The organism is Clostridium sp. AM46-21, from assembly GCF_003480025.1.
GTDB classification, from domain to species: domain Bacteria; phylum Bacillota; class Clostridia; order Lachnospirales; family Lachnospiraceae; genus Coprococcus; species Coprococcus ammoniilyticus.
Map to the genome: position 1 here is coordinate 1 of NZ_QUIB01000009.1, position 57671 is coordinate 57671.

Annotated in this window: 50 protein-coding genes, 1 tRNA gene and 5 pseudogenes (1 of these 56 running past the window's edge); 8 read left to right on the forward strand and 48 right to left on the reverse strand. The window is 41.4% G+C overall.

The genetic code is table 11. From position 1 onward, the window contains the following. Nucleotides 1-441: 441 nt before the first annotated feature. Nucleotides 442-2151 (reverse strand): trypsin-like peptidase domain-containing protein, encoded by a 1710-nt coding sequence (locus DW959_RS07470; RefSeq protein ID WP_226800997.1) that lies wholly within the window; start codon nucleotides 2149-2151, stop codon nucleotides 442-444. A gap of 279 nt (nucleotides 2152-2430) precedes the next feature. On the opposite strand from DW959_RS07470, the gene DW959_RS07475 reads away from it, so the two are divergent. From DW959_RS07475 to DW959_RS07490, 4 genes are read left to right on the forward strand one after another with little or no spacing between them, the layout of a single operon-like run. Then, entirely contained in the window at nucleotides 2431-2703 is a 273-nt protein-coding gene (locus DW959_RS07475) for a hypothetical protein (RefSeq protein WP_021943110.1), read from the forward strand. A 1-nt stretch (nucleotide 2704) separates the two neighbouring features. After that, entirely contained in the window at nucleotides 2705-3343 is a 639-nt protein-coding gene (locus DW959_RS07480) for an ATP-binding cassette domain-containing protein (RefSeq protein WP_117821876.1), read from the forward strand. Nucleotides 3344-3367: 24 nt separating this feature from the next. Next, complete coding sequence (locus DW959_RS07485) at nucleotides 3368-4486, forward strand: ABC transporter permease (RefSeq protein WP_117821877.1); 1119 nt, start codon at nucleotides 3368-3370, stop codon at nucleotides 4484-4486. Nucleotides 4487-4507: 21 nt separating this feature from the next. Further along, complete coding sequence (locus tag DW959_RS07490; protein ID WP_173783570.1) at nucleotides 4508-5539, forward strand: ABC transporter permease; 1032 nt, start codon at nucleotides 4508-4510, stop codon at nucleotides 5537-5539. Nucleotides 5540-5640: 101 nt separating this feature from the next. Here the strand turns inward: DW959_RS07490 and DW959_RS07495 are convergent, their stop codons facing one another. From DW959_RS07495 to DW959_RS07555, 14 genes and pseudogenes are all read right to left on the reverse strand, one after another. Beyond that, the gene (locus DW959_RS07495) at nucleotides 5641-6261 is read right to left on the reverse strand and encodes a YigZ family protein (protein WP_117821879.1); all 621 of its coding nucleotides are present in this window, start codon (nucleotides 6259-6261) and stop codon (nucleotides 5641-5643) included. A gap of 12 nt (nucleotides 6262-6273) precedes the next feature. Then, nucleotides 6274-6741: a transcriptional regulator NrdR gene (gene nrdR / locus DW959_RS07500; protein ID WP_021943105.1), complete on the reverse strand. Its 468-nt coding sequence runs from the start codon at nucleotides 6739-6741 to the stop codon at nucleotides 6274-6276. 56 nt (nucleotides 6742-6797) lie between these two features. After that, the gene (locus DW959_RS07505; RefSeq protein ID WP_117785395.1) at nucleotides 6798-7046 is read right to left on the reverse strand and encodes a YlmC/YmxH family sporulation protein; all 249 of its coding nucleotides are present in this window, start codon (nucleotides 7044-7046) and stop codon (nucleotides 6798-6800) included. 140 nt (nucleotides 7047-7186) lie between these two features. After that, a pseudogene (locus DW959_RS07510) lies at nucleotides 7187-7977 on the reverse strand (RnfABCDGE type electron transport complex subunit B). Between the two features lie 12 nt (nucleotides 7978-7989). Beyond that, nucleotides 7990-8565, reverse strand: coding sequence for an RnfABCDGE type electron transport complex subunit A (locus tag DW959_RS07515; protein ID WP_117785396.1), 576 nt, complete (start codon nucleotides 8563-8565; stop codon nucleotides 7990-7992). A gap of 728 nt (nucleotides 8566-9293) precedes the next feature. Beyond that, nucleotides 9294-9950: pseudogene (locus tag DW959_RS14565) on the reverse strand (electron transport complex subunit E); the annotation flags it as partial. After that, nucleotides 9950-10561, reverse strand: coding sequence for an RnfABCDGE type electron transport complex subunit G (locus DW959_RS14570; RefSeq protein WP_226800999.1), 612 nt, complete (start codon nucleotides 10559-10561; stop codon nucleotides 9950-9952). The gene DW959_RS14570 and the pseudogene DW959_RS14565, both read right to left, overlap by 1 nt. A 42-nt stretch (nucleotides 10562-10603) precedes the next feature. Continuing rightward, nucleotides 10604-11539, reverse strand: a pseudogene (locus DW959_RS14575) (RnfABCDGE type electron transport complex subunit D); the annotation flags it as partial. A gap of 11 nt (nucleotides 11540-11550) precedes the next feature. Further along, nucleotides 11551-12876, reverse strand: a complete 1326-nt coding sequence (rsxC, locus tag DW959_RS07530) for an electron transport complex subunit RsxC (RefSeq protein WP_117821882.1) — start codon at nucleotides 12874-12876, stop codon at nucleotides 11551-11553. A gap of 96 nt (nucleotides 12877-12972) precedes the next feature. Beyond that, nucleotides 12973-13410, reverse strand: coding sequence for a Gx transporter family protein (locus DW959_RS07535; protein WP_347475341.1), 438 nt, complete (start codon nucleotides 13408-13410; stop codon nucleotides 12973-12975). Nucleotides 13411-13582: 172 nt separating this feature from the next. After that, nucleotides 13583-13948: a NusG domain II-containing protein gene (locus DW959_RS07540; protein WP_117821883.1), complete on the reverse strand. Its 366-nt coding sequence runs from the start codon at nucleotides 13946-13948 to the stop codon at nucleotides 13583-13585. Continuing rightward, a complete protein-coding gene (locus DW959_RS07545; RefSeq protein WP_173783568.1) occupies nucleotides 13945-15045 on the reverse strand; it encodes an FAD:protein FMN transferase in 1101 nt (366 codons plus the stop codon). Before DW959_RS07545 ends, DW959_RS07540 begins: the two co-directional genes overlap by 4 nt. Before the next feature lie 162 nt (nucleotides 15046-15207). Beyond that, nucleotides 15208-15846, reverse strand: a complete 639-nt coding sequence (locus DW959_RS07550) for a hypothetical protein (RefSeq protein ID WP_117821885.1) — start codon at nucleotides 15844-15846, stop codon at nucleotides 15208-15210. A gap of 78 nt (nucleotides 15847-15924) precedes the next feature. Next, nucleotides 15925-17712, reverse strand: a complete 1788-nt coding sequence (locus tag DW959_RS07555) for a hypothetical protein (protein ID WP_117821886.1) — start codon at nucleotides 17710-17712, stop codon at nucleotides 15925-15927. Nucleotides 17713-17948: 236 nt separating this feature from the next. Here DW959_RS07555 and DW959_RS07560 point away from each other — a divergent pair, with 236 nt between their 5' ends. After that, nucleotides 17949-19880: an ABC-F family ATP-binding cassette domain-containing protein gene (locus DW959_RS07560; RefSeq protein WP_117821887.1), complete on the forward strand. Its 1932-nt coding sequence runs from the start codon at nucleotides 17949-17951 to the stop codon at nucleotides 19878-19880. An 88-nt stretch (nucleotides 19881-19968) separates the two neighbouring features. Here the strand turns inward: DW959_RS07560 and DW959_RS07565 are convergent, their stop codons facing one another. From DW959_RS07565 to DW959_RS07585, 5 genes are read right to left on the reverse strand one after another with little or no spacing between them, the layout of a single operon-like run. Then, on the reverse strand, nucleotides 19969-20700 hold the full coding sequence (locus DW959_RS07565; RefSeq protein WP_118615816.1) for a hypothetical protein: 732 nt from the start codon (nucleotides 20698-20700) through the stop codon (nucleotides 19969-19971). Further along, nucleotides 20700-22316 (reverse strand): hypothetical protein, encoded by a 1617-nt coding sequence (locus DW959_RS07570; RefSeq protein ID WP_118615818.1) that lies wholly within the window; start codon nucleotides 22314-22316, stop codon nucleotides 20700-20702. Before DW959_RS07570 ends, DW959_RS07565 begins: the two co-directional genes overlap by 1 nt. Further along, the gene (metA, locus tag DW959_RS07575; protein WP_117807418.1) at nucleotides 22300-23244 is read right to left on the reverse strand and encodes a homoserine O-succinyltransferase; all 945 of its coding nucleotides are present in this window, start codon (nucleotides 23242-23244) and stop codon (nucleotides 22300-22302) included. The genes DW959_RS07570 and metA overlap by 17 nt, the downstream gene beginning before the upstream one ends. 51 nt (nucleotides 23245-23295) lie before the next feature. Beyond that, nucleotides 23296-25257: an NAD-dependent DNA ligase LigA gene (ligA, locus tag DW959_RS07580; protein ID WP_117821889.1), complete on the reverse strand. Its 1962-nt coding sequence runs from the start codon at nucleotides 25255-25257 to the stop codon at nucleotides 23296-23298. Continuing rightward, nucleotides 25227-26045 carry a pseudouridine synthase gene (locus tag DW959_RS07585; RefSeq protein ID WP_117807448.1) on the reverse strand — a complete coding sequence of 273 codons (819 nt, stop codon included), beginning with the start codon at nucleotides 26043-26045 and terminating at the stop codon, nucleotides 25227-25229. The genes ligA and DW959_RS07585 overlap by 31 nt, the downstream gene beginning before the upstream one ends. A gap of 265 nt (nucleotides 26046-26310) precedes the next feature. On the opposite strand from DW959_RS07585, the gene DW959_RS07590 reads away from it, so the two are divergent. Then, entirely contained in the window at nucleotides 26311-26778 is a 468-nt protein-coding gene (locus DW959_RS07590; protein ID WP_021944425.1) for an Lrp/AsnC family transcriptional regulator, read from the forward strand. Between the two features lie 188 nt (nucleotides 26779-26966). On the opposite strand, the gene DW959_RS07595 is transcribed toward DW959_RS07590, so the two are convergent. Beyond that, nucleotides 26967-27698 carry a hypothetical protein gene (locus DW959_RS07595; RefSeq protein WP_021944424.1) on the reverse strand — a complete coding sequence of 244 codons (732 nt, stop codon included), beginning with the start codon at nucleotides 27696-27698 and terminating at the stop codon, nucleotides 26967-26969. Between the two features lie 155 nt (nucleotides 27699-27853). Between DW959_RS07595 and DW959_RS07600 the strand changes: the two genes are divergently transcribed. Then, nucleotides 27854-27925, forward strand: a tRNA-Arg gene (locus DW959_RS07600). Nucleotides 27926-28008: 83 nt separating this feature from the next. On the opposite strand, the gene DW959_RS14580 is transcribed toward DW959_RS07600, so the two are convergent. The 4 genes from DW959_RS14580 to DW959_RS07610 all read right to left on the reverse strand — a co-directional run bounded on the left by DW959_RS14580 (nucleotide 28009) and on the right by DW959_RS07610 (nucleotide 30385). Continuing rightward, nucleotides 28009-28407 carry a solute carrier family 23 protein gene (locus tag DW959_RS14580; RefSeq protein ID WP_243013738.1) on the reverse strand — a complete coding sequence of 133 codons (399 nt, stop codon included), beginning with the start codon at nucleotides 28405-28407 and terminating at the stop codon, nucleotides 28009-28011. Then, the gene (locus DW959_RS14860) at nucleotides 28341-28580 is read right to left on the reverse strand and encodes a solute carrier family 23 protein (RefSeq protein ID WP_279220990.1); all 240 of its coding nucleotides are present in this window, start codon (nucleotides 28578-28580) and stop codon (nucleotides 28341-28343) included. The genes DW959_RS14580 and DW959_RS14860 overlap by 67 nt, the downstream gene beginning before the upstream one ends. Beyond that, complete coding sequence (locus tag DW959_RS07605; protein WP_279220991.1) at nucleotides 28574-29461, reverse strand: NCS2 family permease; 888 nt, start codon at nucleotides 29459-29461, stop codon at nucleotides 28574-28576. The genes DW959_RS14860 and DW959_RS07605 overlap by 7 nt, the downstream gene beginning before the upstream one ends. A 105-nt stretch (nucleotides 29462-29566) precedes the next feature. Continuing rightward, nucleotides 29567-30385, reverse strand: coding sequence for an HAD family hydrolase (locus DW959_RS07610; RefSeq protein WP_173783376.1), 819 nt, complete (start codon nucleotides 30383-30385; stop codon nucleotides 29567-29569). 175 nt (nucleotides 30386-30560) lie between these two features. Between DW959_RS07610 and DW959_RS07615 the strand changes: the two genes are divergently transcribed. Then, nucleotides 30561-31139, forward strand: a complete 579-nt coding sequence (locus tag DW959_RS07615; protein WP_021944421.1) for a TetR/AcrR family transcriptional regulator — start codon at nucleotides 30561-30563, stop codon at nucleotides 31137-31139. Here the strand turns inward: DW959_RS07615 and DW959_RS07620 are convergent. From DW959_RS07620 to DW959_RS07730, 23 genes and pseudogenes are all read right to left on the reverse strand, one after another. Then, entirely contained in the window at nucleotides 31136-32680 is a 1545-nt protein-coding gene (locus DW959_RS07620) for an AMP-binding protein (RefSeq protein ID WP_117821890.1), read from the reverse strand. The two genes, DW959_RS07615 and DW959_RS07620, sit on opposite strands and share 4 nt — an antisense overlap. A 54-nt stretch (nucleotides 32681-32734) precedes the next feature. Next, entirely contained in the window at nucleotides 32735-32977 is a 243-nt protein-coding gene (locus DW959_RS07625) for a phosphopantetheine-binding protein (protein WP_008402883.1), read from the reverse strand. A gap of 27 nt (nucleotides 32978-33004) precedes the next feature. Next, a complete protein-coding gene (locus DW959_RS07630) occupies nucleotides 33005-34393 on the reverse strand; it encodes a condensation domain-containing protein (RefSeq protein WP_330584279.1) in 1389 nt (462 codons plus the stop codon). 220 nt (nucleotides 34394-34613) lie between these two features. Beyond that, nucleotides 34614-35597, reverse strand: a complete 984-nt coding sequence (locus DW959_RS07635) for an alpha/beta hydrolase (protein ID WP_226800986.1) — start codon at nucleotides 35595-35597, stop codon at nucleotides 34614-34616. A gap of 105 nt (nucleotides 35598-35702) precedes the next feature. Next, a complete protein-coding gene (tsf, locus tag DW959_RS07640) occupies nucleotides 35703-36773 on the reverse strand; it encodes a translation elongation factor Ts (RefSeq protein ID WP_021944418.1) in 1071 nt (356 codons plus the stop codon). A 41-nt stretch (nucleotides 36774-36814) separates the two neighbouring features. Continuing rightward, nucleotides 36815-37551: pseudogene (gene rpsB / locus DW959_RS07645) on the reverse strand (30S ribosomal protein S2). A gap of 295 nt (nucleotides 37552-37846) precedes the next feature. Beyond that, complete coding sequence (locus DW959_RS07650; protein ID WP_118615820.1) at nucleotides 37847-38329, reverse strand: hypothetical protein; 483 nt, start codon at nucleotides 38327-38329, stop codon at nucleotides 37847-37849. Nucleotides 38330-38423: 94 nt separating this feature from the next. After that, a complete protein-coding gene (locus tag DW959_RS07655; RefSeq protein ID WP_117785415.1) occupies nucleotides 38424-39536 on the reverse strand; it encodes a hypothetical protein in 1113 nt (370 codons plus the stop codon). A 24-nt stretch (nucleotides 39537-39560) separates the two neighbouring features. Beyond that, nucleotides 39561-40325, reverse strand: coding sequence for a GTP-sensing pleiotropic transcriptional regulator CodY (gene codY / locus DW959_RS07660; RefSeq protein ID WP_021944414.1), 765 nt, complete (start codon nucleotides 40323-40325; stop codon nucleotides 39561-39563). Nucleotides 40326-40501: 176 nt separating this feature from the next. Continuing rightward, nucleotides 40502-42582 (reverse strand): annotated as a pseudogene (gene topA, locus DW959_RS07665) (type I DNA topoisomerase). 113 nt (nucleotides 42583-42695) lie between these two features. Next, complete coding sequence (dprA, locus tag DW959_RS07670) at nucleotides 42696-43796, reverse strand: DNA-processing protein DprA (protein ID WP_117785416.1); 1101 nt, start codon at nucleotides 43794-43796, stop codon at nucleotides 42696-42698. After that, entirely contained in the window at nucleotides 43786-45369 is a 1584-nt protein-coding gene (locus DW959_RS07675) for a YifB family Mg chelatase-like AAA ATPase (RefSeq protein ID WP_117821893.1), read from the reverse strand. Before DW959_RS07675 ends, dprA begins: the two co-directional genes overlap by 11 nt. Nucleotides 45370-45520: 151 nt before the next feature. Next, nucleotides 45521-46483, reverse strand: coding sequence for a GTP-binding protein (locus tag DW959_RS07680; protein WP_021944410.1), 963 nt, complete (start codon nucleotides 46481-46483; stop codon nucleotides 45521-45523). A 9-nt stretch (nucleotides 46484-46492) separates the two neighbouring features. Beyond that, on the reverse strand, nucleotides 46493-47602 hold the full coding sequence (locus DW959_RS07685) for a GTP-binding protein (protein ID WP_118615822.1): 1110 nt from the start codon (nucleotides 47600-47602) through the stop codon (nucleotides 46493-46495). Between the two features lie 93 nt (nucleotides 47603-47695). After that, on the reverse strand, nucleotides 47696-48631 hold the full coding sequence (locus DW959_RS07690) for a mechanosensitive ion channel family protein (protein ID WP_117821895.1): 936 nt from the start codon (nucleotides 48629-48631) through the stop codon (nucleotides 47696-47698). A gap of 4 nt (nucleotides 48632-48635) precedes the next feature. After that, a complete protein-coding gene (locus DW959_RS07695) occupies nucleotides 48636-50549 on the reverse strand; it encodes an alpha amylase C-terminal domain-containing protein (RefSeq protein WP_117821896.1) in 1914 nt (637 codons plus the stop codon). A gap of 100 nt (nucleotides 50550-50649) precedes the next feature. Next, on the reverse strand, nucleotides 50650-51888 hold the full coding sequence (locus DW959_RS07700) for a DUF1015 family protein (protein WP_117821897.1): 1239 nt from the start codon (nucleotides 51886-51888) through the stop codon (nucleotides 50650-50652). 87 nt (nucleotides 51889-51975) lie between these two features. Next, complete coding sequence (locus DW959_RS07705; RefSeq protein ID WP_008402902.1) at nucleotides 51976-52542, reverse strand: AAA family ATPase; 567 nt, start codon at nucleotides 52540-52542, stop codon at nucleotides 51976-51978. A gap of 98 nt (nucleotides 52543-52640) precedes the next feature. Further along, entirely contained in the window at nucleotides 52641-53363 is a 723-nt protein-coding gene (locus tag DW959_RS07710; RefSeq protein WP_021944404.1) for a class I SAM-dependent methyltransferase, read from the reverse strand. Then, nucleotides 53356-55173 carry an aminotransferase class I/II-fold pyridoxal phosphate-dependent enzyme gene (locus DW959_RS07715; protein ID WP_021944403.1) on the reverse strand — a complete coding sequence of 606 codons (1818 nt, stop codon included), beginning with the start codon at nucleotides 55171-55173 and terminating at the stop codon, nucleotides 53356-53358. The genes DW959_RS07710 and DW959_RS07715 overlap by 8 nt, the downstream gene beginning before the upstream one ends. A gap of 14 nt (nucleotides 55174-55187) precedes the next feature. Further along, entirely contained in the window at nucleotides 55188-57212 is a 2025-nt protein-coding gene (yidC, locus tag DW959_RS07720; protein ID WP_021944402.1) for a membrane protein insertase YidC, read from the reverse strand. A 2-nt stretch (nucleotides 57213-57214) separates the two neighbouring features. Beyond that, on the reverse strand, nucleotides 57215-57472 hold the full coding sequence (locus tag DW959_RS07725) for a hypothetical protein (protein WP_021944401.1): 258 nt from the start codon (nucleotides 57470-57472) through the stop codon (nucleotides 57215-57217). 21 nt (nucleotides 57473-57493) lie between these two features. Then, on the reverse strand, nucleotides 57494-57671 hold the final stretch of the coding sequence (locus DW959_RS07730) for a hypothetical protein (RefSeq protein ID WP_118615824.1). 524 nt of this gene lie beyond the right edge of the window; the window shows 178 of its 702 coding nt (coding positions 525-702); its start codon lies off the right edge, out of view; the stop codon is at nucleotides 57494-57496.

Genomic DNA, 57671 nt, shown 5'->3' on the forward strand with positions numbered 1-57671 from the left:
CTTTACTGTTCTTGGTTTGTATCAGACTTGCGTCTGTTACGTTCTTTTTGAAATTCTTTATTTGGAATTTCAGGGTTGTCATGTTGTTAATTTTTCAAGGTTCTTTGTTGTCGAACTCATCAGCGACAACTTCTATATGCTATCACATTCAGTGTTCTTTGTCAACAACTTTTTAATTTCTTTTTTGATGTTCTGCATGCTTTCCAGATGAGAATCATCATGAAATATGTAAGTTGTGATCTTTGTTCGTTCGGTGTTTCGTACCGCGAACAGTTGATATAATACTAAATCAGACGTCAGATGTCAACACTTTTTTGACATTTTTTGCATTTTTTTATTATGCCTGAAAAAAGCCCCAAATATGGCTGTTATACTTATATATATAACTGTCCATATTCAAGGCTTCCGTCTGATATTCTCTATCTGTATATATTAAAACTTCTAGTTATTCTGTGTCAGATCTTCTGTCTTTGCTTCCAGAGTTGCTTTTACAGTTTTCTTAACATATTCGCCTTTTTCATTTCTGTAGAATTCGATCTCGATCTCATCGCCAACCTTTCCACTTGCTATTTGGCTTTGAAGATCTGTACTGTCTGAAATATCATTTCCATCAATACCTACAATGATATCACCTGTAAGAAGTCCGCATTTCTCTGCCGGAGATCCTTCACTTACCGAATATACATATACTCCTTCCGGCATATTCAGTCCTTCTGCATATTCAGATGTGATATTTTTAACGGTTACACCAAGATAGGTTGATCCTGATTTGGTTGTACTCTTGCCTGCAAGAATATCGTTGATGATATCCTGTATATCGGATATAGGAAGTGCGTAGCCCATTCCTTCTACTGTACTGTCTACATATTTCGCTGTGTTCATACCGATCAGTTCGCCCTTCATATTTACAAGAGCACCACCACTGTTACCAGGGTTGATAGCTGCATCAGTCTGAAGAACCTTTACAGTTCCGTCATCTACACTGACTTCACGGTCAAGAGCACTGATATATCCTACTGTTACCGACTGTCCATATCCAAGCGCGTTACCAATAGCGATACATGGATCTCCGGCTCTTAAGTTCTCGGATGAACCGATTGTGATCTCTTTGATCTGACTTAATGTGTCGTCCTTGATCTTCTTTAACGGAACGGTTACAACCGCTACATCATTTGATTCGTCATAGCCTTTTACTTCTGCACCGGCTGATTCACCATCTATAAATCCTGCTGATAATTCTTTTGCATCCTTTACCACATGATAGTTCGTCAGGATATAAAGGCTTGTTTCATCTTTTCCGATTATGATACCTGAGCCTGCTCCTGACTGCTCCTGCTCATAGGTATCAAACCAGTACTGATATGTTGTTACATATGTTCCTGTTATGGATACAATGGATGGCATTACAGTTGCACTTACATCTGCTACACTGTAGTCACCGGTGCTTCCGGATGCATTTGCATCGAGCAAAGCGGAGCTTGTAGTTGTATCTGATCCGATCTGAACCGTCTGATTTTCTTTCTTTAAGAACTTATCGCTTCCATACCGGACACCCTGGAAGACACAGCCTGCAACCAGTCCGAAGACAACTGCCGCAGCTATAGTCGTTGCTACCTTCTTTCCTGTACTTCTACCACCGTTTGTTTTCTTCATTTCTTTCTTAGCTTTTTTATCTGCTTTCTTCTTTGCCGAGCGTACCATCTTTTCTGATTTTTTCTTTTCCTTCTCAGCAGCCTTCTGCATTGCTTTATTTACATTTTCGGAATAACCATTCATATTCTGCGTGGAAGCACCTGTACCCTGTGCAGCATTTCCTGATGGATTCGTGTAAGCTGATGTATAGCCGGTCTGGCTGTTATATCCTGCATGCTGATTGCTGGAGTAAAATGCACCGCCAAAATACATATTCTGTCCCGGTGTTCCATGATACATACTACTCTGTGCATTCTGCCGGTTATATGCATTTGCGTTCTGTTCTGCACCAGTCTGTCCATATACGTTGCTGCTTCCATAGTTCTGTCCATAGGAGCTATTCTCATTCTGCATATTCATCTGTTCCGTCGTCTGTTCGGAAGCTGTCTGTGTCTGTTCCTGTGTTTGGCTTTCTGAGTTGAACTGACGATCCTGTTCTTCTCTAAAATTCTCATCCATAATCAATCATCCTTTCTTTCTATGTAACAGCAGCTTTCTTTTGTTTACTGCTCTCTTTCTTATTTACAGGTTATACTATAATCTGTAATTGTGTAAGAAGTGTGTTTTCCATGTAGAAGAAATGTGTTTTTCGTGTATAAAAATTTTGAACAACTTACATTTATTTATGCTTGACTTCATATGGAAATTGAAATACAGTTTTTTATGACAGATTACAGAATGATTTTTGTGGTATGCAATATTTTTACATATATTATATAGAAATTGAGGTTTTAACTTATGTTCCGAGTATGGGGTAAAATAATGAAGGATAACCGGCTGATAAAGGATACGGTTGTCTGTATAGATGATGCGTCTTTGACACGAACAAAAAAGGTATACAAAGCATTAGAGGAAATGTGCTATGAATTTGATCTTGCAAAACCGATCTGGCTGAAGAAAAATCAAAATGATTTTATTCTCCACGCAAGAACACGTTTCAATCATGATAATTTCGTGGAAGCGATTGAATTCGACTATCTGGATTTTCAGGTTATTGAAGAGGATTATTAATATGTTTACTGTAAATGATATTGGAAAAAATTATAAAAAGAAAATGGTACTAAATCATATCTCCCTGCAAGTTGCACCCGGTGAATGTATCGGGCTTCTGGGAATCAACGGTTCCGGAAAATCAACGCTGCTTGGTATTCTGTCCGGCGGACTCCGACAGGATCATGGCACTTATTCTTTTGACGAACCGGATAATACGGTCAGTTTTCTTCCACAGGAAAATCCACTGATTCCGGAGCTGTCCGGTCTGGATAATCTGAAGCTCTGGTACTCCGGCAGATCTGCCGAGCTAAACAGCACCTACAGCCTCTCTATCTTAAAAAAACTCGGTGTAGATGCTTTTCTTCATCAGAAGGTAAGTACAATGTCCGGTGGTATGAAGAAACGTCTGAGCCTTGCTATCTGTATGCTGGAGCGACCGGATCTTTTATTACTGGATGAACCACTTGCTGCGTTAGATCTTCTCTGTAAAAAAGGAATTCTGAACTATCTGAAGGAATATACCGGTAATGGAGGCAGCATTATCGTTGCAACACATGAAGAAGATGCGCTCTCCATCTGTAATCGCATCTATATATTAAAGGATGGTTTACTACAGGAAGCAAATGGTGCAGATTACGCAGCCATGCTTCGTGCCTGATTCAGATTGGATGTGAATGTTCTTATGTTTTTTCGATTATTTCTAACAGACCTTAAAAGAATAAAGCAGCGGTTTCTTCCGCTTGTCCTGATTACTCTCATTCTGGCGGTCGGACTCTCTGTCGTCGTTCTGCTGTCAAACCGGTTATTATATAATGAGCAGACCATCGAACCGGTCAATGTCGGGCTGGTTGCCGATGCATCTTCTCCTTATGCCAAGATGGCATATTCTATGGTAAGTGAAATGGACAGCTACCGGGCTACCTGCCGTTTCATCGAGATAGCTTCCGAAGATCACGGCAAACAGATGCTTGCAAACGACGAAATCAAGGCGTTGATCATCATTCCTGATAATATCATCAACAGCATTATATACGGAGAGGACAATCCGATCACAGTCATTTATAATCAGGATGGTACTTTAGATACTTACACTCTAAATGAGGTATTCAAATCCACCTCATCAATGCTTGCTACTGCACAGGCTGCAACTACGATCATTTATCAGGGAGCATATCAAATGGGGCTCCCGGATACTGCACTGGATCAAATTGCAACGGATGCCGATAATCTCTACATGGATTATGTTTTATCCAGAACAGAGCTTTATATCAGAGAAGACTTACAGCTTACCGGAGCTTATACCCCTTATCAGTATTATATAGTATCCGGGCTGCTGCTTCTGCTGTTCTTCAGCGGAATCGTCTTTTTATCTTTTATAAAAGGGAATTCTGATACATTACGTCTTCGTCTGAAGCTTCACGGAATCACCGGAGCGCATATTATAATCAGTCAGTATCTGACACTTACGATCACATTATTTATGATCTATACGATACTGTTCTTTAGCTGTATGACCGGAGGTACGATCGGTCATTTTGCCCCTTTGCAGTTTCATATATCGGGATTCTTTGCCGGAATACTCGCGATCCTGTTTATCGGATTCGTTATCCTGCTGATCGGGTATCTGCCAACCGGATATTCCGGGGCATGCCTGCTGTTATTTTTGACAGCTTTCTTACTGGCTTATATCGGAGGCGGTATTGTTCCGGTCAGACTTCTGCCTGACTTCATCCAGAATTTTGCTGAACATACCCCGTATTATCAACTGTTAAACCACTTATGTAATGGCTTTTACCATTAATCGATGAAAGGACAACTGCTTATGCTGTTACGTCAATACAGAATCCTGTTAAAACGGACTTCAAAAAAATTCATCAATCTTCTTCTGCTGCTGATCATTCCGTTCACGGCATTCTATATAAAAAATCTGCCGGTGGAAGAAAAAAGCACGGTATTCATCTGTGGATATTATATGGAAGAATCAAACAGTTACCTGGCACAGGTGGAGCAGGAGCTCTCCGGACATCAGGACTGCTTTACTTTCGAGAAATGCAGTTCTATGGAGGAATTAAAGGATCAGGTTGCATCCGGGCGGTATGACTGTGGATTTGCGTTTGACAATGGATTTTCTGACGCATTTATACATGATATCAAGAACTGCCACATTCGCTTATACACTTCCCCATCTTCGATGTTCCAGACAATCTTTTCCGAAACATTATTCGACCGGCTGTTGGATACTTTCTCGCCGGCTATTGCCGTCAACTATCTGGCATCGAATTCTGCCACAAAAGGCTTTTATCGGAGTTCTTTCCAGTCATATCTGGAAGATCAATACAGAAATTATATGAACAGTGATTCTGTCTTCCGGTTATCTGTCAATAATACAGGAGCCTACCACGGAACAACCGACCGCGTAGATCTGTTCCCGGTTCATGCATTTACCGGTTTTCTTCTGTTCTTATCTTCTCTGGTCGGTTTGCTGGTCTATCTGAAGGATCAGGATGAACACATCTATGACAGAGTATCCAAACGGAAAAGACTGCGTTTCTGTCTGACCGGTATTCTTGCTAATATAACACCGGTATGGCTGGTCAGTGTAGTTACGCTCTACTTATATGAGCAGCCGGAAGCCATCCTGCCATTTCTGTTAAAGATGTCCGGATATATACTGCTGTGTCTGCTGTTCACTTTTATCTGTCTGCTTATCTTCCGACATTATAAGCCGTTTGTATCGGCTCTGCCGGTTCTTGTAATCTGCACTTTGATCTTCTCGCCGATCTTCCTGCATCTGGAGGATTATGCGCCGATCCTGCGGTATCTGTCCTACCTTTTTCCGCCGACCTTTTTTTAGGGAAAACAAAAATAAGCTTGCCTGTGACGCTATATGACGCTACAGGCAAGCTTATTTTATATTTACTTTAAATTAATTGGCGCAAAAAGAATGAGCCTTGTTTATACGAATTTCTCGCCTTTTTCGTCGATTACAGCGCGGGCTGCTGTTGCTTCTGTAATCTTCTTTTCGATCATAGATACATCGGAGACAGGGACTGCTGTATGGAAGGTTACGTCTGCGCCATATTCTGTATTCTCTATGCTGATCTCATTTGTTGATAAGAGATACTGTACTTTGCCGGAATCATTATAGGAGCAGGTGATATCCATAAGCTTCATGCGCTGCATCTGGTGAATGCCGGCATCTGCAAGGGCAAGCTTAGCGGCTTCTGTGTATGCCCGGACAAGCCCTCCTGTTCCAAGCAGAGTACCACCGAAATATCTTGTAACCACAATACAAATATCTGTTACCTGATTTCCCGATATCACTTCTAATATCGGTTTTCCAGCTGTTCCCTGCGGTTCTCCGTCATCTGAAAAACGATAAAGGGTATTCTCTTTTCCGATTGCAAATGCATGGCAATTGTGTCGTGCATCATAATGTTTTTTCTTGACACTTTCTACAAACGCATATGCTTCTTCTTCTGAAGAAACCGGCTGTGCATAACCGATAAATCTGGATTTCTTCTCAACTATCTCATCGATGCCCGGTGTCAGTATTGTGTTATATGAATCTACCATGATTGTTCCCGTCTATTTCTTGTCAGAATTTGCAGATAATAACTTACTCAGCTCATTCATAAATGTATTCACATCTTTGAACTCTCTGTATACAGAAGCAAATCTTACATAAGCTACCTGATCCAGATCCTTGATCTTATCCATAACGATCTCACCGATTGTTGTACTCTCTACTTCTTTTGCCTCCAGATTAAAGATTTCGTTCTCGATATCATCGATACACTTGGATATCTGTTCCGCAGATACCGGTCTTTTATGACAGGATCTTATGATACCGGATTCGATCTTCTTTCTGTCATAAGTCTCTCTGTTCTTATCCTTTTTGATTACGATAAGCGGGATCGTCTCAACCTTTTCATACGTCGTAAAACGTCTGCCACAGGCATCGCACTGTCTTCTTCTTCGAATCGAACAACCGTCATCCGCCGGTCTGGAATCTATAACTCTTGTATCATCAACATAACAAAATGGACATCTCATGTTTTTGCCTCCGTAAATCAGGGAAAATTATTTTATCCCCTCTATTTTCTCTGCTACTAACTTTTACATATTCGGGGTGGAATGTCAACTAAAATAATATCCGGCCCGATCTTTACTACATTACAGAAATCAATGCGATACTCCTCGCAAGATCCAAAGCACCAGAAAATTTTTCCCTGCTCTGGAACAATTATCGCCTCAATTCTTCCGGAGCAGGGATCAAATTCAATATCTGCAACAAAGCCAAGCCGCTGGCAGTCCTTGCAGTTTATTACTTCTTTTTCTTTTAATTCACAAAATCTCATCTATATTCCCTTTTCAACAAAATCCACCTTCCGTATCATAATATGAAGCAGAGAATATATTTAGACATATAAATTATCGGTTTCACCGATCTGCCTATGAATCAGTCACAGCAGTCAGATTCTGAATCCGATCACATTGATCAGCTTATGATCTTGACCGGACACTTTCTGGCACATGCGCCACAATGGTACATTTATCATAATCAATGTGTGCAAGGTTCTGATCTACCGATACCGCATCAAATTCACAGGATCTGACGCAGAGTGAGCAGCCGATACACCCTGCTGAACATACTGCCTTTACTTCTTTTCCTTTTTCCTTTGAATTACATCTGACACGATGAGGGGCATCGTATGGAACCAGCTCGATCAGATGTCTTGGACAGACATCTACACACTTTCCGCACGCTTTACATTTTTCCTCATTTACAACTGCAATGCCATCTATAATATCAATCGCACCGAATTCACAGACTGCCTTGCAGGAACCATATCCTGTACAGCCATATGTACAGCCCTTTGGCCCGTTATTTGGGCTGTTTTGTGCAAGAACACAGGTCTTTGGTCCAACATAGTCATAGACATCCTTTGCCTTCTCACAGTCACCTGCGCATTTGACAAAGGCTACATACTTAGTGCTTGCTGTATTCTCTACGCCGAGTGCTGCACTGATTGCCTCTGCAACGGCTGCACCTCCAACAGGACATGCAGATGGCGGCATCTCACCCTTTGCAATGGCTGCTGCAAGACCATCACAACCGGGATATCCACATCCACCACAGTTATTTCCGGGAAGAAGCTCCCGCACCATAACTGCCTTTTCATCTACCGGAACTTTAAACTTTTCACCAGCTACACCGAGCAGAATACCAATGATGACACCAACGCCTGCTACAACAGCAACTGCGATCAGAATTGTTGTAATATCCATAACGATCCCTCCTTATATCAATCCGGCAAAGCCAAAGAACGCTATTGCCATCAGACCTGATGTGATCAGAACGATCGGAGTACCCTTAAATGCTTCCGGAATATCACTGTATTCCAACTTCTCACGGATACCTGCAAGGATCGTAATTGAGATCGCAAAACCTACTGCTGAACCAAAACCATTTACTATACTCTCAAGGATCGTATATTCATTCTGTACATTTGAAAGTGCGATACCAAGAACTGCACAGTTTGTTGTGATCAGGGGAAGGTATACTCCAAGTGACTCGTATAAAGACTTCATATTCTTCTTTAAGAACATCTCTACAAACTGTACCAGTGCCGCTATTACAAGGATGAACACGATTGTATTCAGATAATCTAATCCCAGCGGGGAAAGGATTCCATAATAAACAATACTCGTTACCGCTGAAGCGATCGTCATTACAAATATAACTGCCCCGCCCATACCGGTTGCTGTGTTTACACTCTTTGATACGCCAAGGAAAGGACACAGTCCGAGGAACTGGCTTAATATTACATTATTTACGAGGGCTGCTCCAACTGCCAATAATAAAATATGCATTATTTTCTACCTCCCCTTTTCTTATTCTTTTTATCTGTCGGTTTCTCATCAAATTCCTGATATTTGTTTACCTGATCTGCACTTGCAACATCTGGTCTTACAAGCTTTGATGTGTCAACCATATCGGATTCTTCCGATACTGCTTCCGCTTTCTCTGGCTCTGAAACCGGATTGTCTGTCTCTGAGAGAACAACTGCATGTGGTACTCTATTCAGATTCGCCGGAATATGGATTCTCGGTCTGTCAGACATCTCTTTTGCCACCTGAACCGGAGTCTGCTGTACGGTTGACGCTGGCTTTTCCTGTACCGGCTGCTGCTCTGGTTGTACTACCTGTGCTACCTGTATTTGCGGCTCCTGTGAAACCGGAGTAGTCGTAGTCTCTGATGAAGCTGCTATCTGTGGCTGCAGTGTACTCTGAGCAACAGCCTGCTGTACGACTGGTGCTGGTTGCTCTGGAACCGGCTGCTGCGCTGATTGTACCGACTGCACTTGTTGTCCGTTTTCCTGCTCTACCGGTTTCTTTGCTATCTTGTCTGGGATCACAACCTTTTTCGGCTGTGGTGCCGGTGCTGACGGAGTCTGTGCAGCGGATGCCTTGCCGGCATTTGTCTGAACATTAACCTGAGTATCCTGCATAGCAGCCTTTCTTCCTGCACACATGATGTTTGCACATCCCATACAGGATTCCGGCTTACAGCTTGCAGGGATCTCTTCTCCAATTGCAAGTGCCTTTGCTGCCTTCTTCGCATTTCTCTTATTGATCGTTGCAATAATAAAAGCAAGTACAAAGAATGCTCCCGGTGCAAGTACAAAGATTGTGATCGGCGTATATGCTGCAAGCACATCTCCGATTGCTTTTCCTGCTCCTGATGTCTTCTGAAGAAGGTTACCATCTCCAATGATCTGGAATCCGAATACACAGCCTTTTCCGATCAGTTCACGGAACATACCGATCAAGGTAAGACCGATCGTAAAGCCAAGTCCCATTCCAAGTCCGTCAAAGATTGACGGAAGAACTTTATTCTTCGAAGCGTAACTCTCTGCACGTCCAAGAATAATACAGTTTACTACGATCAGTGGAATATAGATTCCAAGGCTGTCATTTAAGGACGGCAGGTATGCCTGCATTAAAAACTGAATAACCGTTACAAAGGAAGCAATGATAACAATATAAGATGGTATTCTGACCTTATCCGGTATCACTTTACGAAGCAGTGAGATAAACGCATTGCTCAACACCAGAATACAGGTTGTAGAAAGTCCCATACCTGCTCCGTTGATCGCTGATGATGTAACCGCAAGTGTCGGACACATACCAAGCATCTGTACGAAGGTTGGATTTTCTTTCACGATACCATTGTATAAACGTTCTGTACATTTACCCATTAGTTTGCTCCTCCTTTCAGATAATCTGCATAGGAAAGTCCCGCATTTACTGCATTCGTGACTGCATTTGTCGTGATCGTCGCACCACTTAATGCATCGATCTCCTCATCCGATGCCGCACCGGATTTTGTATATTTAAACTGTGCTACATTCTTGCCTGCGAACTGTGATTTGAACTCATCTGTATCTGCCTGCATACCAAGACCTGCTGTCTCACTTAATGACAGGAAGGAGATACCATTTGTAGTTCCATCCTCTGCTACACCAAGAGCAAGCTGAAGATCTCCGCCATATGCCTCATGGGATGTAATAACAAATACATAACCAAGTGCATTTCCATCTTTGTCACAGGCAGTTACTGCATCATCTATATCTGCCTTATAGCCTTTATCCGAAAGCCATGTAGATGCAGTCTCACTGTCGAAGCCATCTACCGTCCGGAAGGCATCCGCATCTGTAAATACTTCCCGGTATGCGTCCTCCTTTGCCTGCTGTTCCGCCTGTTCGATCGGCTTCTTTGTGATCTGCTGTACATATGCAAGCACACCGCCGGCAACAAGTGTAATGACAAGGATTGCTACCGTTGCGATGACAATTGATTTCTTATCCATCTTCTTGCTGTCTGCTGCCGAGCCGCCTTCTTCCTTCTGAAGCTCAGCGCCCTTACCAAATGACTTCGGTTGTGTAAACCGTTCGATCAACGGAACAAGAAGGTTCGAAATAATGATCGCATAAGATACACCTTCTGCTGATCCGCCATAGATTCGGAACAGGAAGGTCAGAAGTCCGAGGATAATACCAAATACAACCTTGCCCTTCTTCGTAATAGGTGATGTTACATAGTCGGTCGCCATAAAGAAAGCACCTAACATCAGACCACCACCACAAAGGTGCGCTGCCAGATATAATGGCTCAAAGCCCATGCCGGATGCAAGGGAGTACAGGAATATAAATACGGAAAATGTTCCGATATAAACCAGTGGGATGATCGGGCTGATCACCTTACGAATAATCAGATATAAACCACCGATCAACAGACAGATCGCAGATGTCTCACCGATCGTACCTGCAATTCTTCCGATAAACATATCTAATACATCTACTGTTCCGCCACTCTTTAAAATCGCAAGTGGGGTCGCTGTTGTAACTCCATCATATGTAAATGTAGTCATCTTTCCCGCAAATGATATTAACAGGAAGCATCTGGCTCCAAGTGCCGGATTCATAAAGTTCTGACCCAGACCGCCAAATAACTGTTTTACTATAATAATGGCAAATGCGCTTCCGAGTATCGCCATCCATACAGGAACCTCCGGCGAAAGGTTAAGTGCCAGAAGCAGGCCTGTTACGACTGCACTGAAATCTTTTACTGTACTGTTTCTGTGCAGGAGCATTTCCACGCCCCATTCAAAAAAAATACAAGATGCTATACAGGTTAAGATCAGCACAAATGCTTTTGTTCCAAAATTATATACACCAAACACACTCGCCGGCAGTAATGCAATGATCACGTCCAGCATCAGGGATGATGTCGTTTTCCGATCTCTGACGTGCGGAGATGCAGAAATACTCAATGTTGTTTCTTCCATGTCTCCACCTCCTACTTCTTCTTACTTGCCAGAATACTCTTTCTGGTTCCGGCTATTGTCTGTGTCAAATGTCTCTTGGCAGGACATACATAAGAACAACAGCCACACTCACAACATTCCATGCCATCATGCTTTAAGAATGCATCTATATTGCCATGTTCTGCATATTTTGCAAGATCTGACGGAATAATTCTTCCCGGACAGACATCCACGCATCTTCCGCAACGGATACATGCAGATGGCTCCCAGTCCTGAACCTCATCATGTGTCATACAAAGAAGTGCTGACAGACCTTTTACTGCCGGAACATCGAGCGAGAACATCGCTTTACCCATCATAGGTCCACCTACAATGATCTTCTCCGGCAGCTTGCCATCCTTAAAACCGCCTGCCGCTTCTATGATCTCCCGACAGCTTGTACCATTACGAACCAGCAGATTACATGGATTAACGATAGCATCACCTGTAACCGTTACGATTCTGGTGTACAGTGGCTTACCCTCGATCACCGCTTCATAGATGGAAACAATCGTATCTGCATTATGTACGATACAGCCCGCATCTGCAGGAAGCATCTTGGAATTCACATATCTTCCTGTCGTTGCATAAATCAACTGACGTTCCGCACCCTGTGGATATTTTGTCTTTAAAACTTTTACCTCGATCTTATCGTTATCAGCCAGATGCTCTGAGATCTTTGCAATTGCTTCCGGCTTATTGTCTTCAATCGCGATAATTCCCTTTGCCTTATCAAACAGATTTACACAGATCTGAAGTCCAAGGATCAGCTTATCTGTCTCCTCTAACATTCTTCTGTAATCAGAAGTCAGATACGGTTCACACTCCGCACCGTTTACAATGATATATTCGATATCATCTTCATTTCTCGGTGACAGCTTTACATGAGACGGAAAACCTGCACCGCCCATTCCAACAATACCTGCCTCCTTGATCATATCCTTGATGTCTTCTCTGTAAAGTGTGGAGAGATCTCGCACATTCTCGGAGAAATCAACCGTCTCAAATAAACCGTCATTTTCTATTACGATTGAATTTACTTTATTACCGCCACTTGTCATCCTCGGTTCGATCATTTTTACCGTTCCTGAGATTGAAGAATGGATATTTGCCGAAACAAATCCTCCCGCCTCTGCAATCTTCTGTCCTACCAGTACACGGTCGCCACGCTTTACGATCGGAACAGCCGGTGCACCTATATGCTGACTGAGCGGATAAACACACTCTCCCTTTGGAAGATATTCTCTGACAGGCTTGTCTTTTGTTAGATCTTTGCCTTCATATGGATGAATACCACCCGAAAAAGTTAATAAACCCATCTGCATACCTCTTTCTCTCGTTATTCTTATCAATTCATTCTCTGTTATCGAGAAAAACTAATCATATAATAATACTTCACAGGGTCAAAAACAACCCTAAAACTTGCCAATCTGGCCGCCAACCGCCCGCATGACAAATGCTGCCGCAAGACCGATCAGAACTCCCGTGATCGTTCCAGAGACCAGTAAAACCGGAGCATATATCAGGATATTTTGGTTCTTTATCACCAGATATGCAACGATAAGTTGACCAACATTATGTCCGACACCTCCAAGAATACTCGTTCCCGTTGTTGAAAAAAAACCGATCTTAACAGAGATCCACATAAACAGCATGCTGACTGCTGCTCCGGCAAGACTGTATATCATAACGGTAAAATTGCCAAATAATAAAGACGACAGGAAGATACGGAGCACGGATACCAAAACCGCATCCGCAAGTCCAAGCTTGCACAGCACTACAATAGTTACAATATTGGCAAGTCCGAGCTTGATTCCCGGTACCGCGATATCGATCCGGATAAAGGATTCGATATATGAAACACCATTGCAACCGCAATAAACATTCCAAGCTGTGCTATCGTTCCTGCGCTGTTATGAGCCTTTTTCTGTATCTTCCTATTTGTAGATTTTTTTTGGAATTTTTTTGTTTCTTCCCCATCTTTTCTTTCTATATATGCCTTTCCTGCTATACTATGAATAGCCCTTATCGATTATCATATTCTGATTCCTGTCCAACATCACCTTCCACCTGAATCACCAGCTTATGCGGCAGGCAGACAATATTCTCTCCGGTCTTCGATATCTTCCCCATACGAATACATACCTGATCCGGACAGTCTGCTTCTGTTACATATGCCATTCCATTCTTTATTTCCAGAATATTCATTCCTTTTGCGGTCTGAATCTCTTTCGTGGTATCTGTATTCAGATCATATCTGCCAATCTCTTTCTGGTCTTCATATATAATAACCTGACTGCCTTTTTTCTGACCCAGCCGGATGACTCCATAGCAGACGATTCCTAAAAGGATCAGCACAAGTGCCAGAATGATGTCTCTTTTTTTTATCATTTTACTTTATAGTCTCCATTTGTTATCGTGAACTGTTTTCCTGCCTGCTCTGTCATATATATATTCTTATCCTTATCGAGCAGGATCACATCTGCGTCAAAGCTTTTTACAAGCTTAAGTGCCCGATCCGCCGGAAGCAGAATACACATCGTTGATAAGGCATCACTTAATGCACCGCTTTCACAGATCACTGTCGCTGATATCGTTCCGGTGTCTGCCGGGTATCCGGTCTTTGGATTTAAGATATGATGATATCTTTTTCCATCCTGAATAAAATACTTCTCATAATCGCCGGATGTTGATATATAGACCGGATGCCTGTCTGACCGGACTTCTACGGTTCCCATCATATCATTTTCATTTCCTCTCGGATCACGAATACCGATCCGGAAACCGGAACCATCCGGCTTTGCGCCGTAGCATAAAACGCTGCCGCCGACTGCCACACAAGCGCCTTCCGCCTGATTTTCTTCAAGGCTTTCTGCCACCCGGTCACAAGCAATGCCTTTTCCCATCGCACCGAAATCAAGGCTTAAGCCTGTTTCATCAAACAGCACATACCATGTTCCATCCTCTGAAAGCTCACTTACCTGTGTCAGTTCTTTTCCCTGTTCGTCTACGATATGCACTTTCGAATCGTTAACTACCGAACAGGCTTCTTCTATCTTCTGAGTCTCCGGTACTTCTTTCTTCCCATCTTCGATACCCCAGCAGGACGCTAACGGACGGATCGTGAGTGCCAGCAGGTCATCTCCTGCCGCGCTTACTTCTTTTTCCTGCAAGACCGCAGATGCCAGGTCATAGCTTATCTCATAAGGCTCTCCTGCCTTATATTCATGATTCACACGGTATACCTCTGCGCCTTCTATCCGCCATGAGATCTGTTCACGCTCCAGTCTGCTTACGCAGTCGATCACTGCATCCGCATCCTGTCTGCCCTGATCCGAATAGACCGATACCGTAACTGCAGTTCCCATGGCAAATCCGGTCGTCGTATACCCCTTTTTTTTCTGGTTATCCTTTCCGGTATAAAAGATAAACGCAATTACCAGCCCGATACATAATATACCTGATAATAATGCAAGTTTATTCTTCAAAGCATTTATTCCTCCATATATAACAGCCAATACAGGCATAAACACACTTTGCAAACCTGTTCACAGGAACATCCCACGCGTAAATTAAAAGAGCTGTTGCCAACCACGGTTCCAGCTCTCTTTTTGTCTCTGTCTGCAAAGCTCCTCGCTTTGCACCTTTTTCTATCCTCTGTAATATTTCAGGATTGCTTCTACATCAAAGTATCTGCTTCCAAAATCTTTATAAATGGCATTCTTTGTCATCGCATAGACAAATACATCACCCTGACCTTTGATTCCGTCTAAGGCAGATGGCTCTATCGCTACTGCAAACTCATCAAAGTGAAGTGCAAGTATAAAGCCCTCTGTATAATATGTATTATACAGATTCATCACTGTAAGCTCTGTCTCCGGTGTGATCGTCATATCTGAAATCGTAAGGCTGTTACCTCTTGGGATATTCATATATACCTCTGCTTTCATTTCTTTACCGAAGGAAAGCTTTACGGATGCAGGATCTTCTGTCGCACGAATGCTTTTCAGAATCTCTGCAGCTTCAGCCGGTATTGCTCCCGGTGTCTTCGTGCAGTCTACAACTTCCCGTCCTGCCATGTATTTCTTATCCAGAATGTTGACACACTTTACAATCTTGTTGTCATTGCCCGGATTCGGCAATATGCTGGCAACCTTGTAATAGTCTTCGTTCTCTAAAATCTCTTTAAACAATAAGCTTTTAATATCATAAAACTTTGCCAGCATTACAGGCTTGTAATCCATGTACTTGATCGCTGACCGTATTTCATTTATATCTCTGATTTCCATTTGTATATTGTCTCCACTTCATTCAAATTTGTTCCGCTCAAATCATACATCCATTTTCTGATCTTTGCAACCCGGTTTTTAATGGAATTCCTGACAGACCAGTTCTCGCAGACGATATCGGAAAGCTTTCTCGTATTCCTCGTCTTCATCAACGCTGTGATTGACCTCTTCAAAACAAGCTTTTCGGATGGCCTCCTGTGTAAATATCGTAGGGCTTTCATCATCTCTGCCCCAGTAGAATACCGCGCCATCAACACTCTCATTTCCATAAATCTCCTGCATCCGGCTGATACAGCTCTCATCTCCCAGGAACACATGACAGATACCGGCTAATGATTTACAGAGAACCTCTGCATTGATCGTATATCCGTCAAAATCCTGCGCCCAGTCTGGAATCTGCTCCGGCTTATCTACAAGGATCACCGGAAGACTTCTACCAGCATGTGAAAGAAGGCTTTTAAGCTGGTCTGCGGATATCGGAACCGCTTCGGTGTCTTCATCCATAAATACGTCCGCATCCAGGAATCCGACCTGATTAAATATATCCCGCATAAACTTCGGTCGATTATACCGGCGCTCTCTGGAATAGATATTCTCACAGATATGACGGCAGGTCAGATACAATCCATCGCTTTCTTTTCGGAGTTCTGCAACCACATGCCAGATCATACCGGCTTCTTCATTGCTGATCGTCTGCATATCCATTAGAAAATATTCCTTCTCTGCAACAACCTTTAACTTATACCCCATCACTTCATAAGAAACAGACTCCATTTTTTTTGGCATCTGTCCGAATATCAGGGAGATATGCTGGTACGCCCATTCGTATATGATCTCACTTGCCCGGTCAAATCCGTCATCCCGTATCCGTATCGTCTGGTCAAATACCAGATCCGATACCAGCGGCCGGATCTCCTGCTTGATCTCTTTGTTCAACACCCTGCCGAACTGTTCTCTGTCAAGCTGTGCTGATATGAATTCGTCATTTACCACTTCTTTATTAATGAGGTAGATTACCCTATTCGGCGACAATACCTTCTGATATTTTTTATTCAGCAGAATATTTACAAGCTGCTGCTTGGATACCGCCCAGAACTTCTCTACGACCTCCGGATGTTCATCAAAATATGCCCGAACCTCAGGCTTAATCTTATCCTGTGTGATCTTTAACCGGTATTTGCTTCGGATCGCATTTTCCCAGTTTTTCTTGATATACTGATCTCTTGCCAGATTATCGAAGATCTGCACGATTGACCAGTCGCACAGCTCTAGGTTTGCGATGATGCTGTTCATCATGCGGGCATCCTTTTCCTGTCCATCCCACAAACTGCTTCTGTTATCATCAAAGCCTTCATCCATTTTATACTTGTACCGCATCTCATGCTCGATCTCATGCCAGCCCTCAAACAGAACCGTTCTGAGCTGAACCTCAAAGGTCCGGTCAAATGGCTGCTCCCACAACTGATCGGATATGTTGATCAGATATTTGCTTGGGATCTTAAATACACCATTGCACTTCTGGGCTTCAAACCGGTTCTCTTCCCATGCTGTCTTTGACCAATTATCTACCATAAAGGTGTCTTCGAGCAGTGCTTCACTGATCCTGATATCTTCTGTATAAAATAAATTAATACGGATACCGATCAGATCCTGTATCTTCTTATCATCTTTTCCCGTGCCATATTTTCCTGTATCTAACTTACGCTGTAATGACGTCAGTGTCTTTACTCTCGACATACTGTGAAAATAGATTCCGGCATTTCTGAGCTTCGTCATCAACGTCTGTTCCAGCTTCGTTCTTATATCATTCAATTCCTGAATATCTTTGTCACTGATCAGTGCCAGAGACTCATTATTACGTTCCATATAACCACCTGCTTTTCAAATAACTTTCACCCGTAAAAAGCGCACAAAAATACACTGTTATGATACCATTTTATTCCCTTGTCAGTCAATTTTTATGACATAACCTTTTTCTAAATTTTATGTGAAAATACTCCCTTTTTATTAAAATTCTATTTCAATGGATATTGCTTATTTCCTGACACACCGATATAATGTTATGAGATCTGACATGATATAAGAAAATAAGGAGGAATCTTATGATTCTCGATTGTCAAAATATAAGTAAAGCATTCGGAACCAACGTAATTCTCGACAATGTATCCTTTCATCTTGAAGATAAGGAAAAAATGGCGATCGTTGGTATCAATGGTGCAGGCAAAACAACATTATTAAAGATCATTATGCAGGAAGAAGAAGCAGATTCCGGACAGATTGTTTTATCAAAAGACCGTACAATCGGTTACCTTTCCCAGCATCAGGATATTTTCTATGACGATACGGTATACGGCGTGATGGAGGATGCCATGAAGCCTTTGATCGAGCTTCAGGATAAGATCCGCAAACTGGAACAGGATATGACAACACTGACTGGCGACGAACTGAAAGCCGCCCTCTCAACCTATAACCGCTATACACATGAATTTGAATATAAAAACGGATATGCCTACGAAAGTGAGATCACCGGAGTATTAAAAGGTCTCGGCTTCTCCAAAGAAGATTTCGACCGTCATACCGATACCTTATCGGGCGGACAAAAAACCCGTCTTTCACTCGGCAGACTTCTTCTTACAAAACCGGATATCATCATCTTGGATGAGCCGACCAACCATCTGGATATGGATTCGATCAGTTGGCTTGAAACCTTTCTAACCGGATATCAGGGAAGTGTGATTCTTGTCTCCCATGACCGTTACTTTCTGGATAAGATCGTAACAAAGGTCGTAGAACTTGATCGTGGACACAGCACCGTATATAACGGAAACTACACCTACTTCTCTCAAAAGCGCGCCGAGATCCGGACAAATATGATGAAAGCCTACTTAAACCAGCAGGCAGATATCAAGCATCAGGAAGAAGTTATCACAAAATTAAAGCAGTTCAATCGTGAAAAATCGATCAAACGGGCAGAAAGCCGTGAAAAAATGTTAGACCGTGTGGAACGTCTGGACAAGCCAACCGAATTAAACAGTGAAATGCGGCTGACGCTGGAACCATCCGTTATCAGCGGTGAAGATGTACTTACGATCGAAGGGCTGTCCAAAGCCTTTGAACAGTATAATCTGTTTTCCGATCTGAATATGGAGATCAAACGTGGTGAGCATGTCGCCCTGATCGGCGGAAACGGAACCGGTAAGACTACGATCTTAAAGATCATCAACAAGCTTGTTCCAAAGGATGACGGAACTGTCATCTTAGGCTCCCGTGTCAAGATCGGTTACTACGATCAGGAGCATCAGGTCCTGAATATGAACAATACGGTATTTGACGAGATCAGCAACGCCTATCCCGACCTGACCAATACCAGGATCCGAAACGTTCTTGCCGCCTTTCTGTTTACCGGAGAGGATGTGTTCAAACGGATCGCAGACTTGAGTGGGGGCGAAAAAGGGCGTGTATCCCTTGCCAAAATGATGCTCTCATCTGCAAACTTCCTGATTCTCGATGAGCCGACCAACCATCTGGATATCACATCCAAGGAGATCCTTGAAGAAGCGATACGGAACTATACCGGAACAGTCCTTTATGTATCCCATGATCGATATTTTATCAATCAGACAGCAACAAGGATCATCGAATTAAAGGATAAGCAGTTAACCAATTATATTGGAAACTATGATTACTACGAAAGCCACAGAGCCCAGCCGGCTTCCACCGGAAAGCAGGCATTTGCACCAGTATCTGATACTGTCTCTCAGGAAAAACAGGCAGAATCCCAGGCAAAGCTCTCTTGGAAGGAAAACAAAGCCGAACAGGCAAGACTTCGGAAAAAAGCAAATGATCTGAAAAAGCTGGAAGACAAGATCGAACAGCTTGAAAACCGTCTGGCTGAAATTGATGAAGAATTTCTGGTTCCTGAAAATGCAACAAATGTTGCACTGTTAAATGATCTGACAAAAGAACGAAATTCTGTAGAAGAAGAATTGAACACGATGTATGAACAGTGGGAAGAATTATCTTCTGAGGAATAAACATCTAAAAAAGCATTAGATACGGACAATTTGCTGTTGTAAGTTACATACAACCATGCAATATCCGCATTCTAATGCTTTTGTATTATCAGTCGATCACATTTATGATCTTTCTTCCATATGTATATGTATTGCCGGATGCCGGAATACAATAAGTACTGTTACTGATATAGACCTGACTACTGCTTCCCATTCCACCGTGAATACACCAGTAAGTTCCATCATTATCATAATAAGCGCCCCAGTCCTTGACACAGGCTTCCGCCAACTGTTTGGGAACACCCATCCGGATCAGATATTTCTTAACCGCTGCCGCATTTTTAAACTTACCAAGAAACAGGGAAACATGGCTTGCCTCTGTCTCTCCGTTTTTATAATATACGATCACGTCTCCCGGAGTTAATGCATCATATGAGAAATCTACAATATCTGAATTCAACTGAATCGAATCCTGTTTCATCCAGCTTTTCCCATCTGACAGAACAACTTTTCCGGTCACAGTTCCGGCACCGCCCCATTCCGTTCCGGTATACATCCGATCTAACAGGATACCGCCTTTTTCCGGACTTGTATACTGAACCGCAAGTTTCTGCGATGGAACATCTCCACCAGCAAGTGCAAATGCCTGATCGACAAATACATTGCAATATATATTTGTCTTACCCAGATATGCCAGGATCACGCGCTTCATCCATGCATCCGTATCCCAGTAAACAGAACCTTCCAGTCGTCTGCTATATGCACGTCCATATTTATCAAAGTCATATAGATATCCATCCACGGACTGACTTCCAGATACACTCTGTCCCTGTTCATTCATCAGGTAATATACCGTCTTGCCATTGATCTGGACAGTAACAATCCCCGGAACGATCTGATCCAGCTTCTGTCCTTCTCTGTATATGGAATATTTTCCGGTCTTGTCATAATATATGTATTTTGATACTTTTCCGGAAGCATCCGTATAGACTGCAGTTTTTTTGTCAATGGTCTGCCAGCCTCTTCTGCCTTTATCACGCCATCTTCCGGTATATAATAATAATCCGAATGAATATTTAATAATTTATCTGTTACCTGCTGCCATCCGGAACTTCCTGCATCATAGATCCATACTGTGTTCCTGTATTTGCTCTTTGAATAGCTGGCATTAAAATACCGGTACAGACTTGTTCCATTTTTATCATAGTAAAAGGTTTTTCCTTTATTATATGGCGCCCACATACTGGAAACTTTCTTCCATCTGACTCCATTTGCCTGATACAGCACATATCCGTTTCCGGACTGTTTTCGTTTATAGAGCACTTCTCCCTTTCGGATATAATACATGGTCGTATCATTTGAGCTGTACCATCTGGTTGATGTATAATGTCTTCCATTTTTAAAATATACAAATGAGCCATCGATCTTATAAATGCCATCTGTTACAAAATTCCATTTGTTTTTACTGTAGATCTTATACATTCCGATCCGCTCGCTGTCCTTATATCCATCCAGATAATAGGTCTTTGTATTACGTGCATTTGCATTAAAATACATCATGGCATTTTTTACATTTACCCATGTATCTCTTACTGCTTTGCCATCTTCGCCAAAATAATAGCCATAACGATCAACCTTTTTATAATAGTTCCGACGGCTTACACCATCCCGCAGATAATAATATTCTCCGCCGGCCTGTTTCATTCCCTGTGCCAGTGCACCCGCTGCATCAAACCAGTACACTGTGCCTTTAACGCTGATGTAACGATCCGTTACACGCTGTTTCTTGCCATTTGTAAATGAATAACAGGCATCTCCTGAAAAGCGGAATATTGCCTTTCCATCCTTTACATATACCTGTGATCTTCCATATGGATACCAGCCGGTTTCATCCACCCGCTTTCCTTTCCGGAAGAAATAATACGTTCCCGCTACCTTCTTGATTCCTTTTACCGGTGTTCCGTCAATGTAATATATATCCTTTGAAAAACCGGTTGTCAGAATGGAATAATCGTCACTATAGTAAAAGCATTTTTCAAGAGCTGTGTTTCCGGTTTTATTTTTTGAAAACCGAAGCACGGTCTTTGTCGTTGCCGGCTTAAATTTCAATGACATCTTGCCTGTATAAGAGCTGGTATCATAGGAACCATTAAACTCACTTTTCTTAGTTACTACAACCGCCCACAGCTTCTCATCATAGCTTACAAGTGCATATTTCAGTCCGGTGCTCTCATCTACACCCATACCTTTATAGTAATCTGACTTTACTGCATAATCATATTGGAAGGAACCGTCACTGGCATTTGAAAATGTATGTGTGTTCTCGTCCTGTGATAATTCCTGTTTCTTTACTGATTCCGCAGCCTGCACATTTCCGGTATTTTTCCCGGCTCCCATAAACAATATCAACAAAGCTGCTATACATAGAAGTATTAATCGTTTATTCTGCTGTTTCATCTTTCTTTTTATCCGCCTTTTCTGTCCACAGATAAGGGGTTATCTGGTAGACGTAATAATTCAGCCAATTGGCATATAATGTATTAGCATGGCAACGCCAAGATTTGATCGGTGTCTTGCTTGGATCGTTGTCCGGATAATAATTTACCGGAATATCCGGATTCAGTCCCTTTGCAAGATCACGCTTATATTCTTTATCAAGCGTCAGAATATCATATTCCGGATGTCCGGTTACGAATATATTCTTTCCTTCATCGCCAATGATCAGATAAGGACCTGCCTCATCGGACTCCGCTACGATCTCCAGATGCGGATTTTTTACGATCTCATCTTTGTCTACACCTGTATATCTGGAATGCGGTACATAAAAGATATCATCAAACCCACGAACAAGCGGTGTCTTTCTGTGGAAGGTATGATGCATATAGATTCCTGATAATTTCTTATCCAGCTCATGCTTCTGCACCCCATACCGATAATACAGACCTGCCTGTGCGCCCCAGCAGATATGGATCGTGGAGGTTACATTTTTCTCCGACCAGTCCATGATTTCTTTTAATTCATCCCAGTATTCTACATCTTCAAATTCCATCTTCTCGATCGGTGCTCCTGTGATAATGAATCCATCCCATTTCCGATCTTTGATGCTGGAAAAATCGGTGTAGAACCGTTCCAGATGGCCTTTTGGTGCATGCTTGGATTCATATGTCATCGTACGGATCAGGGAAATATTCACTTGAAGCGGCGTATTTGACAGACTTCTCATAAGCTGTAATTCTGCATCCTGCTTTAAAGGCATCAGGTTCAATATCAATATATCAAGCGGACGGATATCCTGACGGATGGCTCTGTCTGAACCCATCACAAAGATATTCTCATCCTCCAGTATTTTCTTTACCGGTAAATCATCGTCAACTCTAATTGGCATTTTCTATCAAGTCCTTTCTGTTTCAACTGCCATTTTTCTGTTTCTATATTATCAGGAAAACTGTTCCAGAAACTGCGCTTCTGAAATGATCGGTATTCCCAGACTCTGTGCTTTTTTATTCTTCGAAGATGTGGATGTCACATCGTTATTGACCAGATATCCGGTCTTTGAAGATACAGAACCTGCTACCTTTCCGCCCCGGTCTTCGATATACTGCTTCATCTCATCCCGGTTTGCAAATTGTACCAGACTTCCGGTTATTACAAAGGTAATACCTGCAAGCGTCTGTGGTACCGTTTCAGTCTCTGCTTCAAACTCTAATTCACGAAGCAACCTATCTATAATAGCACAATTCGACGGATTTTTAAAATATCTTACAATTTCCTCTGCAATCACTGTTCCAATTCCATCAATCTCTGTATATGCTTCTACATCCGCATGCATGATCTGATCCAGGTTATTTTTAAAATGTTTGCAGATCAGCTTCGCTGTTGCATCTCCGACCCCAGGAATTCCAAGGCCATAGACAAAACGGTTCATCGTTGTGTGTCTGGATGTATCAACAGCCTGAATCAGCTTCGCATAAGACTTCTCTCCAAAGCCTTCCAACTCAACGATCTCTTCTTCATGACGATTCAGGTGATAGAGATCATCCAGATGATCCAGATATCCCTGTTCAATAAATTTGTCTATCGTGGCTTCTGAGAGACCGTCAATATTCATAGCATTTCTGGATACAAAATGAGCAAATGATTTTAACTTCTTTGCAGGGCAGAATTCATTGGTACAATAAAGGGTCTCTACCTGATCTACACCCTCTCCCTCCGTCACGATCTTTGTCAGACCACCACAGGCAGGACAGGATTCCGGAATCGATACATTTCCACTTCTGGTATGATTTTCGGCAATCTGCGGAATGATCATATTTGCCTTATAGACCGAGATCTCATCTCCGATCCCAAGCTGCAACGACCGAAGGATACTGACATTATGGATACTTGCACGGCTGACTGTTGTTCCTTCAAGGGACACCGGATCAAATACCGCAACCGGATTGATAAGTCCCGTTCTGGAAGGGCTCCACTCCACATACTGCAGATGGGTCACTGCCTGTTCATCCGCCCATTTGAATGCCATACTGTCTCTTGGGAACTTCGCTGTTCTACCGAGACTCTTTCCATATGCAAGATCTTCTAACACCAGTACCAGACCATCCGAAGGAAAATCGTTCTGCTCAATCTGTTCTGCAAACTTTGCTACACGCTCCGGCAGCTTATCAGCATCGATCAAATAATGCTCTACGACATCAAAGCCCTGCTGCTCCAGCCAGTCTAATTCATAGGAAAAGGAATTCTTAAAGTCCACATCTTCTCCATCCACCAGATTAAAGGCAAAGAAATGTACGTTTCTCTCTTTTGTAATGCGGTTATTCAACTGTCTGACAGAGCCGCTGCATAAGTTTCTCGGGTTTTTATATTTTGCATCTGCATCTGTGATCTGCTCATTTATCTTCTCAAAATCTGAATACTTGATAACTGCCTCTCCACGGATCGTCAGCTTACCCTTATATGGAATCTCTTTCGGAATATTTGCAAATACTCTTGCGTTGTTCGTTATAACCTCGCCCTCTAAGCCATTTCCTCTGGTTACTGCTTTTACAAGCGTGCCATTCTCATAGGTAAGGACAACGGTAAGACCATCTAACTTCCATGAGATCACACCCTGATGTGTGCCAAGCCATGCTGCCAGTGCTTCCACACTCTTGGTCTTATCAAGAGAAAGCATTGGATGCTCATGAGCCTCTTTCGGAAGCTCACTTACAATCTCATATCCGACATGAACCGTCGGACTGTTCGACATTACAATTCCTGTCTCTTTTTCAAGTTCTACCAGTTCATCATACAAGGCATCATATTCCAGATTGCTCATGATCTCGGTATCTTCCTGATAATATTTCTTTGATGCCTCATTCAGTTTTTCAACTAATTCTTTGATTCTGTCTCTCTTTTCCAACTGACATACCTCTTATTTCCAACAACATTCTGTTCATTTTTATTATCCGGCTGTGCTTCTTCCCGCTTTGTTTTTACTTCTTCTTTTCGTTCCACTAAACGTCTGAGTTCTGTTTCTTCTTCCTTTGTCAAATGGCGGTACTCACCCGGTCTCAGATTCCCCAGACGAATATTGATCACTCGAAGCCGTTTCAGATTTACGACCTTATATCCAAAATATTCGCACATTCGGCGGATCTGGCGATTCAGCCCCTGTGTAATTATGATCTTAAAGGAATAATTATCGATCTTATACAGACGACATTTTTTTGTCACCGTATCAAGAATCGGAACACCTGCCGCCATCTGTGTTAAAAATTCGTCCGTGATCGGCTTATTCACACGGACACGATATTCCTTCTCATGATTATTGACTGACTTCTGGATACTGTTTGACAGGTCTCCATCGTTTGTCAAAAGCAGTAATCCCTGTGAATCCTTATCTAATCTTCCTACATACTGCAATCGGATCGGATACTTAATATGATCAAAGATGTTATCCGGATCATCATGACTTGCCGTGCAGGTCAGTCCCAGTGGTTTATTGTATGCAAGAATAACTGTCTCTTCACGCTTTCTTACAGGCTTTCCATCGACCATTACCCTGTCATTTGCCTCTATCTTCTGTCCCATTTCCGCAGGCTTCCCATTTATTGTGATCCTGCCTTTTAATATATATTCATCTGCCGCACGTCTGGAACAAATGCCAGCTTCGCTCAGATATTTATTAATTCGAATGCCTTCTGCCATATCATGACCCTTCCTGTTCTGTCTCTCTGCCGCGACTGTTTTGCCGCTCTTTTTATCTGTTTTCTTTATAACCATATCTTTTTAATCATACCATTCTGATCATTAAAAGTAAACAATTACAACTTTTCAATTTCGGGGCTTGTTTTTTCTCTTTTTCCGACGTATAATAAGGCAAACGCAAAGGTGTGTTTCTACGGAAACGCACCTTTTTTTGTATTTAAATTTAGAAGCTGAAGTTATAACATTTTATAAAGGACGTGAATATATGGATAATATCGATAAGAAAATATTACATTTATTACAGCACAATGCCAGAACCCCTTTAAAGTATCTGGCAAATAAAGTATTTCTCTCCTCTCCTGCGGTATCTGCAAGAATCGACCGGCTGGAAAAGGCAGGTGTGATCACCGGATACCATGCAGGCATCAACCCGGAAGCTCTGGGGTATCACATTACCGCATTTATACACATGGCACTCGATCCAAAACAGAAACCAACCTTTTATCCCTTTATCGATGCCTGCCCCAATGTACTAGAATGTAATTGTGTGACCGGTGCCTACTCTATGTTGATGAAGGTTTGTTTTCCAAGCACAATGGAACTGGATTCTTTCATTGGCCAGCTACAGCGATTCGGAAATACAGAAACACAGATCGTATTCTCCACTCCTGTTCAAACTCGTGGAATCGACATCGGTATTGTATCTCCTGTAAATGAAGAAAATGCTATCTAGTATGTCTGCGGACGGTCGTCTGTAACTTCTATATTATATAAGGCAAATAATAAAACAAAAAAGTTCCGTATCAGAATTCTGTCATATCCGAAGAATTCTTTTATGGAACTTTTTTATGTCTTGATATCTGCTTACAAACCTACTGCTAACTGGTTCACACATTTGCAGAATCAGCTAAAATATCCTTCCTATTGTGCATCTTCCGGTGTAGCTGCAGTATTCTCTGTTGTAGCCGGTTTGCTGATCAAATCATAAAATGCCCGGAATGTTTTATCTGTATCCAGAAGATATTCTGTATTCTCTTTTACATGAACATAGATATCCTGAATATCCTTTGATGCCTTAAAGCTGTTCAGATAAGAAAGCTGTGCATTTGACAGCTCCCCATTAGCGATCTTATACGAACCGTCCTGGTCTGTTATAATATAGAAGGTCACGATATCAAGCGGCTTTGATTCTACGTCCGCAATGTCCATATAGGACAATTCAACCACAACATATTCTCCTTCTGCATAACCATCTGCCAGATAACAGGTCGTATCTTCAAAACCTTTTAGGTATTTTGCAGAGTTTTCCAATACTGACATATCATCAAACTCGGTTGGATCCGTCACCAGTGACTGTAACGTTGCCTGATCACAGGCTGCTTTTGCCGTAAGATACTTACTAACCAGATCATTGATCTCTGAAACATCACTTTTCTTATATGATGCATTCTCCGGAATCGTCAGCTCAACCGTATTATTTTCTCCCGGCACAATTTTGGGTTTTCTGATAAAAAATGCGTACACATAACAGGAACACAATAATGCAAATATCACCCAGCCAATCGCAAGCTTCATTCCAGCCCGGATCACGATCTCTCCTTCTTTTGTCTTTATATATGTATCACCAAGAAAACTGTTTTTTTTATGATTCAATTTTCCTATGCTCCTTTTCATATTTTATATCGACAAAATTCTACCATTCTGTTCTGTATTTTGCAAGTTCATCCAGGAAGTATTCATAATTCAGCGAAGAAATATAAGAAAATATTTGATTATTTCAGCGAAATATTGTATTATATATAAGTCATGCACCAGTAGCTCAGTGGATAGAGCAACGGCCTCCGGAGCCGTGTGCGGTGGTTCGATTCCACTCTGGTGCATATTTTTTATGCATAAAAATACCGGCAGCCACTTAAAAGGAATGTGGCTGCCGGTATTTTCTTTTAATAAAATGATGATATTTTTACATTGTAACAAAGATGAACTTTACAACGAATAACGCTGCGATGATCGTTACAACGATATCTTTCTTCTTGTAGTTACCTGTGAATAAGGTAATCAGAACGTATGAAATTGATCCTACACCGATACCATTTGAGATAGAATAGGTTAATGGGATCATAAGGAAGGTAAGGAACGCAGGAACTGCTGAACGCATATCATCCATATCGATCTTGGCAAAGTTCTTAGCCATTAATACACCTACAAAGATCAGTGCCGGAGCTGTTGCACATGTTGGGATCACACCTGCGATCGGGCTTAAGAACAGACATACTGCGAAGCAGGCTGCTGTAACTAAACTTGCAAGACCTGTTCTACCACCTGCTGCGATACCGGATGCTGACTCAACGAGGTTGTACATGTCGATGTACCAAGAATAGCACCTGCTGCTGTACCGATAGAGTCGCACATCATACTCTTATCTAAGTTGATCGGGTCACCATTCTCATCTAACATATTTGCCTGTGATGCGGTTCCGTATAAGGTTCCGATCGTATCAAACATATCTACCAGACAGAATGCAACGATCAGCATGATACCTGAGAATACGCCACCAACATATGGCTTTCAAATGCATTTCTCCATGCATCCGCCTTGAAGCATCCAAGGAAACCGATCTCGCCAAAGTCTTTGAAAGACTGACCGATGCTGGATACATCAAAAGATGGTGTCTCCAGATTAAATACATAATAAAGGACTGTGGAAACAATGATACCGATTACGATATTTCCCTTTACATTTAACTTTGCAAGAACTGCGATCAGGATAATACCGATGATAGTTACAACCGGTGGAATAACTGCTTTCCATGCAGCTGCCGGTGTCTCTGCGCCTGAAATTGCTCCATGGAAATCAAAGATCTGTACCAGTGTATACTTATTCGCCTGTACAAGACCTGAACCCTTTAAACCAACCAATGCGATGAACAAACCGATACCGGCCGGTATTGATTTCTTCAGGCATTCCGGCATGGCTGTCGCAATGTACTTACGAAGTCCGGTTACAGACAGGATCAGAAATACGATACCTGATAACAGGATGATAACAAGACCTGACTGATAACCTTCAATCACGCTGCAGCCTGCAAAGAATGCACCGGACACAAATGAGGTACAGAAGAATGAATTCAGTCCCATACCACATGCCTGTGCATACGGCATTCTGGCAAGGAATGCCATAAGAAGTGTACCGATAACAGCCACAAGAACGGATGCGATAAATACTGCATTCCAAACCCTGCCTACTTCTGCTGCGCTTGCGCCTTCTGCAACAAGCCATCCAGCCTTACCATCTGCTGCTACCTGATTTGGGTTTACCAGGACAATGTATGCCATGGCAAAAAATGTTGTGAGTCCGGCCATAATCTCTGTACGAACATTAGAACCGCGCTCTGAAATGTGGAAAAATTTATCCATATTTCCCTTCCTTTCTTTTGTTTATTCTTATTAAAAGCATTGGTTGTCTACCTGTCCCTCACTACAGATATATGCCATGCTTTATAATCAAAATTCTGTGTGCCGTTACCGCACTGTTTCTTCCAGAAATTCGGCTACACTGTCATCCAGATAATCACCGATCACAAGATCCGCCGCTTCCTTGCAACGCTCTGTCGCATTTAAAACCGCAACTCCAAGTCCGGCTTCTGCTAACATCTCACTGTCATTATCTCCATCGCCGAAAGCAATTGTTTCTTCCATTGATATTCCAAGGAATCGTAAAACTTCCTTTAACCCATTATGTTTGCCGGAATGACGATCAGATATCTCAATCAATCGCGGCGCTCCGGATGTTACATAAACAGTATGGATATTTTGCGTTAATTCATGCATGATACGGTATTTTTTCTCTGTCGGTCCTACAATTGAGATCGAATCCAACTCCGTATTATGCTGTAAAATAAACTGCCTTATATCAGGCACCGGCGTTCTGGTGCTTCTTACATAAGCACTGATATCCTCTGACTCTCCAAAATTCATTGGATTCTCATAATATATCTCAGATGTATATCCTCTACCGTCTATAAAACATTCAAAGAATACATCTTTATCCGTAACCAGATCAAATATCTGCTCCGGTACTTCCGGTCGTAATTTTAAATTATATACTGAATGATCATCTGATAAATCATAGATTGCTGCCCCATTGGATGTGATCGCATACCGGACACCCCGAATCTCCCGGATGCATTCTGGAATGGAATAAACAGATCTTCCACTTGCCGGAATAAAAATAACGTGGCTGTCTGCCAGTTTTTCAAGAACTTCCTTTGTTCTATGGGAAATCCCATCCCGTCTTAAAATCGTTCTGTCCAAATCTGAAACCACGCATCTGTACTTCATATGCTTTTCCTCTGTTTTCGAATTTACTTTCATATGTTACCATATTTCGTAAGGGAAATAAAGATATTATAAACTTTTTTACATAAATACAGAAAAAGGAGCTATTTTCATTACATTTTTACCCGGTTGTATAAAAACTGTGATAAAATAAATACACATCAGAAAGGAGACCACTATGTTGCATGAAATATCCGATGAACGCTACTGCTTTATTGAAGATACCATTTGTGATGCATTTTTATTGGTATTGAAAGAAAAAGGAATAGAAAAAATTACCGTGACCGACATCATAAAAAGAGCCGGAATTGTTCGCAGTACATTCTATAACCACTACGAAAATATTCCAGCTCTTATAACTGCTGTTGAAGATAAAACTATCCAGGATATTTTCACCCTCATGGAAGACTTTCATCCTGAAAACAATCAGGATATATGCAAATCTTTCTTTCTGACAATTTGTAATTATACCAAAACGAATCCGTTTCTGGCAAATATTCTCCGGAGTCCAAGAGGCGATGAATTCTTTGAAAAGGCTTTAACTATGTTCCATCGTTATGTAACAGATGCCACCCGGAAAACAACGCCTTCCATGCACTCCAAGGAAGAGGTCTCCTATATGATCGCATGCAGCATTGGCAGTACCTTGGGTGTTCTCCATAAATGGACAAGAGAAAATTTTGAGAGTTCCGAAGAAATCATTGCCGGGATACTGACACAGTCATTTCTCACAGGTATACTTCCTTATCTGTCTTAAAGTGCTTCATCAATCAGAACTTCCTGCCTTTTTATCTTCTTAGTTGCACTCTTGATAAATGGATATTTACGAATAATCAACCCCGTAATCCGACGATAGGTCGGCTGCGTATTATTATAACTGTCAATAAATGCCTGAAGCTCTGATCTGATTGTTTCCTCGTTCATCCGTTTTGCCGAGACAGCATCCTGATCCGGATAGATTCTTGCAATTAGGCCATTGTTCTCTCCTGTCACAATCACCTCTCCCACCAGTTTTCCAAGAGCAAGTTTATTTTCTATTTCCTCCGGTGATATATTTTCTCCGTTTGAAAGAATGATCAGATTTTTTATTCTTCCATTGATAAATAAGAATCCGTCTTTATCCAGATATCCTTTATCTCCCGTATGCAGCCATCCACCTTTTAAGGTCTCTGCAGTCTCTTCCGGCATCTGATAATAACCCTTCATAACGCTGCTGCCCCGTACCAGAATCTCGCCATCCTCAAAAGAAATCTCAACATTGGAAAGCGGTCGTCCTATAGAACCGGTCTTATGATCTTCCGGTACATTGCTGCTGATAACAGGCGAACATTCCGACATTCCATATCCCTCATAAATATTTACACCATATTCTGCAAATTTCTCAATATAAAACGGATCCAGATGTGCTCCACCTGTAAATATTGTTTTCAGCTTTCCCCCAAATGCCTTGGCTGCAACTATTTTCTTTGGGATCAACGGGTTCATTGCCGAAAGACGTTTGTAGATTGTTTCTACCATCAAAGGTACCATCAGCATAATATCAGGATGAAAGACGCCCATATTTTTTACCATATGCAACAGAGAATCATTAATACATACCGTTGCTCCAAAGGAAAAACCTTTGAGCCAATCCATAACAAGGCAAAATGCATGATGAATCGGTAAAACACTTAATACTATGGTTCCGGGCTCTGCAGTATAATTAACAGATTTTACATTTTCTGCCAGATTTCTCTGTGTCAGCATAACACCTTTACTCTTTCCTGTAGTTCCGGAGGTGAAAATAATCGTAGCAATATCTTCCGGATCCGGTGCTGCAAAATCATCTGTACCGTTTATACCTGACGTCATTAATTCTGCTACAGATGCAACCTTTTTCTGATTTGTTTCGATTTTTTCTTCCTGTAATATCCAGATTTTTTTCAGTTTTGGACATTTCTCCAGTATCCGTTCCGACAAGGTCTGAATTTTAGGACTTAAAAAGAGTGCTTCCGCATCTGAACGATTCAGAAGATCTATCAAATCCTCTACCGGAAGTCCTGCATCAAGAGGAACGGCTACTGCCTGACCTGTTATAATTCCCAGATAAGCTTCTATCCATTCCACAGAACTACTACCGATCAATGCTATATGCTTTCCCTGAAAGCTTTCCTCACACAATCCTTTTCTGACAGACTTGGCATTCTCCATCAGCTCCCGGTAGCTTCTATCACAGATTTCCTTTTTCTTCAACCATTGCACTGCCTTTATTTCTGAAAACTTTTTTTCGCTTTCTTCCAAAATATCACGAATCAACATATCTTATTATACCTCCGCACATACTTACTGCGATCATATACTTATATTCTCTGATTATACAGTTTCCTGCTGTAATCGCTCTAACAGATCAAGTGCTTCTACAATTGTGAATACATGCAGTGCATCGTCTTCCTCCAGTTCAATGTCAAATGTGTCTTCGATTTCTCCCAAGAAAGACATAAAATCAAGCGAACTAAAGCCCAGATCTTCTCTGAACTTCATATCGTTTGTCATCTCCTCCGGCTTAACATCACAATACTGTGCTATGATTTTCTTAAATTGCATTTCCTGTGTCATAATAATTTCTCCTTTATATGTTTTATTTTATACCTGTTCCATGATTTCTCCGATACTCATATCAGGTTCCGCGATTCCTTTAAACAATATCCGCATCATATAGTAATATAACAATTCCATATCATGTTCTGCCAAATGTGCGGTCTGGTAATGATATGAAAAATTCATACCTCCATTATCTGTATGAGATACTGTCAGATACATTTTCTTTGTAGCTGCACCATTTGCAAACCATTTTGCATGCTGTGGAATTTGTACCAGATGAGGATTATCCAATTTTACCGGCATCGGCTGATAAGTAAGGTAACAGCTTTCATAGGCTGTATTCTTCGGTGTATGATATCGTTTCTGCATCTCCTCTCTGATCAACGCCGGATCATAGTTACTGTGCATATAGATCCGATTCTGCATATTCTGGATCTCATATGCTGCCGACAGGAAATCAGTATCTGCCGAAATCACAGTTCTACATGGAAACATAATAGTCCGACTACCACCGGAGGTCCATTCATCATGAGTAGACCGTCTTGAAATGAAGTTTTCTATCGTAATATCTTCCTGTCCATGATTCATCTTTGACAGATATGTACGAATACCAAGCAACAACAGATTTGTCATTGAAAGCTGATGGTTCATACAAAAATCTATCAGATTTTTCGTTGGCTCCGGCTCCAGTTGATAATCCTTTACTGCCACAAACAACTGATCTAATTCTATATCGGCAGCCCTGAGTGTTTTATTCCTATGTAACTTTCTTGATGCTTCCAGTACATCTAAACCCTGGATATCAGAATAAAGGGGTTCCCCCCATGCATCCAGCTGATCATCCCAGAACTTTTTATCTTTGGCAAAACGTTTTTCATTATTTGCACGATTCAGATCTTTAACCAGCACTTCCTCAAAATCAGCTAACTTCTGCGGATATGGTGTATTGAATTTATAATGCGTATATAACTGCATCAGGTCATTGATCATCACAACCAGTCCACAGGAATCAATCAATCTATGATCCATATGGATGAAGAAACCATTATATCCATCTGGCAGTTTAACCATCACTACATCGCAAAGCGGAATATCATCTCCGTCAAATGTCTCATATGCCCACTGCTGCATTAGATAGTCTGCTTCTTCCATATGCATTCCTGATAAGTCTTTTAAAGGAATATCACGGGTTTCTTTTTCAGTAAGATATTGCTTCACATCACCATTTTTATCACGTTTCGTAAAACGAATACGCATACATCCATATCTCTCATATTCCAACTGAATACATTTTTTTAAAAGTCCGAAATCCAGTTCTGCTTTTAAAGATGCCACAACACTGACACCGGACACCTGCTGTGTTTTATATTTTTTTATCCAGTCATCATGCATTTTTTGTGCTGCTGTTAAGGGATACTGTTTCATCATCATGGATAACCTCCTGTATTCTTTATTCTTTTGTGAACTTATCACATTTCATTTTTGAATTCCACCCCTTGTACAACTTAACAAACACTTTACATGAAATTGACCGAAACTTTAAAAGTAATCTATGGATCAGAATTATCCCAATATAAAAATCCCCCTTAAACAGATTCGGCATTTACCTTATCTGCTTAAGAGGGATCCTGTTACTTCTGATGATTCTATTTTAATTATCATATTTTTCAAAAAAATCAAGCAGCTTTTGTCGATAAAGCTCTGGAGCTGCATATGGCGCGCATAGATGCCGTGCTTCCGGTATAATGACCAGTTCTTTGGGAGCACTGCATAATGCATAATTATATACAGAATTCTCCGGAACTACATAGGTATCTGCTTCCCCATGAAAAAACAAAACCGGACGTTTATTTTTCTTCATTGCATCTATCGTGTCAGCATCACTCATACGAAATCTTCCAAACATCCTGCAAAACAGATCTACACGGAACAAAAGCAGCTCTACCCAACCCAAATGAAACCAGTTAGCTGCGATATCCTGAAGCTGCCGTTTCATCGAGCAAAATCCACAATCTGCAATCAAGCCTTTCACTTCTTCCGGCAGTTTATGTCCGGAAGCCATAAGCACTGCCGCAGCTCCCATGGATTCTCCATAAAGATAGATTGGGAGCTTCTCTCTGTTTCTTGCAGCAATATAATAACTCCATTGCTGTACATCCCATTGCTCTTTTGCACCAAATGTAATATATTCACCCTCGCTCAAACCGCAGCATCTCTGATCAATAAACAATAAATTACACGCATTCTCATGAAGGAAACGTGCTGTATATGCAAAATCGCCAAAGCCGCTACCTTTATATCCATGACTTAACAAAACAAAACGTTTCGCTTCTTTTGTCGGAAGATAATAAGCATGCAGATACAGTCCATCTCTGCTTCTGATAAAGCAATCCTTCATCTGCTGTTCAGCACACCACAGTTTTCCTTCTTCATATTCTTTTTCATATTTGTCTCTTGGATGATTTTTCTTTATATGAGACAGTTGAAACCATTTCTTTTTTTTCTGTCGTTTTTTCCCTTTGCAACGAACAAGCATATCAAAGAAAGACCAACCAAATGCAACAAACAGACCAAATGCACCGGCTGTTATTTCCAGTAATCTTAATATTTTCTGCTTATTCCCTGTATCATTCATAATCGTTATCTTCTCCGCTTCTTTTTCGCGTATTTGTAAAACAGCCCTTGAAAACATAATGTTTTCAAGGGCTTGAAATACTTTATTATCATTCAACAAATAAAATTATACATTCATCTGCTTAGCAACTTCTGCTGCGAAGTCTTCATTCTTCTTCTCCATACCTTCACCAACTTCGAAACGAACGAACTTAGCGATCTTAAGAGCAGGATTTACAGACTTCAGGTATGCTGCAACTGTCTGCTTGCCATCTTCAGCCTTAACATATACCTGATCAAGAAGACAGATTTCCTTCATCTGCTTGGAGATACGTCCTTCAACAAGTCCTGAGAAGATCTTGTTGCCTGAGATCTCTTCCTTATCAGCACAAGCGATCTCTGCTAACTGAGCCTTAGCTTCCTTTGAAAGGAAGTTAGGTAAGAAGTTCATATTTGACTTCTTCTCTTCGTAGATAGCTACATCTTCTGCGCTCCATACACTGGCTACAGCCTTCTCGATCAACTTGGAAAGAACCGGCTTTGGAAGTGAGAACGGATCATTTAATGCACTGTCAATTGTGATCTCTTTCATCTTAGCAAGCTCATCTGCTGAAATCTCGTCTCTTGAGATGTACTGTGGGTTCATAGCTGCGATCTGCATTGCAATGTTTGTAAGTGCTTCCTTAGCTGCATCATCTGAAGCACCGTTACCGGCTACAAGAACACCGATTCTTCCGCCACCATGGATATAAGAAGCAACAACATCTGCTGTAACCTTCTCAAATCTTCTGATGGAGATTTTCTCACCAATCTTGAGAATCTTATCATCAAGATCAGCCTTCATATCAAGGATTGAAACAACGTCTTCGCCATCTCCAGCCTTTTCTGTATCTACTGTAAGTGCCTTATCTGCAACTGCCTGTACAAATTCCTGGAAAATTGCATTCTTTGCAACGAAGTCTGTCTCTGAGTTAACTTCAACAACTACTGCTGTATTACCATCAATTGCAACCTTAGCGATACCTTCTGCTGCAATTCTTGCTGCTTTCTTCTCAGCCTTAGCTGCACCACTCTTTTTGAGTACTTCCACAGCGGCATCCATATCGCCGTTTGTCTCTGTAAGTGCTTTCTTACAATCCATCATACCAGCACCTGTGAGTTCTCTTAACTCTTTTACCATGCTTGCTGTAATAGCCATCGTAATAACCTCCAAAATTCTAGTATTTATATTCTAAAATATTACTCTTCTACTGCTGCATCCTCATCTGCAACTTCTTCAGCATCTGTTGCATCAGCACCCTGCTGAGCTTCGATAACTGCATCTGCCATCTTTGAAACAATAGCTTTACAGCTCTGATAGCATCATCGTTACCAGGAATAACATAATCTAATTCTTCCGGATCACAGTTCGTATCAGCAATACCTACAAGCTTGATTCCAAGTGAATGAGCTTCCTGGATACAGATTCTTTCCTTCTTAGGATCTACAACGAAGATCATGTCAGGAATTTCCTTCATTTCCTTGATACCGCCAAGGTTCTTCTGAAGCTTCTCCATCTCCTTCTTGATCTGGATAACTTCCTTCTTAGGAAGAACATCAAATGTTCCGTCAGCTTCCATAGCTTCGTACTTCTTAAGAGTAGCGATTCTTGTCTGGATTGTGCTGAAGTTTGTAAGCATACCACCTAACCATCTCTCGTTTACATAGTACATACCGCAACGCTCTGCTTCACTCTTGATTGAGTCCTGAGCCTGCTTCTTTGTACCAACGAAAAGAATCTTTCCACCATTTGCTACGCAGTCACCGATTGCATTGTAAGCATCGTCAACCATTCCTACTGACTTCTGAAGGTCGATGATGTAGATACCATTACGCTCTGTGTAGATGTATGGCTTCATCTTAGGGTTCCATCTTCTTGTCTGGTGTCCGAAATGTACACCTGCTTCTAATAACTGTTTCATTGAAATAACGCTCATTTTTTCTACCTCCATGGTTATATTCTTCTGCTGATCTCTCTTTCACCGAGTCACCCGAGCTATAGGCACCACTTCAGGAATCAACCAGCATGTATATTATTTTTATGAGCCTGCTATATACAAGCCCACACACGAAATTGATAATAACACAAAAAGAAAGTGCATGCAAGCACTTTCTTTTTATAATCTCATGTCACTTAACAGTTCCATGTCTTTTTCGCATTATGCTGGTATGTGCGAGCACATTCCAGCGCAATGCTCATTATCTCATATTTTGTTTTAATTCATGCTATAACTATCGTCCATCTCTCATAATGGTGATCATCTCATCGTAGGTTTCATCACCCTTGAATGTGAAAGTTCCACACATCAGTTTCATGGAATTACCGGAGCTTACAAGGTAATCATAGAAATCCTGTACACTGTCTACCATTCCGATATCATATAATGCCTGAGAGATTGCCTCTGCATACATACCCGGCTTGATCGTAATCGAACCACCCTTTTTCTTTTCTTCTGTAGTTGTCTCTGTCGTAGCCTCCGTAGTTGTCTCTGTCGTAGCCTCCGTAGTTGCTTCTGTCGTCGCCTCTGTTGTAGCTTCTGTCGTCACTTCCGTCGTTGCCTTAGCTGCATCCTCTTTTGTCGTTTCCGTTGCAGTCTCTGTCGTTTTCGCTGATTCAGTAGTTTCTTCTGATGCAACAACTTCTACCGCATCTCCTTTTGACGGATCATTCTTCTTTGTATCTGCAAAGCTTCCGGACTTAATTCCAACCATCATAACGAGCGCACCAATGATAAGTCCAAAGCCTAATCCTCTGAAAAATATTTTTCTTCATACTGCCGTTTCTCCTATCGTATAAAACAATTTCAATTTACTGCTTCTGATTCTCAATATTTTTAATGATCACCTTGGTTTCACCAACACCGATTCCAAGCTGGTTCGCGATCTCCATAATTCCAAATCCCTGCTTGTAAAGCTCTGCCACTTCTTCATCGATATTTTTCTCATCATCCCAGATTTCTTCCGGTGCAGGAGCTTCTTTCTTTGCCTCCTGTGCACGATTCTGATTTCTGTTTGTTCTGTTCTTCTTGCGATTCTTCTTTCTGGAACGGTTGCCTCCCGCCGGCTGTTCTGTCTTCTGTACAGGCTCAGTACCGGTTGCTTCTGCGACTGTTGTTTCTTCTGTAATTTCGGTTGCTTCTGACTCAACAGCAGGCTCTTCTGCTTTCTTAAAGGCAACAACATTGGATTTTTCTTCTGCCGCTTCTTTCTCGGCTTCCTCAGCAACAGCTTCTTCTGCAACAGCTTCCTCTACTTCTTCCTTTGGTTCCTCCGCATCATCTTCTGCCGTGTTCTCTTCAACATCCTGTTCCGGTACAGTTTCGGTTATATCACCATTTGCAACTGCATCACCGGAAATAACTGTCTCCGTCTCACTTGCCTCTAATGCTCCGAGAGAATTCTCATCCGGCTCTTCTTCGATTTCTTCTGTCTGCTCATTTTCTTTGGGAGCTTCTTCTGTCTGCTTCTCTTCCGAAACAGCTTCTTCAGCCTGTTGTTCTTTTTCTTTTGCGATCTCTTCTTCGGTTTCCTTTACTTCCATTTCAAGAAGTTCTTCATAAGTAACCGCTTCCGGTTTTTTCTCTGCATCCGGATTATATTCTTCATAGGCTTCTGCAAGGCTCTGATTGATATAATCGATCATCTCCTTCTTTGCCTTTTCAGACAACTTGGATGCCCATTTTTCAATCTGTTCCTTCAGTTCCTTTTCTGTCTTCTTGCGGACATCTTCGCTGTATTCATCTAACGATGTCTTGCTCTGCTCAAGAAGAGAATCACATAATTCCGTAATCTTTCGTTTTAATTCTTCTGAGCTTTCATTATATATCTCATCTTCCTCTTTAAAATCATGACTATCCAGAATAAAAAAGCTTACACCTACAACTGCTACGCCAACTAATAATGTTATGATTGGTAATATCATTTCTTTACTCTCCTTTGCAAAATTTTATACGGCTTTTAATTCGTCAAATACAACATCATTCAGAACCTTAATATAAGTTCCCTTCATGCCTGAGGATCTTGCTTCTATAACACCCGCACTCTCAAACTTTCGAAGTGCATTCACGATTACGGAACGGGTAATTCCGACCCGGTCTGCAACCTTACTTGCAACAAGGATTCCCTCATTTCCATCCAGTTCCGAAAAAATGTGCTTGATCGCCTGTAATTCTGAAAATGATAAAGTACTGATTGCCGAACGCACGATTGCGATCTTACGATCTTCTTCTGCATTTTCTTCATTTAAAGCCCGCATCATCTCAAGTCCTACAACCGTCGTTCCGTATTCCCCGAGAATAATATCATCAATATCATACTGTGCATCCAGCTTATACAGAAATAACGTTCCAAGCCGTTCTCCTGCTATATCAATTGGAAGTAGAAGTCCCTGATATTTCTCTATGTTATCACTGTCAAATCCGAGCGTAGTCAGATTTACATTTTCCTTTGTTGACAATACAAGGAGAAGTCTCTCATTCAGCATACTGTCGATCAGCAGACCGACCTTATCCTCGATCAGTTCATGGATCTCAGGTATATCTTCACGGTTCTTAATTCCCAGAACCTTACCTTTTTTACTGATAACCAGTACATTTGATTTTAAAATATCACTCAAAACATCACAAATATCATTAAAAACAACCTTATGCGAGTTGTTATTGTGCAATAATTTGTTGATTTTTCGTGTTTTATCTAATAATTGAACACTCATTTCTGTTCCTCCGTATGTAAAATACAAAAAAGTTGTTTTTGCATAAAAAATCTACACTATTTGACATTCTATCACAATGGTCATGAGATAACAATAGCCTTTCCTGTCAAACGAGAGATTTAATATTTAAAAACAACTTTTTTTATATGGCAGGCCGGACAACTTCATCCGATCACTTATGCCTGTTTTTCCTTTTCGGTATTATCTCTGGAATATCCACAGTTTTCTGCTGAACAAAGTAACTTATTACCCTTTTCAACCATATAACTGCCACATACCGGACATTTTTCCCTTGATGGTTTCGCCCATGACATAAAATCACATTCAGGAGCATTGATACATCCATAGTATCTTCTGCCCTTTCTGGTCTTCTTTATTACTATGTCACCTCCACACTTTGGACAAGGAACTCCTGTCTTTTCAAAGAACGGCTTCGTAAATTTACAGTCAGGGAAGCCCGGACATGCAAGGAATTTACCGTGTGGACCATACTTTACGACCATATTGCGTCCGCACTCGTCACACACCTCATCCGTTACTTCATCCTCAATCTTAATGGACTGCAACTCACTCTCGGCTTTCTTAACCGCCGCATCGAGATCTGGATAGAAGTTTCTTACTACAACTTTCCATTCGATAGCACCCTCACCGATCTTATCGAGAAGGGACTCCAGATTCGCTGTAAAATTCACGTCGATAATAACCGGAAATGCCTGTTCCATAATCTGATTCACGCTTCTCCCAGTTCTGTTACGTATAATTTCTTATTCTCTTTTGTGATATAACGACGATTCAATATTGTTGAGATCGTCGGTGCATAAGTACTTGGTCTTCCAATGCCAAGCTCCTCTAAGGTTCTTACCAGAAGTGCTTCTGTATATCTTGCCGGCGGCTGTGTAAAATGCTGCTTCTCGTCAAAATCTTCTAATTTTAACAGATCCCCTTCATTCAGATCCTTAATTCCCGCAATATGCTCACTCTTCTCGTTGTCCACATTATAAACCGTTGTAAATCCTGCAAATGCAATCTTTGATACTGAGGTCTGGAACCGATAGCCTGCTACTTCTGCCTTTACGGTCTTAATGCTGTATACTGCCTCTGCCATCTGGCTTGCAAGGAAGCGGTTATAGATCAGCTGATACAGACGGAACTGTTCTCTGCTTAACTGATCCTTGATAGCTGCCGGTGACAGTGTGATATCCGTCGGACGGATTGCTTCATGCGCGTCCTGGATCTTCTTACCCGGTTTGTCTGCCCGAGGTATTCCCGCTGTATAATCTTCTCCAAAATTCTTTATGATATAATCCTTAGCTGCTGCTGCCGCTTCATCCGATATTCTGGTAGAATCCGTTCTCAGATAAGAGATCAGACCGATGGAACCTCTGCCCTTGATCTCCACACCTTCATATAACTGTTGTGCGATACGCATCGTTTTGGATGTCGCAAAGTTCAGCTTGGAGGAAGCTTCCTGCTGCAACGTACTGGTTGTAAATGGAAGTGGCGCTTTCTTATGACGCTCACTGTCCTTGATCGATGCGATCTGAAAAGACTGCTTTCCGATTGTTTCTATGATATGATCCAGTTCCGCTCTGGAAGATATTTCTTCCTTATCGCTCCCATTTCCCATGTATTTGAATTCAATGCTTTTCTTGGCCTTTTCCGGTGCCAGCATAGCAGAAAGTGTCCAGTATTCCTTTGGAATAAATTCATTGATCTCTTTTTCTCTGTCACAGATCAGCTTTAATGCTACAGACTGTACACGTCCGGCACTTAAACCTCTCTTAATCTTTGCCCAGAGAAGCGGACTGATCTTATAACCAACCAGTCTGTCCAATACACGTCTCGCTTGCTGTGCATCCACAAGTGCCATATCGATATCGCGTGCCTGCTTAATTGAATTCTTTACTGCATTTTTCGTAATTTCATTGAAGGTAATTCGCTTGTACTTCTTATCATCCAGTTTCAGTGCTTTTGATAAATGATAGGAGATTGCTTCTCCCTCACGGTCGGGGTCAGTTGCGAGGTACACTTTGTCAGCTTTCTTTACTTCTTTTCGAAGCTGTGCAAGTATATCTCCTTTTCCTCTGATCGTTATATATTTCGGTTCAAAATCATTATCAACATCAATGCCCATCTGGCTTTTAGGCAGATCACGCACATGACCATTCGACGCAATCACTTCATAATTACTGCCCAAAAACTTTTTAATCGTCTTGGCTTTCGCCGGAGACTCTACAATAACAAGATATTTAGCCATGTACTCTTTCCTTTCCTGTTCGTTTAAACGACACAAACTATACACCATTTTTTCCTGCCATGCAAGTGAATATTTTATTACAATTTTCTGAAAAAATGCCCCGGATTCTGTTTTCATCCCTGTGTAACAGCAAAATAATACCGTACCGGCTGCCGAATTATTCCTTTTCTTTCCATATCAAATAACGCTGTCAGGATTCTTGCAGGAGGCTGATCCACGCGGGCACAGATTTCCTCTATATGCAGCACTTCCCGCCCCATACAGGCACATATCTTCTGTTCCAGAGCGGTAAGCCGGCTGTCCTCGCGAAATTCTGCTTTCCCTGCTGCAAGGATCCTCCGTTCAAGTTTTAAATCCTCCACAATATCCTCAGGATCCGTCACAAGCATAGCCCCCTGCCGGATCAGATGATTGCAGCCCTCACTGTTTCTGTCTCCAATCCGTCCCGGAACTGCATACACCTCACGCCCCTGTTCCAGCGCCTGATCGGCGGTGATCAGAGATCCGCTTTTCTTCTGTGCTTCTACAACCAGCACCCCTTTTGCAAGTCCACTGATGATCCGGTTCCTAAGTGGAAATCTCCATGCCGCAGGCTCTATATCCAACCCATATTCTGACAGGATCACACCCTGATGCCCAATCCGTTCAAACAAATTGTAATTTTCCTTCGGATAACAGATATTGATCCCACAACCTAGTACTGCAACTGTAAATCCATTTTCTACATTGATTGCCGCACGCTGGGCGGCGCCGTCGATTCCTGCTGCAAGTCCGCTGATAATACCAGTCCGATATCCTGCAAGCACAGAAGCAAACTGCTCCGCCATCTCTTTCCCATATGCGGAGGCCTTTCTTGCACCTACGATCGCTATACCGGTTCTGTCTGTTTTAAGCGTCTCCACACACCCCTTTGCATACAGCAGAAACGGACAATCCGGAATTTCCCGCAGGACTTCCGGGAAATAAGGATGTCCTGGATATATATATGTAATATTCCGCTCCTTTAGTCTGTTTTTATAGACGATTATTTTCTTTTCATCCCGTGTGCACAGGATCCGTTCACTCTGTTTTTCTGTCAACGTTTCCCGAAGCACATGTTCTGGAACATTCCACAGTTCTTCAGGTCCTCCAAAATAATCAAGGATCCTGCCAAGTGCTGCATTCCCCATATCCGATATCATCCCCAGCCACAGCCTTATAAGATCATACTCCATATCTGTCCCCCCCTTTCATTCCTTTGTACTGCATATTTCCCTCTGCCTCTTCTGTAAGATTCTGATACCGGAAAAACAATGCCTCTTTTAAATGTTCCTCATGGATCCCGATACTTCCTGCCAGATCAGCGATCGTCCTTGCGATCTTAAGTACCCGGTTATAGCCTCTGGCAGAAAGTTCTGTATGTTCAAACGCTTCCCGCACCAGCTCCTGCTCTGCCCTTCCCAGGGAAATATATTGCTTTGTTCTCTTTCCATCCAGTTGGGAATTAAAATTTATCGACTCTGAACGGTAACGCTCCTTCTGTATGTTCTGCGCCGCAAGCACCCTTTCCCGGATCTCAGCCGAAGTTTCTGCCCGTTTATCCTCTAACAGGTCAGAACAGTCAATCCTGCGGACATTTACGTTGATATCAATACGATCGAGTAGCGGTCTGCTAAGCCTTGCATTGTATTGTCGGATCTGCCTACAGGTACAGGTACATTTATTCAGATCCGGATACATGCCGCAGGGACAGGGATTTCGTGCCGCAACCAGCATAAATCCTGCCGGATATATATATTTACCCTGGATCCTTGCGATCGTTACTTCCCGATCTTCTAACGGCTGCCGCATTACTTCAAGAACATTTCTGCCAAATTCCGGAAGCTCATCCAGAAACAACACCCCATTATGACTGAGACTGATCTCTCCCGGCTTCGGTATTGCTCCGCCACCGGTCAGAGCAATGGCAGATACGGTATGATGCGGTGCCCGGAACGGACGCTTTGTTATCATCGCCTGTCCTTTTTTCAGCAGACCTGCCACACTGTATATCTTGGTAATATCAATACTCTCCTCAAATGTCAGACGTGGAAGGATCGTTGGCAGGCATTTTGCAATCATGGACTTTCCTGAACCTGCTGCTCCTGTCATCAGAATATTGTGCATTCCGGCTGCTGCGATCTCCATTCCGCGCTTCAATATTTCCTGCCCTTTAATATCTGCAAAATCTCCCAGTTCCCCCATATCCCCCTGGTCGAGCAGATCCTCCACATCTACAAATGCAGGCTCGATCACCGCTTTTTCATTCAGATAAGATTCCGCTTCTGACAACGTCCGGAGCGGGATCACTTCTATATTTTGGATCAGTGCCGCCTCCTCTGCATTTTCCGCCGGAACAAGACAGCGTGTGATTCCTTGTTTTACTGCATGATGAACAACCGGGAGTATTCCTGATACAGCATTGATCCTGCCATCCAGCCCCAGTTCACCCATAATCAAGGTATTTTCTATTTTATCGTTTGGAATAAGCCCCATAGATACCATAATTCCTATGGCAATGGGAAGATCGTAGGCAGTTCCTTCCTTCCGGATATCTGCCGGTGATAAATTGATCGTGATCTTTTTCGGTGGTATCTGAAATCCAGAGTTTTTGAGCGCTGTTCTCACCCGCTCTCCGGCTTCCTTTACGCATGCAGACAAAAAGCCTACCATATGAAACATTGGCAGTCCGTCATTGATATCTGTTTCCACCTGAATCAGAAGTCCCTCTACTCCAAGGACTCCTCCACTTGTTACTTTACTGTACATCTGTATCTGCTCCTTTCGACATTTCTGCCGTCTCTCCATGGAGCATGCCTGAACAGAATCAGCGAAAACAAAAAGCTGCCACCTGGCAGCTTTTTATACGCCTGCATTTATACTACCTGTATCCATACAAAAAGTCAAATGCATTTTTATATTAACTGAAGTATACAACCTCTTCTTCCGGCGGACCGGTCAGCACAACCTTCTCTGCATAGAGAACCGGACCATCTCCCTCAAAATCAGGATAATATTCTTTCTTGATAGTTGCTGTTACATCTACCCACTGTCTGTCAATCAGATTCTTAGAGCCATCGTAATAGCATTTGAAGCCTACAAATGTAATATCCTCTACACAGCAGGTCATCGCAAAACGTCCCGGTACAAATGCATTCTTACCATACTGTTTCGGCTTGAATACCATGCCACGGAAATGAATCTTCTTACCGACATAACGATCCGGCTGATCGGAGGCATCCACATACCAGATACCGAAATCCTCATCGTTCAGCTCGATCACGTCAGCCTTTACATCGTATGGCAGATCTTCTTCGTCATTCTCATCCGGTGCAATCGAACCATCCTTCATCTCAAAGATGATCTGTGCCCGTCGGTTGACTGCTTTGATTCCTCTGCGCCATTCTGCGCGCTTGGACTTCTCATCACAACGGTTAAATACAACCATATCCGCACTGTTAACCTGATCCATCATTGTTGCTTTCATATTCTGCTGATATACATCATATGTCTCAGCATTTACAAAGGATAATACCTGGACAACGGTCCATCCCTTCGGCACACGGATATCAAAGATCTTGTCCAGCTTCCACATACCATTGTATTCGATCATAACCTGCTCCGGCTGATATTTGTCCTGCAGATCTAACAGATGCTCTGTGTTCAACTGATCTTCTTCTATGAATTCCAGAAAAATATTTTTCTTTTTCAGGTCTTTCTCATCGTACTCTTCTTCACCGTCTTCGCATACAAGAAGCAGTGTCTTGGCGCCTCCGGTGAATTCCCGGTCTAATAATGTCTCCTTCACAAATGTAGTTTTACCACTGTCAAGGAAGCCCATAAATACATAAACCGGAATCTCTGTTTCCTGTTGTCTTGCCATCATTTTCTCCTATACCTCAAACAGCTCTGCAAGCTTGTCTTCTGCCAGTTTGCTTCCGATCACACATAACTTACCTGTGATATCCGGATTTCCCTTACGGATCTCATACTCACCCGGTACAAGATCAAAGTATAACCAGTCTGTACCATCACTTGGAACGATACCCTTTGCACGAAGGATAATACCATATTCCTCTGTGTTAGCAAGCTCATCCAGAGTCTCTTTTAACTTATCTTCATTAAACTTATGTGGAGTTTCCTTACCCCAGCTTGTAAATACCTCATCTGCATGGTGGTGATGGTGATGATCGTGATCATGACAGCCACAACTACATTCGTCATCATGGTCATGATGATGATGTTCATGATCGTGATCATGACAGCCACATTCGTCGTCATGGTCGTGATGATGATGTTCATGATCGTGGTCATGATCGCCACAGCCACATTCATCGTCATGGCCGTGATGAAGGTGGTGATGCTCATGCTCATCTTCATCCTCAAATAAAGCGTCCTTAACGGTTTTATGATTCTGCATAGCTTCTTTGATCTTAGAACCGTCAATATCATCCCATGGAGTCGTGATGATCGTAGCATCTGCATTGTGCTCACGGATCATGGCAACTGCCTTTTCGATCTTATCCTGGGAAGCTGTCTGTGTTCTGCTCAGTACGATCGTATTTGCACTTTCGATCTGATTATTGAAGAATTCACCAAAGTTCTTCATGTAAATCTTGCATTTGGATACATCTGCAACTGTTGTATAGCTGTCAAGCTGTACTTCAACTTCTTCTGCAACATCCTTTACAGCCTTGATAACATCTGAAAGCTTACCAACACCGGATGGCTCGATGATGATTCTGTCCGGTGCATATTCTGTAATAACCTTCTTTAAAGCCGTACCAAAATCTCCAACTAAGGAGCAGCAGATACAACCGGAATTCATCTCAGTGATCTGTACACCGGCATCCTTTAAGAATCCGCCATCAATACCGATCTCGCCAAATTCATTCTCAATCAGCACAAGCTTCTCGCCCTTAAAACCTTCTTCGATCAGCTTCTTGATCAGAGTTGTTTTTCCGGCACCTAAGAAACCGGAAATAATATCAATCTTTGTCATTTCTAAATCACTCCTAATCTATTAAATGTACGGATAATTGTGTGATAGTAAACTCATCACACAATTATCTAGTTTTCATATCACAACCGATTATTATACTCGATTATCTGTTTTTTTGCAAGAATCGAGGTTGACATCCAGTTTATTGTATGGGATAACGATTCCATTTTCATCAAATGCTTTCTTGATATTCCATCTTGCCGACCAGAGTGCATCCCAGTACTGGTCGATCTTCGCATAGAACCGAACACTGACCACAATGCTACTATCTGCGAATTCATCAATGAAGAAATCCACGACTTCATCCTCCAGATATCCCGGAACTGTCTTTACCGCATCCAGTACCACACGCTTTACCTTATCCAGATCTTCATCGTAACCGACACCGAGCTTGATCTCTGCCCGCCTCTTATCATGTAAAGTAACATTCACCAGTGATGTATTCGATATGCTTCCATTTGGTATGACTACGGAACGATTATCGATCGTCTTAAGCTTTGTATAGAATATATCGATCGATACAACCTCGCCTTCACATTTGGTATTATTCTCGATAATATAGTCACCTACATGAAATGGTTTCAATATCAGGATCAGCACACCACCGGCAAGATTGGACAGGCTGCCCTGCAACGCAAGACCGATCGTCACACCCGCCGTTCCAAGCAATGTGACAAATGAAGTAACCTGAAAACCGACAATGGATGCCGCTGTTATCAATATTATAAAATTCATCAGAATACGGATGGCAGACAGTAAAAATCCTACGACACTGACATCCATATTGGAACGGTCAAAGGTTCTCTTTATCAGCTTGATGATCCATTTCACAACCCGAAATCCGATCACCATAAAGATAACCGCCACTACCAGGCTTCCAACCTTTGACATGCACCAATCCAGCAGATCTGTCATATACTGTCTGAGCAATCCAGCTTTTTGTTCAGCATCCTGTACGATCTCCGATGCCGTTTCTGATGCTGACTCTGTAGTATCTGCCAGCCTCTCCGTCAATGCTATACCTATCACTTAATTATTTCACCTTCTTAAATACTGTGATTGAAAGTGCCGGGAGAACAATCTCGATATCACCGTCCTTCGTCACCTTCTGCTGTTTATTGTTATTACCTTCTCCACCATACTTTGCCGCATCACTGGAGAAGATCTCTTTATAAGTTCCCGGAGCTCCGGTCTGTAATACATGGCTCTTCTGATCTGAAGTTCCAAAGTTCGCAGCTACATAACAGACAGAACCCTTACTGTCTGTTCTTGTGAAGCATACAGTATGTGGCTCCTGCTCTCCTGCAAATATAAATGGAAGTTTGTCTGCTTCATAAAATGCCGGTTCTGCAAGATATAAAGCATTCAGATCCTTTACATACTTCTGAAGATATTTATTTGCTTCAAACTCCAGAACGCTCCAATCAATAACATGATAGCCATCAAAACCGCCAAACATTCCAATCTCCTGTCCCATAAACATCAGTTTTTTACCAGGAAGGAACATATTCAAGCCATAAAATATACGAAGATCTGCATATTTGTCTTCATAGCCACCCGGCATCTTCTCTATAAAGCTTCCCTGACCATATGCCACTTGATCATGTGATAATGCACTTACCTCCTGATACTCGGATATAAATCCGGTTACAGAAGATACATAGTCTACAAAGTTCTCTCTGCGATCCGGCGCAGTCTTCATATACTCTGTAAGCTTTGAAACGCCCGTTGTGTTCCATGTAAGATCCACCATAACATCCGCATATCTGTCTCCGGTCACCTTTCGGAAGGAACGGATCAGCTCTTTATTATCCAGACGGATGCCATCCAGATGATACGCTTCCAACCAGTAAGTCATACAGTCAATATCCATCACAGGCACCATATCAAGGATCACACCAATACCTTTTGCATGCAGATAATCAACCATTGCCATAAAATCAGTTGGAGAACCAAATCTGGACGTTGGTGCATAGATACCCGTCGTATCATATCCCCATGTATCCTCACCGGAATATTCCATGATTGGCATAAGCTCGATGTAATTATACTTCATGCTCTTTACATAAGCTGCGACTTCTTTTGCAAATGACTGATAGGAAAGCCGTTCTCCATCTTTGTCGGTCTTAAATGTCTGCATATGTACCTCATAGATATTCACAGGTTCCATGCTGATATTCTTCTTTTTTCGGTCTGTCATATATGCCGCATCCATCCAGTCATATGTCAGCTCTGTAAATAAGGACGCATTGCCCGGAACCGGTTCAAATGCTGTTGCATATGGATCGGAGAAAATATCGGTTTCTCCATTTTCATATAATACTTCAAATTTATATCTGGTCTGGTTAATGTCATATGGTATAAACAGTTCAAACAGATCGGTATACTCAATCTTCCGCATCTGGTTCACTCTGCCGTCCCAGTTATTGAAATCTCCGACCACGCTGGCTCTGACGCAGCCCGGAACCTGAATACAGAATGCCACTCCTTCTGTGCCATCAAAGTTCAGCTTTCTGGCTCCAAACAATTCTTTGATCCGGAAGCCTGATTCCACGTCATCTTCTCCATTTACCACCTGCATTACTTTTTCAAGATCCGCAGAATAGTAAAAGCTGTATGCATCCTTTATCAGACTGACTTCATCTGCTTCTTCTCCGTCTGCATCCCATACCTTTCGGACAATCTTTAGCAGATATGCAAATGGCTGCCGGTTCTCAATCTTTACTGTAAAAAATCCATCGGCGTATTCTACATGCATCGGATATTCTGTCTGATCCTTTTCATCCACTACATAAACTTCTGCTGCATCCGGCAGAAATGCATTTACATATACATCAGCCAGACAGGCATGCATACCAAGTATGTGATGTGGATTGCCATGTCTCGCCCCCGTGATCGCCATAACCTCATCCTGATTCAGAACGAAAATCTCTGTGTTCTTTGTCATAACCCATTCTCCTCATGTGTATTCTTTTCTATATGCAAAATACGAAATAACTGCACCGTTTCCCTGTTCAATTTTCTCATTTGCATATGACTGTTCATCTTTATTCGTTTATCTTGTGGATAAAGATTCCGCTTCGAAGCTTTGGTTCAAACCATGTAGACTTCGGCGGCATCAATTTGCCTGCATCCGCAATATCAAATAATTCTGTAATGGAAGTCGGATACATGGAAAATGCTACCTTCTTTCCTCCATCCACCAGTCGTTCCAGCTCGGAAAGTCCACGGATACCACCGACAAACTGGATCCGTTTGTCCGTTCTCGGATCTCCAATGCCAAGCATCGGTGCCAGAACATTTTCCTGAAGCACAGATACATCCAGACAGCCGACAACATCCTCCGGAACAACTCCGTCCTTTACCGTTAACTGATACCATCTGCCATCCATATACATGCCAAAGCTACCTTTCTTCTCCGGTGAAACAGCCGCATCACATGCTTTTACTTCAAATTTGTCTTCCAGTTTCTTTAAAAATTCATCATCAGTCATACCATTCAGATCATTTACAACACGGTTATATGGAAGGATCATCAACTGATCATGCGGAAACAGAACGGACAGAAAATAATTAAATTCTTCCTCTCCGGTATAATCCGGATGCTGTTCTCTCATATGGAGGCCTGCTTTTACAGCAGAAGCAGAACGATGATGTCCGTCTGCTATGTAAATCTCGTTGATACCTGCAAATGCTTCCTGAATTATCTGAATATCATCTGCTTCATCAATGATCCATACATTATGTATGATACCATCCGGTGAAGTAAAGCCATATAACTTTTCTCCTGTCTTTACCCGGTCAATGATCTGATTTACAATATCAATCGAACGATAGGCAAGGAAGATTGGTCCGGTCTGCGCACCACAGGCTTCTACATGGCGGATACGATCCTGTTCTTTGTCTTCTCTGGTATTCTCGTGTTTCTTGATCACACCATTCACATAGTCATCAATCGAAGCACAGGCAACCAGACCTGTCTGATGACGTCCATCCATGATCAATTCATATATGTAGTATACCGGCTTTTCTTCCTCAATATAAGTACCATCCTCCATCATCTCATGCAGAAGATCTCCTGCCTTCTTATACACTTCCGGTGCATAGGTATCCACACTGTCATCAAATGATGTCTCTGCACGATCTACCTTTAAAAATGACATCGGTTCCCGACGTACTTCTTCACAGGCTTCTTTTCTGCTATACACATCATATGGTAATGCTGCCACTCTGTCGCAGATATCCGGTCTTGGTCTGAATGCTTTAAAGCATCTGATTGCTGCCATGTTCTGTTCCTCCTGATCTCTGTTTGTCTATATAAATATTGCAACAGAAAACATTGCTGATTCCTGTTGCAATACTCAAAATCACTATCAACCTCTGATTGCCTTAACAACCTTTTCTATAGATGCCTTAAATTCTTCATCGGAAGAATTCTCAAATATAAAGAGCTCTTTGATATTTGTTGGCGGATTGAAGTTCTGACTGTTGATATATTCATCCCAGTGCTCCAATTTCCAGGTATCTCTGTCTGATGCACGCTTGATCATTCTTTCGTGGCAGACATCTTTTCTGGTATTTACCCAGATCACAAAGAGCTCTGCACCTTTTTCTGCAAGCTTTGCACGGAGATTGTCAAGATATTCGTCATCTCTGATCTCATCTGTGAATGGTGCATTTATAAGAACTGTATCATTGTATTCCAGTGCTTCAAATGCAAGATCCAGTACACAATAATATTCGTAGTCGCGGATATTTTTCTGGAAGAAATCGGATGAACGGTTATATTCCTCACCAGCCACTACAAAGATCTGCTTTGAAAGAACAATTAATGTATCCTTATCCAGATATACACAATTTGGCAGTGCCTTTGCCACCTGTTTGGAAATAAATGTCTTTCCACAGGCTGGTGGTGATGTAACTAAAATTAATTTCTTCATGTGTGTGCCTCCATTTTTCTCATTATCTCAATCCTGTTTGATTTTAGCACAATTGTATGATGGTAGCAAGAATTTGTTAGCGAATTTGGTGTTATTTCTTATTTCTTAATAATTAATACATTGTACATAAATTGACTATTCCAGTAATATGGATTTTCAACAGATGTAAATACCAATTCACAACCATGCTTTTGTGAAAACATTTCAAACATGGATTTTGAAATAAATAACTTATCAAGATTTTTATATTTTTCATCATAATTCTGTATTTTAGCTCTTCTATACTGCATACAGGCATCTTCCAGCTCTTTATCAAATATCTCTGTGATCAGCACAGCCTTATGCGCTTTTTCATACATCTTCTCCAGAACATCAGATACATAGGCTTCATCTGGAAAATATGCAAATACAGAATCAGCCATCACAACATCAAATTTTTCATCTGTTGAAATATGGTCCGCTTCCATACATGCTATCTCCGCTTCTTTTAATACAATTTTTGCAATATCTGTACTCTGTCTGGAATAATCAATTCCACCAATCTTTTTATTCTGCCTGGAAAATAAATATAAGGTCGCTCCTGCGCCGCATCCTACTTCATAAATGCTGTTCCACGGACCAATATGTGTATTTAAAAGTGCACATTCTTCTTCCCAGCTTTTATAAAATGCATTATAATATGCATCCGCTGAATCTCCCAGATCCACATCAAATCCATCAATTCGTTTCAGCTCCCGCCAGATTGCTTTAGGATCTTCAAGCGACTGCAAAAAACATTCATCCGCTTCTCTTCTATTCCAGATTGCTTTCCAGTTATTCAATATATTCACCTCCAAATTTTTTCAACAATTCAACCAGATGCAGATTCTCTTCATCCGTCCGAACTGCAAGTCTGATCATTTCCTTTTGGTTATTTAATTTCTCATTCAGCACTTTGATCAAAATATTATTTTCCAGTAAAAATGATGCAAGTTTCCTGCTTTTCACTCCATCTGAAAGTTCACACATAACATAATTTGCTTGCGATGGATATACCTTCATATATGGGAGTTTTTCCAGCTCTTTCATGAAAATCTCACGGGACTTTCTAAGACGATCCAGTGACAGTCTGTAATCCTCCTTGTACTTTTCTATGATCTGTAAAAAGAATTCTGCATAAGAATTAATATTCCAGATTGGCAGTTTGCGCTGGATCTGATCAAGTTTTTCACTGTTTCTTCCAGCTAATATTCCCAGTCTGCAGCCCGGAACCCCATATGATTTTGAAATACTTTTTATTACATAAAACTCATCATACAGTTCCAGATACGAATCAGCTATACAAGATTCTGCCTCATCCGAAAAATCCGAAAAACTCTCATCTAATATAAGACATATCTTTTTCTTCTTACACCAATGGATCAATTCATATATTTCTCTGGAATCAATATAATTCCCACTAGGATTATCCGGATTTATCAGCACAAGCATTTGAATATGCTTCTGTTCAAAATAATCCTGAATGTCCTGTCCAGAATATGAAAAATCCATTTTTCTGGTATCCATAATAACTCTTTGTTCCTGCTTACAGCAATTTATATATTCCTCAAATGTCGGAGTCACAAAACCTATTTTTCCATTCGTTTCCTGCATCATTTCACGAATTAATTCCGCTGCTCCATTACCAACTATAATTTTCTTATCTGATATGCCAAACAGTTTGCCTGCCAATAACCGTATCACTCTTGCACCAGAGGGATACTGCATGATCAGCCGGTCACTGTTGGCACGAATTTCTTCCAACATGTGTTCTGTTGGGAAATACGGATTTACAAGATAGCAATAATCGACCAATTTAGGATATCTCCAAAAGCCACCATATCTGGCAGTTATTTTTTTATACTGTTCCTCTGTATTATCTGTAAACAGGCTTTCTGCAATATCCAGATCCTGAATATCATCAATCTCATACCAGCGCTGACCGTTAAGCCGTCTGGCCTGCAACTCTTTCGTGTCAAGCATTGCGATCAAGCGGATAACAGACTCATAATATTCATTATTTCCCATTGCCATTGCATACGCCTTTAGAAAAGGCACATATGTATACTTGGAAAAATGCCTGCTGAATTTATATATATTCACTGTCTTATAGTATTGATCCGCATTTACAAAATGAAGATTTTTTTTTGCGACCATATCCACAATACAGTCATTCTCATCCAAAAGCATACATGTACCATCCATCCAGCTTTCAAACCGATCAACAAGTGCAAGGTTCTCTCTTGGATCACATAATATCAGATCTATTACCGTTTCATCAAAAATCAGATCTGATTCCAGCAAGAGGGTGTCTTCTTCCTCCAGAAAAGTGGCCGTTAAAGACAGGGAATAAATATTATTTGTTTTATCATATATTGGATTTTCCACAAATATGATCGGTGTATGTATTGTTAATGACACAATATATTCCTTTAATGTCTCTTCCTGATACCCTGTCACTATAACGATCCTTGACAGGTCTTTTCTGTCAAGGATCTTCAGCATTCTTTCAATCAGAGATATTCCATTTACTTCAACCATACATTTAGTCTTATTCTTTGTAATATTCTTTAATCGTTTCCCCATTCCTGCTGCTAATATTATACCCTGCATTCTCCTACCCCTCTCTATTCCATAAGCCGTTTCATAATATATTTTCCACTTAATATCCGGCTCTTTCCGATATTAAAAATATGTTTCTCTCTGGCATCCGCAATCTGCTTTCTATACATGTCCTTTTGCTTTAACATATCTGTAGATATTTCAAGTATATTATCAATATCATTTACAGATATCGCCTTCCCAAGCACATTTCGCAATGTCACATTAATTGGCTTCTGCTCAATCTTATCATATTCAGGATTCATGATTTTCATTGGCGTATCAATAAACAGCACTGGTTTCAATGTTGTAAATGCATATTCAAATGATATATCTGACCAGTCTGTTATCAGCAGATCAGCATCCATAACCGTACTGTTAGAAGAAAAGTCCGTCTGTATAGTTATATTATCATCCTTTGCATATCGCTCCTGCATTTCCACAAACCGTTCCATCTGATGTCTCACCTGCTGCGGATGCGGCCGTACAATGACCTCATATGGTGTATTCTTATATTTATCTAATATCTGCTCAATACACAGATCAATAATATTTTCCGGCTGCCACGATGGTGCGATCAGTATTTTTTTCTTTTCATTTTCTTTTCTGTTTTCAATCTGATACTGCTCGATCATCTGATCCAATAACGCATATCCTGTCTCAACCAGAGTTTTAGGCTGTGTCACATACAGCGCTTCCATTTGCTGTATTTCACGTACCGAATCGATTCCTACACAAAAAACCGTGTCATAATAATCTAATGCACCTTTCCGTAATGTAAGTGCATTACTTCCCATCCCATGTGCTACATAAATATATTCAATATCTGATCTTACCTTGGAACGCTTGATATGATATTTTTCCAGATCTGGCATCGTCATCAGACAGATATCACAATCCAATTTCATAAACAAAGGAATCAGATACTTGTCCTGTGCTATATAATATGCCCGGACTGCCGACTGCTCCTGCTTCAGGATCGGATCCTCCGGATCACTGGTAACATAATCCATTTTATAATCAGACCGTTCAGCCAGATACTCTATGATCGGCTGATAATATTTATAAAAGCCCCGGCCCTCTGCATAAAATACAATTCTCTTTTCAGTCTTCTCAAACCGATGATAATCCTGTTTCTCTGTTCTCCCATACTTTTTTCGTATCTTTTCTTTTTCCTCTGCTGTTTCATTCAAGATCCGTATGTAATCCATATCAATATATTTTTCAGGCGGCATCACAATATTTACCAGATACATGGAAGGAATTGCGAACAAATTTCCAAAGATCCAATATACCCCGACTCCAGCCGGAACAAGGAACGCAAAATATGTGGAAAATGCTATCATAAATACCGTCATTCCTATTTTATTCCATTTTCCGGCATATAACTGCAGCACATTTATTTTATTTTGAACAACACACATGAGCCATGCGCTCACACCCGATAAAACAGGAATCAAAACCAGTTTATTATGTAATGATAATTGTGGTTTCTCTGATAAATTAAATCCGATAAAATTCATATCAAAATCTGATATCTTTTCTATCAGTCCCATAAGGTTTTCAGGCACACCGCTAATACCATTCTGTATTTCATGGATCATTGTCAACTGGTAAGAATTATCCTGCAATGTCCATCCAAGCCCCTCAAACCATTTTTGCAGCATAGCGATATCGGGATCCTGCATCCGCAGGATATATGAAAGCGGGCAATACATAACACCCACCAATCCAAGAACGATCAGAATCTGGATCAGCAGTGGTATCATATCCAGTAATGGATGATATTGCATTTTTTTATATAATTCCAGTTGTGCATCTGCATACCGATCTTTATCATCCACATATTTTACTTTTAAAGCATCAAGTTCCGGACGCATCTGTGCCATTTTTATCGAATTTTTCTGTGTAATCAATGAAATAGGAAATAATACAAATTTTGTAAAAATCGTAAACACAATAATTGACAATCCATAATTATTTACAAAAACATAGCACCATCTCATTATGATCCCGAAAAAATCCGAAACATAATTAATTATCTGATTCACTTCTATTCCTCATCATCTAACAAATCATCTGCAGTAACAATTTTCTTTTCTTCATTTCTTGTCTTTTTTACGGGCTGTTCTTCTGTTTTTCCTTTTTTTAATGCTCTTTTTATTTTACTGAATGCAATTCCTGCTACCGCACCTGCTGCGATCACTACTCCGGCAATTATCTGGATCAGATAACTTGTCGTCGCCGGATCAATATATAATTTCATTGTTGGAAATTCCTGTACTAATAAATTCATTTCATTAAACATCATACTATCTCCTTTTCTTGTTTTTTAATACCAGAAATCGATCAACGGTATCTTCTGCTTCGGTTTTGCACCTGCATATTTCCTTAATTCATCCTTGTCTCCCTGATATGTATACTTATACAAACAAGCATAATTTGCTGAATCATTTTTCAGAAGATCGGATATATTTTCCTTGTACTGTCGTATATATACACTTCTTGAC

Bases quoted from the DNA above. Each gene is read 5' to 3' on its own strand.
- DW959_RS07470 (WP_226800997.1), bottom strand. From the start codon at position 2,151: ATGGATGAGAATTTTAGAGAAGAACAGGATCGTCAGTTCAACTCAGAA.
- DW959_RS07475 (WP_021943110.1), top strand. From the start codon at position 2,431: ATGTTCCGAGTATGGGGTAAAATAATGAAGGATAACCGGCTGATAAAG.
- DW959_RS07480 (WP_117821876.1), top strand. From the start codon at position 2,705: ATGTTTACTGTAAATGATATTGGAAAAAATTATAAAAAGAAAATGGTA.
- DW959_RS07485 (WP_117821877.1), top strand. From the start codon at position 3,368: ATGTTTTTTCGATTATTTCTAACAGACCTTAAAAGAATAAAGCAGCGG.
- DW959_RS07490 (WP_173783570.1), top strand. From the start codon at position 4,508: ATGCTGTTACGTCAATACAGAATCCTGTTAAAACGGACTTCAAAAAAA.
- DW959_RS07495 (WP_117821879.1), bottom strand. From the start codon at position 6,261: ATGGTAGATTCATATAACACAATACTGACACCGGGCATCGATGAGATA.
- nrdR (WP_021943105.1), bottom strand. From the start codon at position 6,741: ATGAGATGTCCATTTTGTTATGTTGATGATACAAGAGTTATAGATTCC.
- DW959_RS07505 (WP_117785395.1), bottom strand. From the start codon at position 7,046: ATGAGATTTTGTGAATTAAAAGAAAAAGAAGTAATAAACTGCAAGGAC.
- DW959_RS14570 (WP_226800999.1), bottom strand. From the start codon at position 10,561: ATGGATAAGAAATCAATTGTCATCGCAACGGTAGCAATCCTTGTCATT.
- rsxC (WP_117821882.1), bottom strand. From the start codon at position 12,876: ATGGGTTTATTAACTTTTTCGGGTGGTATTCATCCATATGAAGGCAAA.
- DW959_RS07540 (WP_117821883.1), bottom strand. From the start codon at position 13,948: ATGATAAAAAAAAGAGACATCATTCTGGCACTTGTGCTGATCCTTTTA.
- DW959_RS07550 (WP_117821885.1), bottom strand. From the start codon at position 15,846: ATGGAAATCAGAGATATAAATGAAATACGGTCAGCGATCAAGTACATG.
- DW959_RS07555 (WP_117821886.1), bottom strand. From the start codon at position 17,712: ATGGAACGTAATAATGAGTCTCTGGCACTGATCAGTGACAAAGATATT.
- DW959_RS07560 (WP_117821887.1), top strand. From the start codon at position 17,949: ATGATTCTCGATTGTCAAAATATAAGTAAAGCATTCGGAACCAACGTA.
- DW959_RS07565 (WP_118615816.1), bottom strand. From the start codon at position 20,700: ATGAATGAACAGGGACAGAGTGTATCTGGAAGTCAGTCCGTGGATGGA.
- DW959_RS07570 (WP_118615818.1), bottom strand. From the start codon at position 22,316: ATGAAACAGCAGAATAAACGATTAATACTTCTATGTATAGCAGCTTTG.
- metA (WP_117807418.1), bottom strand. From the start codon at position 23,244: ATGCCAATTAGAGTTGACGATGATTTACCGGTAAAGAAAATACTGGAG.
- DW959_RS07585 (WP_117807448.1), bottom strand. From the start codon at position 26,045: ATGGCAGAAGGCATTCGAATTAATAAATATCTGAGCGAAGCTGGCATT.
- DW959_RS07590 (WP_021944425.1), top strand. From the start codon at position 26,311: ATGGATAATATCGATAAGAAAATATTACATTTATTACAGCACAATGCC.
- DW959_RS14580 (WP_243013738.1), bottom strand. From the start codon at position 28,407: ATGTACAACCTCGTTGAGTCAGCATCCGGTATCGCAGCAGGTGGTAGA.
- DW959_RS14860 (WP_279220990.1), bottom strand. From the start codon at position 28,580: ATGCTGATCGTTGCATTCTGTCTGGTAGATATGTTTGATACGATCGGA.
- DW959_RS07605 (WP_279220991.1), bottom strand. From the start codon at position 29,461: ATGGATAAATTTTTCCACATTTCAGAGCGCGGTTCTAATGTTCGTACA.
- DW959_RS07610 (WP_173783376.1), bottom strand. From the start codon at position 30,385: ATGAAGTACAGATGCGTGGTTTCAGATTTGGACAGAACGATTTTAAGA.
- DW959_RS07615 (WP_021944421.1), top strand. From the start codon at position 30,561: ATGTTGCATGAAATATCCGATGAACGCTACTGCTTTATTGAAGATACC.
- DW959_RS07620 (WP_117821890.1), bottom strand. From the start codon at position 32,680: ATGTTGATTCGTGATATTTTGGAAGAAAGCGAAAAAAAGTTTTCAGAA.
- DW959_RS07625 (WP_008402883.1), bottom strand. From the start codon at position 32,977: ATGACACAGGAAATGCAATTTAAGAAAATCATAGCACAGTATTGTGAT.
- DW959_RS07630 (WP_330584279.1), bottom strand. From the start codon at position 34,393: ATGATGATGAAACAGTATCCCTTAACAGCAGCACAAAAAATGCATGAT.
- DW959_RS07635 (WP_226800986.1), bottom strand. From the start codon at position 35,597: ATGAATGATACAGGGAATAAGCAGAAAATATTAAGATTACTGGAAATA.
- tsf (WP_021944418.1), bottom strand. From the start codon at position 36,773: ATGGCTATTACAGCAAGCATGGTAAAAGAGTTAAGAGAACTCACAGGT.
- DW959_RS07650 (WP_118615820.1), bottom strand. From the start codon at position 38,329: ATGATGGTTGGAATTAAGTCCGGAAGCTTTGCAGATACAAAGAAGAAT.
- DW959_RS07655 (WP_117785415.1), bottom strand. From the start codon at position 39,536: ATGATATTACCAATCATAACATTATTAGTTGGCGTAGCAGTTGTAGGT.
- codY (WP_021944414.1), bottom strand. From the start codon at position 40,325: ATGAGTGTTCAATTATTAGATAAAACACGAAAAATCAACAAATTATTG.
- dprA (WP_117785416.1), bottom strand. From the start codon at position 43,796: ATGGAGTATGATCTTATAAGGCTGTGGCTGGGGATGATATCGGATATG.
- DW959_RS07675 (WP_117821893.1), bottom strand. From the start codon at position 45,369: ATGTACAGTAAAGTAACAAGTGGAGGAGTCCTTGGAGTAGAGGGACTT.
- DW959_RS07680 (WP_021944410.1), bottom strand. From the start codon at position 46,483: ATGGCAAGACAACAGGAAACAGAGATTCCGGTTTATGTATTTATGGGC.
- DW959_RS07685 (WP_118615822.1), bottom strand. From the start codon at position 47,602: ATGACAAAGATTGATATTATTTCCGGTTTCTTAGGTGCCGGAAAAACA.
- DW959_RS07695 (WP_117821896.1), bottom strand. From the start codon at position 50,549: ATGACAAAGAACACAGAGATTTTCGTTCTGAATCAGGATGAGGTTATG.
- DW959_RS07700 (WP_117821897.1), bottom strand. From the start codon at position 51,888: ATGGCAGCAATCAGATGCTTTAAAGCATTCAGACCAAGACCGGATATC.
- DW959_RS07705 (WP_008402902.1), bottom strand. From the start codon at position 52,542: ATGAAGAAATTAATTTTAGTTACATCACCACCAGCCTGTGGAAAGACA.
- DW959_RS07715 (WP_021944403.1), bottom strand. From the start codon at position 55,173: ATGCAGGGTATAATATTAGCAGCAGGAATGGGGAAACGATTAAAGAAT.
- DW959_RS07725 (WP_021944401.1), bottom strand. From the start codon at position 57,472: ATGATGTTTAATGAAATGAATTTATTAGTACAGGAATTTCCAACAATG.